This window comes from Rhodococcus sp. NPDC054953 (assembly GCF_053609225.1).
The window spans coordinates 93,857-137,357 of the sequence record NZ_JBSGXD010000010.1 but is presented as its reverse complement, the minus strand read 5'-3'; the positions used below and the strand labels follow the sequence as shown (position 1 = coordinate 137,357).

39 protein-coding genes (1 of these 39 only partly in view) are annotated in these 43,501 nt (G+C 70.1%); 28 read left to right on the top strand and 11 right to left on the bottom strand.

The window, feature by feature from the left end; genetic code table 11:
- The 8 genes from infB to truB form a co-directional block, all read left to right on the top strand.
- Nucleotides 1-2,089 (top strand): translation initiation factor IF-2 (gene infB / locus ACWF62_RS09900; protein ID WP_452629956.1); only part of this gene is annotated, 2,089 nt, incomplete at its 5' end.
- A gap of 68 nt (nt 2,090-2,157) precedes the next feature.
- Nucleotides 2,158-2,448 carry a DUF503 domain-containing protein gene (locus ACWF62_RS09895; protein WP_378508848.1) on the top strand — a complete coding sequence of 97 codons (291 nt, stop codon included), beginning with the start codon at nt 2,158-2,160 and terminating at the stop codon, nt 2,446-2,448.
- A gap of 113 nt (nt 2,449-2,561) precedes the next feature.
- Nucleotides 2,562-3,026: a 30S ribosome-binding factor RbfA gene (gene rbfA, locus ACWF62_RS09890; protein WP_378508847.1), complete on the top strand. Its 465-nt coding sequence runs from the start codon at nt 2,562-2,564 to the stop codon at nt 3,024-3,026.
- Nucleotides 3,027-3,035: 9 nt separating this feature from the next.
- Nucleotides 3,036-4,037, top strand: a complete 1,002-nt coding sequence (locus ACWF62_RS09885) for a DHH family phosphoesterase (RefSeq protein ID WP_378570088.1) — start codon at nt 3,036-3,038, stop codon at nt 4,035-4,037.
- Complete coding sequence (locus tag ACWF62_RS09880) at nt 4,030-5,466, top strand: MATE family efflux transporter (RefSeq protein WP_378508845.1); 1,437 nt, start codon at nt 4,030-4,032, stop codon at nt 5,464-5,466. The genes ACWF62_RS09885 and ACWF62_RS09880 overlap by 8 nt, the downstream gene beginning before the upstream one ends.
- A 5-nt stretch (nt 5,467-5,471) precedes the next feature.
- Nucleotides 5,472-6,398, top strand: coding sequence for a metallophosphoesterase family protein (locus ACWF62_RS09875; RefSeq protein WP_378508844.1), 927 nt, complete (start codon nt 5,472-5,474; stop codon nt 6,396-6,398).
- Nucleotides 6,395-7,069 carry a 4'-phosphopantetheinyl transferase Npt gene (gene npt / locus ACWF62_RS09870; RefSeq protein WP_452629955.1) on the top strand — a complete coding sequence of 225 codons (675 nt, stop codon included), beginning with the start codon at nt 6,395-6,397 and terminating at the stop codon, nt 7,067-7,069. Before ACWF62_RS09875 ends, npt begins: the two co-directional genes overlap by 4 nt.
- A gap of 11 nt (nt 7,070-7,080) precedes the next feature.
- Entirely contained in the window at nt 7,081-8,001 is a 921-nt protein-coding gene (gene truB, locus ACWF62_RS09865; RefSeq protein ID WP_378508842.1) for a tRNA pseudouridine(55) synthase TruB, read from the top strand.
- A 3-nt stretch (nt 8,002-8,004) separates the two neighbouring features.
- Here truB and ACWF62_RS09860 read toward each other — a convergent pair whose 3' ends face one another.
- The 4 genes from ACWF62_RS09860 to ACWF62_RS09845 form a co-directional block, all read right to left on the bottom strand.
- Nucleotides 8,005-8,874 carry a cytochrome c biogenesis CcdA family protein gene (locus ACWF62_RS09860; protein ID WP_452629954.1) on the bottom strand — a complete coding sequence of 290 codons (870 nt, stop codon included), beginning with the start codon at nt 8,872-8,874 and terminating at the stop codon, nt 8,005-8,007.
- Entirely contained in the window at nt 8,871-9,656 is a 786-nt protein-coding gene (locus ACWF62_RS09855; protein ID WP_452629953.1) for a DsbA family protein, read from the bottom strand. The genes ACWF62_RS09860 and ACWF62_RS09855 overlap by 4 nt, the downstream gene beginning before the upstream one ends.
- A gap of 115 nt (nt 9,657-9,771) precedes the next feature.
- Entirely contained in the window at nt 9,772-10,176 is a 405-nt protein-coding gene (locus ACWF62_RS09850; protein ID WP_378570091.1) for a hypothetical protein, read from the bottom strand.
- A 14-nt stretch (nt 10,177-10,190) separates the two neighbouring features.
- Nucleotides 10,191-10,910, bottom strand: a complete 720-nt coding sequence (locus ACWF62_RS09845; RefSeq protein WP_378508838.1) for a metal-dependent transcriptional regulator — start codon at nt 10,908-10,910, stop codon at nt 10,191-10,193.
- A gap of 197 nt (nt 10,911-11,107) precedes the next feature.
- On the opposite strand from ACWF62_RS09845, the gene ACWF62_RS09840 reads away from it, so the two are divergent.
- The 10 genes from ACWF62_RS09840 to ACWF62_RS09795 all read left to right on the top strand — a co-directional run bounded on the left by ACWF62_RS09840 (nt 11,108) and on the right by ACWF62_RS09795 (nt 25,162).
- On the top strand, nt 11,108-12,082 hold the full coding sequence (locus tag ACWF62_RS09840) for a bifunctional riboflavin kinase/FAD synthetase (RefSeq protein ID WP_378508837.1): 975 nt from the start codon (nt 11,108-11,110) through the stop codon (nt 12,080-12,082).
- A gap of 126 nt (nt 12,083-12,208) precedes the next feature.
- Nucleotides 12,209-12,478 (top strand): 30S ribosomal protein S15, encoded by a 270-nt coding sequence (rpsO, locus tag ACWF62_RS09835; protein ID WP_378508836.1) that lies wholly within the window; start codon nt 12,209-12,211, stop codon nt 12,476-12,478.
- Between the two features lie 425 nt (nt 12,479-12,903).
- Entirely contained in the window at nt 12,904-15,153 is a 2,250-nt protein-coding gene (locus ACWF62_RS09830; protein WP_378508835.1) for a polyribonucleotide nucleotidyltransferase, read from the top strand.
- A 141-nt stretch (nt 15,154-15,294) separates the two neighbouring features.
- A complete protein-coding gene (locus ACWF62_RS09825; protein ID WP_378508834.1) occupies nt 15,295-16,518 on the top strand; it encodes a nitrate/nitrite transporter in 1,224 nt (407 codons plus the stop codon).
- A gap of 75 nt (nt 16,519-16,593) precedes the next feature.
- Nucleotides 16,594-20,298 (top strand): nitrate reductase subunit alpha, encoded by a 3,705-nt coding sequence (locus tag ACWF62_RS09820; protein WP_378508864.1) that lies wholly within the window; start codon nt 16,594-16,596, stop codon nt 20,296-20,298.
- 1 nt (nt 20,299) lies between these two features.
- Nucleotides 20,300-21,961 (top strand): nitrate reductase subunit beta, encoded by a 1,662-nt coding sequence (gene narH / locus ACWF62_RS09815; protein WP_378508833.1) that lies wholly within the window; start codon nt 20,300-20,302, stop codon nt 21,959-21,961.
- Nucleotides 21,958-22,632 (top strand): nitrate reductase molybdenum cofactor assembly chaperone, encoded by a 675-nt coding sequence (gene narJ / locus ACWF62_RS09810; RefSeq protein WP_378508832.1) that lies wholly within the window; start codon nt 21,958-21,960, stop codon nt 22,630-22,632. The genes narH and narJ overlap by 4 nt, the downstream gene beginning before the upstream one ends.
- A gap of 1 nt (nt 22,633) precedes the next feature.
- Nucleotides 22,634-23,365, top strand: a complete 732-nt coding sequence (gene narI / locus ACWF62_RS09805; protein WP_378508831.1) for a respiratory nitrate reductase subunit gamma — start codon at nt 22,634-22,636, stop codon at nt 23,363-23,365.
- Between the two features lie 91 nt (nt 23,366-23,456).
- Nucleotides 23,457-24,803 carry a M16 family metallopeptidase gene (locus tag ACWF62_RS09800; RefSeq protein WP_378508830.1) on the top strand — a complete coding sequence of 449 codons (1,347 nt, stop codon included), beginning with the start codon at nt 23,457-23,459 and terminating at the stop codon, nt 24,801-24,803.
- The gene (locus ACWF62_RS09795; RefSeq protein WP_378508829.1) at nt 24,800-25,162 is read left to right on the top strand and encodes a VanZ family protein; all 363 of its coding nucleotides are present in this window, start codon (nt 24,800-24,802) and stop codon (nt 25,160-25,162) included. Before ACWF62_RS09800 ends, ACWF62_RS09795 begins: the two co-directional genes overlap by 4 nt.
- Nucleotides 25,163-25,210: 48 nt before the next feature.
- Here ACWF62_RS09795 and ACWF62_RS09790 read toward each other — a convergent pair whose 3' ends face one another.
- A complete protein-coding gene (locus ACWF62_RS09790; RefSeq protein ID WP_378508828.1) occupies nt 25,211-26,644 on the bottom strand; it encodes a flavin-containing monooxygenase in 1,434 nt (477 codons plus the stop codon).
- A 301-nt stretch (nt 26,645-26,945) separates the two neighbouring features.
- Here ACWF62_RS09790 and dapB point away from each other — a divergent pair, with 301 nt between their 5' ends.
- From dapB to ACWF62_RS09775, 3 genes are read left to right on the top strand one after another with little or no spacing between them, the layout of a single operon-like run.
- Nucleotides 26,946-27,689: a 4-hydroxy-tetrahydrodipicolinate reductase gene (dapB, locus tag ACWF62_RS09785; RefSeq protein WP_452629957.1), complete on the top strand. Its 744-nt coding sequence runs from the start codon at nt 26,946-26,948 to the stop codon at nt 27,687-27,689.
- Nucleotides 27,686-28,156 carry a hypothetical protein gene (locus tag ACWF62_RS09780; protein WP_378508827.1) on the top strand — a complete coding sequence of 157 codons (471 nt, stop codon included), beginning with the start codon at nt 27,686-27,688 and terminating at the stop codon, nt 28,154-28,156. The genes dapB and ACWF62_RS09780 overlap by 4 nt, the downstream gene beginning before the upstream one ends.
- A 36-nt stretch (nt 28,157-28,192) precedes the next feature.
- On the top strand, nt 28,193-28,645 hold the full coding sequence (locus ACWF62_RS09775; protein WP_378508862.1) for a flavodoxin family protein: 453 nt from the start codon (nt 28,193-28,195) through the stop codon (nt 28,643-28,645).
- A gap of 8 nt (nt 28,646-28,653) precedes the next feature.
- Here the strand turns inward: ACWF62_RS09775 and ACWF62_RS09770 are convergent, their stop codons facing one another.
- The gene (locus tag ACWF62_RS09770) at nt 28,654-30,099 is read right to left on the bottom strand and encodes a DUF6924 domain-containing protein (RefSeq protein WP_452629952.1); all 1,446 of its coding nucleotides are present in this window, start codon (nt 30,097-30,099) and stop codon (nt 28,654-28,656) included.
- A 224-nt stretch (nt 30,100-30,323) separates the two neighbouring features.
- Here ACWF62_RS09770 and ACWF62_RS09765 point away from each other — a divergent pair, with 224 nt between their 5' ends.
- On the top strand, nt 30,324-31,283 hold the full coding sequence (locus tag ACWF62_RS09765) for a siderophore-interacting protein (RefSeq protein WP_452629950.1): 960 nt from the start codon (nt 30,324-30,326) through the stop codon (nt 31,281-31,283).
- A 14-nt stretch (nt 31,284-31,297) separates the two neighbouring features.
- On the opposite strand, the gene ACWF62_RS09760 is transcribed toward ACWF62_RS09765, so the two are convergent.
- Nucleotides 31,298-31,951, bottom strand: coding sequence for a DUF3105 domain-containing protein (locus ACWF62_RS09760; protein WP_378570093.1), 654 nt, complete (start codon nt 31,949-31,951; stop codon nt 31,298-31,300).
- A 53-nt stretch (nt 31,952-32,004) separates the two neighbouring features.
- On the opposite strand from ACWF62_RS09760, the gene ACWF62_RS09755 reads away from it, so the two are divergent.
- Nucleotides 32,005-33,216 (top strand): winged helix-turn-helix domain-containing protein, encoded by a 1,212-nt coding sequence (locus ACWF62_RS09755; protein WP_378508823.1) that lies wholly within the window; start codon nt 32,005-32,007, stop codon nt 33,214-33,216.
- Between the two features lie 12 nt (nt 33,217-33,228).
- Here the strand turns inward: ACWF62_RS09755 and ACWF62_RS09750 are convergent, their stop codons facing one another.
- The 3 genes from ACWF62_RS09750 to ACWF62_RS09740 all read right to left on the bottom strand — a co-directional run bounded on the left by ACWF62_RS09750 (nt 33,229) and on the right by ACWF62_RS09740 (nt 35,559).
- Entirely contained in the window at nt 33,229-34,503 is a 1,275-nt protein-coding gene (locus ACWF62_RS09750; protein ID WP_452629948.1) for a hypothetical protein, read from the bottom strand.
- Between the two features lie 10 nt (nt 34,504-34,513).
- Complete coding sequence (locus tag ACWF62_RS09745) at nt 34,514-34,948, bottom strand: SRPBCC family protein (RefSeq protein ID WP_378508821.1); 435 nt, start codon at nt 34,946-34,948, stop codon at nt 34,514-34,516.
- Nucleotides 34,949-35,046: 98 nt separating this feature from the next.
- On the bottom strand, nt 35,047-35,559 hold the full coding sequence (locus ACWF62_RS09740; protein ID WP_378508820.1) for a toxin-antitoxin system HicB family antitoxin: 513 nt from the start codon (nt 35,557-35,559) through the stop codon (nt 35,047-35,049).
- Between the two features lie 280 nt (nt 35,560-35,839).
- Between ACWF62_RS09740 and thyX the strand changes: the two genes are divergently transcribed.
- From thyX to ACWF62_RS09725, 3 genes are all read left to right on the top strand, one after another.
- On the top strand, nt 35,840-36,592 hold the full coding sequence (gene thyX, locus ACWF62_RS09735) for an FAD-dependent thymidylate synthase (RefSeq protein ID WP_378508861.1): 753 nt from the start codon (nt 35,840-35,842) through the stop codon (nt 36,590-36,592).
- 68 nt (nt 36,593-36,660) lie between these two features.
- Nucleotides 36,661-37,566: a 4-hydroxy-tetrahydrodipicolinate synthase gene (gene dapA, locus ACWF62_RS09730; RefSeq protein WP_378508819.1), complete on the top strand. Its 906-nt coding sequence runs from the start codon at nt 36,661-36,663 to the stop codon at nt 37,564-37,566.
- Nucleotides 37,563-39,638, top strand: coding sequence for a ribonuclease J (locus tag ACWF62_RS09725; protein WP_452629947.1), 2,076 nt, complete (start codon nt 37,563-37,565; stop codon nt 39,636-39,638). The genes dapA and ACWF62_RS09725 overlap by 4 nt, the downstream gene beginning before the upstream one ends.
- Before the next feature lie 52 nt (nt 39,639-39,690).
- On the opposite strand, the gene ACWF62_RS09720 is transcribed toward ACWF62_RS09725, so the two are convergent.
- Nucleotides 39,691-40,470, bottom strand: a complete 780-nt coding sequence (locus ACWF62_RS09720) for a sulfite exporter TauE/SafE family protein (RefSeq protein WP_378508817.1) — start codon at nt 40,468-40,470, stop codon at nt 39,691-39,693.
- 61 nt (nt 40,471-40,531) lie between these two features.
- Here ACWF62_RS09720 and ACWF62_RS09715 point away from each other — a divergent pair, with 61 nt between their 5' ends.
- The gene (locus tag ACWF62_RS09715; RefSeq protein ID WP_452629946.1) at nt 40,532-41,158 is read left to right on the top strand and encodes a TIGR03085 family metal-binding protein; all 627 of its coding nucleotides are present in this window, start codon (nt 40,532-40,534) and stop codon (nt 41,156-41,158) included.
- Between the two features lie 72 nt (nt 41,159-41,230).
- Nucleotides 41,231-43,501, top strand: partial view of a DNA translocase FtsK gene (locus tag ACWF62_RS09710; protein ID WP_378508815.1) — the 5' portion only. The gene runs 498 nt beyond the window's last position; the window shows 2,271 of its 2,769 coding nt (coding positions 1-2,271); its start codon is at nt 41,231-41,233; the stop codon falls past the right edge of the window.

The following is a 43,501-nucleotide window of genomic DNA, read 5'->3' as shown; positions in this document are numbered from 1 at the left end:
CCCCGGCGGCGGCCGTCCCGGCGGCCCGGGTGGGCGTCCCGGCGGCGGCGGTGGCGGCGGCTACCGCGGCGGTGGCGGCGGCGCCCCGGGTGCTCCCGGTGCCGGCGCACCCGCGGGTGGAGGCTTCCGCGGTCGTCCCGGCGGCGGCGGTCGCCCCGGTCAGCGCGGTGCCGCGGCAGGAGCGTTCGGTCGTCCCGGTGGCGCGCCCCGGCGTGGCCGCAAGTCGAAGCGGCAGAAGCGGCAAGAGTACGACTCCATGCAGGCACCCGCCGTCGGCGGCGTGCGGCTGCCCCGCGGCAACGGCGAGACCATCCGGCTCGCCCGCGGTGCGTCCCTGTCGGACTTCGCCGAGAAGATCGACGTCAACCCGTCGGCACTGGTCCAGGCGCTGTTCAACCTGGGCGAGATGGTCACGGCGACGCAGTCCGTCAACGACGAGACCCTTGAGCTGCTCGGCGGCGAGATGAACTACGTCGTCCAGGTCGTCAGCCCGGAGGACGAGGACCGCGAGCTCCTCGAGTCGTTCGACCTCACCTACGGCGAGGACGCGGGCGGCGAGGAGGACCTCGAGCAGCGTCCGCCGGTGGTCACCGTCATGGGTCACGTCGACCACGGCAAGACCCGCCTGCTGGACACGATCCGCAAGGCCAACGTCCGCGAGGGCGAGGCCGGTGGCATCACCCAGCACATCGGCGCCTACCAGGTGCTGACCGAGCTGGACGGCGTCGAGCGGCTGGTGACGTTCATCGACACCCCGGGCCACGAGGCGTTCACCGCCATGCGTGCCCGTGGTGCGAAGGCCACCGACATCGCGATCCTGGTCGTCGCGGCCGACGACGGCGTCATGCCGCAGACGGTCGAGGCGATCAACCACGCCCAGGCGGCCGACGTGCCGATCGTGGTCGCGGTCAACAAGATCGACAAGGAGGGCGCCGACCCGGCGAAGATCCGCGGTCAGCTCACCGAGTACGGCCTGGTCGCCGAGGAGTACGGCGGCGAGACCATGTTCGTCGACATCTCCGCCAAGCAGGGCACCAACATCGAGCACCTGCTCGAGGCGGTCCTGCTCACCGCGGACGCGTCGCTGGACCTGCGTGCCAACCCGGACATGGACGCCCAGGGTGTCGCCATCGAGGCGCACCTCGACCGCGGCCGCGGCCCGGTGGCGACCGTGCTCATCCAGCGCGGCACCCTGCGGGTCGGCGACTCGATCGTCGCGGGCGACGCCTACGGTCGCGTGCGCCGCATGGTCGACGAGCACGGCGACGACGTCCTCGAGGCGCTGCCGTCGCGTCCGGTCCAGGTCATCGGCTTCACGTCGGTGCCCGGTGCGGGCGACAACCTGCTCGTCGTCGACGAGGACCGGATCGCACGGCAGATCGCGGACCGGCGCAACGCCCGCAAGCGCAACGCGCTCGCGGCCCGCAGCCGCAAGCGGATCAGCCTCGAGGATCTGGATGCCGCGCTCAAGGAGCACAACGAGCTCAACCTCATCCTCAAGGGCGACAACTCCGGCACCGTGGAGGCCCTCGAGGAGGCGCTGCTCGGGATCGAGATCGACGACGAGGTGCAGCTGCGGGTCATCGACCGCGGTGTCGGTGGCATCACCGAGACCAACGTCAACCTGGCGTCGGCGTCGAACGCGATCATCATCGGCTTCAACGTCCGCGCGGAGGGCAAGGCGACCGAGCTCGCCAACCGCGAGGGCGTCGACATCCGGTACTACTCGGTGATCTACCAGGCCATCGACGAGATCGAGAAGGCCCTCAAGGGCATGCTCAAGCCGGTCTACGAAGAGGTCGAGCTCGGCAAGGCGGAGATCCGTGCGATGTTCCGGTCCTCGAAGGTCGGCAACATCGCGGGCTGCCTGGTCACCTCCGGCATCATGCGGCGCAACGCGAAGGCCCGCCTGCTGCGGGACAACGTCGTCGTCGCGGAGACGGTCACCATCTCCTCGCTGAAGCGGGAGAAGGACGACGCCACCGAGGTGCGCGAGGGTTACGAGTGCGGTCTGACCGTCACCTACAGCGACATCAAGGTCGGTGACGTGATCGAGGCGTACGAGCTGCGCGAGAAGCCGCGCGACTAGATCGCAACCGTGGGTGTCCCGTGGGCCTGCCCGGCCCGCGGGGCACCCCGTGATCGTGTGGAGGCCGGTTGTATCTCGGTGCCCTGGAACTGGACGTGCTGCTCGGTGACGTCCGGTCCCTGAAGGAGAAGCGTTCGGTGGTCAAGCCCGTGATCGCCGCGCTTGCCCGGTTCGGGGTGTCGGTCGCGGAGACCGGTGACCAGGACCGCTACCGCCGCGCCGAGATCGGTGTTGCGGTGGCGAGTGCCGACGTCGGGCACCTCACCGAGGTCCTCGACACCTGTGAGCGCGCGGTCGCGGCCCGCCCGGAACTGCAGTTGCTGTCCGCGCGTCGCAGGTTGTTCGGCCCCGAGGACTGAACCCCGGTTGATGCGGGCATCCGGCCAGGGTGTATTTCATGTATTTCAATTGTTGGCGGCGGCGTCACCGTCAGGAGCGATCCGGCGCCGCCGTGTGAGAAGGGACTCCGGTCATGGCAGATCCGGCGCGGGCACGCAAGCTCGCCAAGCGCATCGCGACGATCGTGGCATCGGCGATCGACCACGAGATCAAGGATCCGCGGCTCGACTACGTCACCATCACCGACGCGAAGGTGACCGCCGACCTGCACGACGCGACCGTGTTCTACACGGTCCGCGGCGTCGATCTCGGCAGTGAACCCGACCACGAGGGTGCCGCGGCAGGCCTGGCGAAGGCGACCGGGGTGCTGCGGTCGAAGGTGGGTGCGGGCACCGGGGTCCGGTTCACCCCGACCCTGACGTTTGTCGCGGACACCGTCCCCGACGCGGCCCGGCACATGGAGGAACTGCTGGCCCGGGCCCGCGCGGCCGACGACGAGGTCGCGAAGGCGCGGGAGGGCGCGGCGCACGCCGGCGACGAGGACCCGTATCGGGAGCAACGGGCCGCGGCCGACGACGACGCCCGCGACGCCGACTAGGACCGGGCAATGACCGTGACCGCGCAGACATCACAGCCGCAGGAACCGTCGCGGGACATCGACCTCGCGACCGCGGTGACCCTGCTGTCGGACGCCACCTCGGTGACGGTGCTGTGCCACGTCCAACCGGACGCCGACACCATCGGCAGCGGGCTGGCGCTTGCGTTGGCGCTCGACCGCAGGGGCACGCCGGTGCAGGTGTCGTTCGCGCAACCCGCGGTGCTTCCGGAGTCGATGCGCACCCTGCCCGGGGTGTCGCTGCTGGTCCCGCCGGACGAGGTGGCCGAGGTCGCGGACCTGGTCGTGACGGTGGACTGCGGCAGCCGCGGCAGGCTGGGGCGCCTCGGTGACCGGCTGGACGCCGCCCGCGTGACGCTGGTCATCGACCACCATCGGTCGAATACCCGCTACGGGCACCACAACCTGATCGACGATTCGGCCGAGGCCACCGCGGCCGTGCTGACCCGGCTGTTCGACCGGTGGGGGGTCGAGATCGACCGGGACATCGCACACTGCCTGTTCGCTGGCCTGGTCACCGACACCGGGTCGTTCCGGTGGGTGCAGCCGGGCACGCATGCGCTCGCCGAACGCCTGATCGACACCGGCATCGACTCGGCGGGCATCACCCGCCGGCTGCTGGACACGCACCCGTTCGGATGGCTGCCAATGCTGTCGACCGTGCTCGGGTCGGCGCAGCTGGTGCCGGACGCCGCCGGTGGACGCGGTCTGGTGTACGCGCTGATCCGGTACCAGGACACCGCCGGACTCGGCGCCGAGGAGATCGAGTCCGTCATCGACATCGTCCGCACCACCGCGGAAGCGGAGGTCGCGTCGGTGCTCAAGGAGAACGAACCCGGCGTCTGGTCGGTGTCGTTGCGCTCGAAGTCGGCGATCGACGTCTCCGATGTCGCGGCGCGGCTCGGCGGAGGCGGGCACCGCTTCGCGTCCGGCTACACGGCCGAGGGCGAGGCGGACGACGTGATCACGGACCTGCTGGCGACCGTTGGCTGACCCGCTCGGCGACGAGGTACGGGCGGACGACCGGCCGTCGACCCGCCGGATCCTCGGGTTGGCGCTGCCCGCGCTGGGCGTGCTCGCCGCCGAGCCGCTGTACCTGCTGTTCGACATCGCCGTCGTCGGGCACCTGAACGCGCTCGCGTTGGCGGGTCTCGCGGTCGGCGGGTTGATCCTGGCGCAGGTCAGCACCCAGCTGACCTTCCTGTCGTACGGCACGACCGCGCGCGCGTCCCGGCTGCACGGCTCCGGGGACGAACGCGGCGCGGTCGGGGAGGGCGTGCAGGCCACCTATCTGGCCGCCGCGATCGGGATCGGGATCATCGTCGCCGTGCAGGTGCTGGCGGCACCGGTCACCGCGTTGATCGCGGGCGGCGCCGACATCGCTGCGGAGGCGGCGGACTGGTTGCGCGTCGCGGTGTTCGGTGCACCGATGATCCTGATCGCGATGGCGGGCAACGGGTGGATGCGTGGTGTCCAGAACACGATGCGGCCACTGCGGTTCGTCCTCGCCGGGCTCGCGTTGTCCGCGGTGGCCTGCCCGATCCTGGTGCACGGGCTGTTCGGGGCGCCGCGGATGGAACTGGTCGGGTCGGCGGTCGCGAACGTGGCTGGCCAGGTGGTGACGGCGTCCTGCTTCGCGGCGGCGCTGATTCGGTCCGGGGTCCCGCTGCGGCCCCGGTCCTCGGTGATGCGCGCCCAGGTGGTGCTCGGTCGGGACCTGATCCTGCGGAGCCTGGCGTTTCAGGCCTGCTTCCTGTCCGCCGCGGCGGTGGCGTCCCGGTTCGGGGCCGCCTCCGTGGCCGCGCACCAGGTGGTGCTGCAGCTGTGGAATCTCGTCGCGCTGACCCTCGATTCGCTGGCGATCGCCGCACAGACCCTGGTCGGTGCCGCGCTCGGTGCGGGCCGGGTCGCCGGTGCGCGGGCGCTGGCCCGCAGGCTGACCGGATGGTCGACCGTCTTCGCGCTGCTGCTGGCCGCGGTCTTCGTGCTCGGCCATCGGGTGGTCCCGACCCTGTTCACGCCCGACGCCGACGTCCAGCAGCAGATCACGGTCATCTGGTGGTTCTTCGTGGCGATCATGCCGGTCGCGGGTGTGGTGTTCGCGCTCGACGGGGTGCTGCTCGGGGCCGGGGACGCCGCGTTCCTGCGGAACGCCACCCTGGCCTGCGCGGTCGTCGGATTCCTGCCGCCGATCTGGCTCTCGCTCGCGTACGACTGGGGGCTGGCAGGAATCTGGACGGGGCTGACGGTGTTCATGCTGCTGCGGATGCTTGCGGTCGTGCTGCGGGCACGATCGGGGCGCTGGGCCGTCGGCGGTGCCGACATCCAGCGTTCGGTCGGCGGTGCCGACAGTCAGCGTTCGGTCGGCGGTGCCGACATCCAGTCGAGAAACCAGGCGCGAAAGAGTGGGACGGGAAGGTAGTTGGCGTGACACGCAAGCTGTGGGCGGTGAGCGACATCCATGTCGGGCACAAGGGGAATCGTCCCGTCACCGAGGAGTTGTACCCGGAGTCGCCGCAGGACTGGCTGATCCTCGCCGGTGACGTGTCGGAGAAGACCGACGACATCGCGTGGGCGCTGAAGACGCTGCGCGGCCGGTTCGAGAAGGTGATCTGGGTGCCGGGCAACCACGAACTGTGGACCACGGCGAAGGACCCGGTGCAGATCCACGGCGCCGCCCGGTACGACTACCTCGTCACGATGTGCCGCGAACTCGGCGTGCTCACCCCCGAGGACCCGTACCCGGTGTGGGACGGGGAGGGTGGCCCGGCGACGCTCGTACCGATGTTCCTGCTCTACGACTACACGTTCCGGCCCGAGGGCACCGCGACCAAGGAGGAGGCCCTCGAGTACGCCCGCGACAAGAACGTCGTCGCCACCGACGAGTTCCTGCTCTCCTCGGAGCCGTACGCGACCCGCGACGCCTGGTGCGCGGCCCGGCTGGAAACGACCCGGGCCCGCCTCGACGCGCTCGACCTGTCCATCCCGACGGTGCTGATCAACCACTTCCCGCTGGTCCGGGAACCGACGCGGGTGCTGTTCTACCCGGAGTTCTCGCTGTGGTGCGGCACCGAACGGACGGCGGACTGGCACACCCGGTACAACGCGATCTGCAGTGTCTACGGGCACCTGCACATCCCGCGCACCACCTGGTATGACGGGGTCCGGTTCGAGGAGGTGTCGTTGGGCTACCCGCGCGAGTGGCAGCGCCGCGGGCTGCCGGAGAAGCTGTTGCGGCAGATCCTGCCGGTGCCGGAGTACGGTCCGGGCACGCTCAACAAGTGGGGCGGGCATTTCAAGGTGACCGCCGAGCAGGAGGCGGAGATGGAACGTATGAGGGCGGCACGCGCATGATCGAGAAGATTCTCCCGGCAGGTGTGGAGTATGCGGAACTGTTCGCCGACCCGCCGGAACTCCAGCCGCACCCGAGCGAGGCCGCGCTGATCGCGAAGGCCGTCGAGAAGCGGCGGCGCGAGTTCGTCAGCGTTCGGCACTGTGCCCGTCAGGCGCTGGGCAAGCTCGGCGTCGACCCGGCTCCGATCCTCAAGGGTGAGCGGGGGGTTCCGCTGTTCCCGCGGGGTGTGGTCGGCAGCCTGACCCACTGCGACGGCTACCGCGGCGCGGTGCTCGGCTACTCGATGGCGGTCCGCTCGGTGGGCATCGACGCCGAACCGCACGGACCGCTCCCGGACGGGGTGCTCGAGGCGGTCAGCCTGCCCGCCGAACGCGACTGGCTCGCCGGCGGCACCCCCGATGGCGTCGCCGTGCACTGGGATCGGTTGCTGTTCTGCGCGAAGGAGGCCACCTACAAGGCGTGGTTCCCGCTGACCTACCGCTGGCTCGGGTTCGAGGACGCGCACATCACGTTCACCCTCGGCGCGTCGGACGGGGACACCGCGACCGGCACCTTCCACACCGACCTGCTGGTATCGGGGGAGACGAAGGACGGCCCGCCGCTGTCGGCGTTCGACGGTCGCTGGCTCGTCGACGGCGGCCTGGTGATCGCCGCCATCACGGTCCAGTAGGCTCGAAAACCGTGTCTGCTCACCGCCCCCCGTCCTCCGGCCTGCACGGCGCCGGGTTGTTGATCGTCGACAAGGACGCGGGCATGACCAGTCACGACGTCGTGGCGAAGTGCCGGAAGATCCTGCATACCCGCAAGGTCGGGCACGCGGGCACCCTGGACCCGATGGCCACCGGGGTGCTGGTCCTTGGTGTGGAGCGCGCGACCAAGCTGCTCGGTCTGCTGTCACTGACCACCAAGGCGTACTCGGCCACGATCCGGCTCGGGCAATCCACCTCCACCGATGACGCGGAGGGCGAGGTGCTCGCCGACGCGGACGCCTCCGCCGTCGGTGACGAGCAGGTTGCCGCGGTGATCGCGACCCTGACCGGGAACATCGAGCAGGTGCCGACCCGGGTCAGCGCGATCAAGGTGGACGGACAGCGCGCGCACAAGCTGGTCCGCGAGGGCGCCGAGTTCGAGCTCGAGGCGCGGCCCGTCACCGTGGACCGGTTCGATGTGACCGCCATCCGTAGGCCGGGCACCTTCGTCGACGTCGATGTCGAGGTGGAGTGCTCGTCGGGCACCTACGTGCGGGCCCTTGCGCGGGATCTCGGTGCCGCGCTCGGCGTCGGCGGGCACCTGACGGCGCTGCGCCGCACCCGGGTCGGACCGTTCACCCTTGAGCATGCCCGCACCCTCGACCGGCTGGCCGACGACCCCGCGGTCAGCCTGGACATCGATTCGGCCTGCCAGACGGCGTTCGCGCACCGGCCGATCACCGCGGCGGAGGCCGAGTCGATCAGCCAGGGCCGCTGGCTCGAGCCGATCGGCATCCCCGGCACCTACGCCGCGATCGATCCCGGCGGGCACACCATCGCGTTGCTGCAGGAGCGCGGTCGCCGGGCGAGTTCCGTGATGGTCGTCCGCCCGGCGACCCTACGGGAGAGCTGAGCCTCAGCCCTCGCGGTCCCGCTCCGGGGCGGGGACCGGAACCGGGGCCTCGGCGCGGGGCCGGAACAGCCGCCACGCCACGACCAGCAGCGCCGCGCCGCCGAGCAGCGCCGCCAGCGTGGTCATCGGGATCGCACCGGCCAGCCGCAGGACCCAGCTCTCGAGTGCGACGCCGGTGTCCGCGCCGACCGCTCCGGCCAGCGCGGACGTGCCGTCCGAGACGAGGAACAGCACCCCGACCGCGACGAAGAAGAGACCGGAGAGCAGCGAGGTCGTGTGCAACTCGACCCGCCCGACGGTGAGCACCCGGCCACGCAGCCAGCGGCGGCGGCCGAGGTCGAATCGATCCCACACCGCGGCCATCACGAACAGCGGCATCGCCATGCCGAGGGCATAGACCGCGAGCAGCGACCCGCCGTGCAGCGGTGACGAACTCAGCGCCGCGACGGTGAGGATCGACCCGAGGATGGGGCCGACGCAGAACCCGGACAGGCCGTAGACCATGCCGAGCAGGTAGACCGAGCCGGCCCGGTCCGACCGGCCCTGCCGGGCCATCGCGCGCTGCGCGAACCCGAACGAGAAGCCGCGGCCGACGATCTGAAGGATCCCCATCGCGATGATGGTCAGGCCGCCGACGGTGATCACCGTCTCGCGGTGGGTGCTGAGCACCCCGCCCAGCAGCGACCCGGCCGCCCCGAGCGGCACCAGGGTGGTGCACAGGCCGAGGTGGAAGGTTCCGGTGCGGGCAACGAGCCTTCCGGTGGAGCCGAACGAGTACGCGAAGAAGCTGGGCAGCAGCAGGGCGCTGCAGGGGCTCAGCAGCGCAAGCAGCCCGCCGAGGAAGGCTGCGCCGTACCCGATTCCGGCATTCACTGCCCGCCGCCAGGCGCCTCGTCGAGCAGACCCGCCTCGATGACGGCGATCATCTGCTCGACCGGGCGGGCGCCGAGGATCGGCCTGCCGTTGATCAGGAACGCGGGCGTCGAGTTGACGCCGATGCCGACCGCCTCGGTGATGTCGGCGGTGACCGCGGCCCGCGCGGCATCGGAATCCAGGTCGGCCCGGAACCGATCGAGGTCCCCGACCCCGGCCAGTCCCGCCCATTCGGTCAGCCGGTCGGCGGTGAACACGCCGGTGTTCTTCTTGGCGGGGGCATTCTCGAACATCAACTCGTGCAGTTCCCAGAACCGGCCCTGCTGCCCGGCGGCCCAGCCTGCCCGCGCGGCCCGCTCGGACTCCTCCCCGAAGAAGGCGAGGTTGCGCCACTCGATCCGCAGCAGGCCGCGGTCCACGTACTTCGCGACGAGTTCGGGCTCGGTGGTCTGGGCGAACTGGCGGCAGTACGGGCATTGCAGATCGGAGTACTCGATCATCACCACCGGTGCGGTCGGCGAGCCGAGCGCCATCGGGTCGGCGGGGTCGCGGCGGGCCAGGGTTGCCAGGTCCCGGTACATGTCGTTGTTGGCGTACTGGCCGGTGGCTGCCGAGGGCTCGGAGTCGGGTTCGGGTTCGGTGCTGGTGCTGCTCACGATCTGGGCGATGGCGATGACCAGCAGGACGACCGCGGCGAGGGCGGCCGCGACGGCCGCGATTCGGCGGGTCGGTGAGCCGGTGGGCACGGTGCTGCACGGGGAGGTGCGGGAACGGGGGGACATGACGGGACGACTCCTGTCTGCGCGCCGACACTGCTCGGCGCGTGCTGCGAATGAAGGGTGGTGACGACACCGCCGCGGGCGCCCGCTTGGGGCACCGTCGCGGTCGGTGGGTCATCTAAATTCGCAGGACGGTGGACAGGTCGAGGGCCGGTGACGGGGGGCCGGTGGTGTCGATCGGGACGAAGCCGCGCTGGCCGGGTCGCTCGAGGCGCATCGACGCGGGCCCGTCGAGGACGGTGAGCGGCAGGCGATGGTCCTCGCGGTGCGGCACGGAGCCCTGCATCGGGGTGGTCGGATCGGTGGGTGCACGGCGGCATCCGCCCGCGCGGTCGGCGGCCTCCTCGGCGCCTGCCTGCGTGCCCTGCGCGACGGCCGACGCGGCCGCCGCCGACGACCCGGCCGGGTCGTCGGCAACGGCCGCCGGTTCGGTGTACGTGCACGCGACCACGATGCCGACCAGGAGCCCGATGATCGCGGTGGCCAGGCCCCGCAGCAGCACCGGTCGGCGTCGACGCGTCACGCCGGGCCGCCCGATCAGTGGTCCACCAGCCAGATCGCCTCGGCCGCCGGGGTGCCCAGTTCGACGGCGCCTCCCGACGGGTCGGTGGTCTCGCCGAGCCGCACCGACAGGGTGCCCGCGTAGTCGCGTCGTTCGACGACGGCGATGGTCACGTCCAACGCGATCCCGACGGAGTCGAAGTACCGCAGCATCGCCGGGTCCGAGTCGGAGATCCGGGCGACGACGCCGGATTCGCCGTCGGTGAAGTCGCTGAGCTGGCGGGCCGCCGGCGTGGGGATGGTGCCGTCCGCGGTCGGGATCGGGTCGCCGTGCGGGTCGCGTTCGGGGTGCCCCAGCTTGGCGTCCATCCGCTCGATCATCAGGTCCGAGACCGCGTGCTCGAGCACCTCCGCCTCGTCGTGCACCTCGTCCCAGCCGTAGCCGAGTTCGCAGACGAGGTACGTCTCGATCAGCCGGTGCCTGCGCACCATCGCGACCGCGGCGGACCGGCCGCTGTCGGTCAGGGAGATCGACCCGTATCGGGCATGGTCGACGAGCCCCTGGTCGGCGAGCTTGCGGATCGCCTCGGACACCGTCGACGCGGACACCCCGATCCGTTCGGCGAGCATCTTGGTCGACACCTGCTCACCCGACCATTCCCCGGCCGTCCAGATCACCTTCAGGTAGTCCTGGGCGACGGGCGTCAGGACAATGTCATCGGTCGTCTCGTCGGATCCACGCTTACGGTCGGGCACGAATCGAGCTTAGGCAATGCGCTGTCGGGGTGACACGTCGACACTCGTGGCAGTGCCGAACGCGACGTGCGTCGGCGGTACCGACAGTGACGTGCGTCGGCGGTGCCGACCGTGACGTGCGTCGGCGGTGCCGACCGTGACGTGCGTCGGCGGTGCCGACCGTGACGTCCAGCGCGGTGGGTCGTAGGCTTCCAGGCGTGCAGAGATGGCGAGGGCTCGACGACGTTCCTGCCGACTGGGGCCGTTGCGTACTCACGATCGGCGTTTTCGACGGTGTGCACCGCGGGCACGCCCAGCTGATCGGTCGGGCGGTCAAGGCGGCGAGTGAACGGGGAATCCCCAGTGTGCTCATGACTTTCGATCCGCACCCGATGGAGGTGGTGCGGGCCGGCAGTCATCCGGCGCAGTTGACCACGCTGCGGCGGAGGGCCGAGCTGGCCGAGGAACTGGGCATCGACGTGTTCTTCGTCGTCCCGTTCACCGCGGAGTTCATGAAGCTCAGCCCGGAACAGTACGCCCACGAGATCCTCGTGGAGCGGTTGCACGTCGCCGAGGTCGTGGTGGGGGAGAACTTCACCTTCGGCAGGAAGGCGGCGGGCACCGTCCCGATGCTCCGCGACATCGGCGCCCGATTCGGGTTCGCCGTCGACGGGGTCAATCTGCTCGCCGAGCACGCGGTCACCTTCTCGTCCACCTACATCCGCTCGTGTGTGGATGCGGGCGACGTGACCGCGGCCGCGGAGGCGCTCGGCAGGCCGCACCGCGTCGAGGGTGTTGTGGTGCACGGCGAAAAGCGGGGTCGCGACCTCGGCTTCCCGACCGCGAACGTCTCGCCGCCCGAGCATGCCGCGATCCCCGCCGACGGCGTCTACGCCGCGTGGTTCACCGTGCTCACCCAGGACCCGGTCGAGGGCTCGCTGACCCCCGGGGTTGCGCACATGGCCGCGGTGTCGGTGGGCACCAATCCGACGTTCTCGGGCCGGACCCGGACCGTCGAGGCCTACGTCCTCGACGTGTCGCCGGACCTGTACGGCCAGCACGTCGCCGTCGACTTCGTGCGCCGCCTACGGGGGATGGACCGGTTCGACTCGGTGGAGGCGCTGATCGCGCAGATGGGCCGGGATGTGGACGAGACCCGTGACCTGCTTGGGCGGGCGAGCGACCTCGGCTGACGCCGGGCGGGGGTCGGTGAAGCGCCTGGTAGGATCTGCTCTCGGTGTGTGCTGCGGTCTGCGGCGGCCGCGCCACGCGGGTCCGCCCGTGTTTTCGTCGCGCAGACATCAGTAACAGGAGTGACAGTGGCGCTGACCACCGAACAGAAGAAGGCCGTCCTCTCCGAGTACGGGCTGCACGAGACCGACACCGGTTCGCCGGAGGCGCAGGTTGCGCTGCTGACCAAGCGGATCGTCGATCTCACCGAGCACCTCAAGATGCACAAGCACGATCACCACTCCCGCCGCGGCCTGCTGCTGCTGGTCGGACGTCGTCGTCGTCTGCTCAAGTACGTCCAGAAGGTCGACATCGCGCGTTACCGTTCGCTCATCGAGCGTCTGGGCCTGCGTCGATAAGAATGATCTCTCGTCCGGTACCGCCCGCGACACGGTGGGTCGGTGCGGACGTGAACATCCCGGTAGCCAACGAGGCGAGTGCATAGACTGACCTCGTTGGCTACCGGTGTTTGTCGGGTGGTGCGGCGTCCGGAACGGCGACCGAACCCCCGGTGGACACGGTTCCATCGCGAACCACCTGGATCCACGAGGGATCCCGCCGTACGTGCCGAGGTCGTGGCAGTCGGTCTTCGGTAGTGGCCACTCGCACGGTCGTCGAGATACACGATCTGCGAAGGGCTTCGATCGATGGCCGCCTCCGCGACGGTGCCGGCCCGCCAGCGGAAACGCCGGGCGCGGCACCCGGGTAGGTGCGCGTCGCCGCCACGAGGGCGGCGACGACCATGCGGATACGGCGAAGACGAAGAGGGAAGAGAAGAGAAGAGATGACAAACAATTCCGCAGTCGAGGTCGACGAGGGCGTGTTCGAGTCCACCGCCGTCATCGACAACGGGGCCTACGGCACCCGCACCATCCGTTTCGAGACCGGCCGCCTCGCGCAGCAGGCCGCCGGCGCCGTCGTCGCCTACCTCGACGACGAGACCATGCTGCTGTCGGCCACCTCGGCCAGCAAGCAGCCCAAGGAGCACTTCGACTTCTTCCCGCTGACGGTGGACGTCGAGGAGCGCATGTACGCCGCGGGCCGTATCCCCGGCTCGTTCTTCCGTCGCGAGGGCCGCCCCTCCACCGACGCGATCCTCACCTGCCGCCTGATCGACCGGCCGCTGCGCCCGTCGTTCGTCGACGGCCTGCGCAACGAGATCCAGGTCGTCGTCACGGTCCTGAGCCTGGACCCGAAGGACCTGTACGACGTCGTCGCGATCAACGCGGCGTCCGCGTCCACGCAGATCGCGGGCCTGCCGTTCTCCGGTCCGGTCGGCGGTGTGCGCGTCGCCCTGATCACGTCCGAGGAGAACAAGGCAGGCCAGTGGGTCGCGTTCCCGACGGTCGAGCAGCTCGAGAACGCCGTCTTCGACATGGTCGTCGCCGGCCGCGTCGTCGAGTCCGGTGACGTCGCGATCATGATGGTCGAGGCCGAGGCCACCGACAACGTCATCGCGCTGATCGACGGCGGCGCGCAGGCGCCGACCGAGGCGATCGTCGCGCAGGGCCTCGAGGCCGCCAAGCCGTTCATCGCCAGCCTGTGCCAGGCACAGCAGGCGCTGGCGACCGCATCCTCGCGGCCGACCGGTGACTACCCGGTGTTCCCGGCCTACCAGGACGACGTCTACGCCGCCGTCGCCGCGGCCGCGACGGACAAGCTGTCGGCCGCGCTGACCATTGCGGGCAAGCAGGAGCGCGACGACCGGACCGACGAGGTCAAGCTCGAGGTGCTCGAGCAGGTCGCGCCGACGTTCGAGGGCCGCGAGAAGGAGATCGGCGCTGCGTTCCGCTCGCTGACCAAGAAGCTCGTCCGCCAGCGGATCCTCACGGACCACTTCCGCATCGACGGCCGCGGCATCACCGACATCCGGTCGCTGTCCGCCGAGGTCGCCGTGATCCCGCGGGCACACGGCTCCGCGCTGTTCGAGCGTGGCGAGACCCAGATCATGGGCGTCACCACCCTCGACATGGTCAAGATGGCGCAGCAGATCGACTCGCTGGGCCCCGAGACCAGCAAGCGCTACATGCACCACTACAACTTCCCGCCGTACTCGACCGGTGAGACCGGCCGCGTCGGCTCCCCGAAGCGCCGCGAGATCGGCCACGGCGCCCTCGCCGAGCGGGCCCTGATGCCGGTGCTGCCGAGCGTCGAGGAGTTCCCGTACGCGATCCGTCAGGTCTCCGAGGCGCTCAGCTCCAACGGCTCCACCTCGATGGGGTCGGTCTGTGCCTCGACGCTGTCGCTGCTCAACGCGGGCGTGCCGCTGAAGGCGCCGGTCGCGGGCATCGCGATGGGCCTGGTGTCCGACGAGGTCGACGGCGAGACCCGCTACGTGGCCCTGACCGACATCCTCGGCGCCGAGGATGCGTTCGGCGACATGGACTTCAAGGTCGCCGGCACCAAGGACTTCGTCACCGCGCTCCAGCTCGACACCAAGCTCGACGGCATCCCGTCGCAGGTGCTGGCCGGTGCGCTGTCCCAGGCGCACGACGCCCGCACCACGATCCTCGAGGTGATGGCCGAGGCCATCGACACCCCGGACGAGATGAGCGCGTACGCCCCGCGGATCACCACCATCAAGGTGCCCGTGGACAAGATCGGTGAGGTCATCGGCCCCAAGGGCAAGATGATCAACTCGATCACCGAGCAGACCGGTGCGAACATCTCCATCGAGGATGACGGCACCGTGTTCGTCGGTGCGGCGGACGGTCCGTCCGCGCAGGCCGCGATCGACATGATCAACGCCATCGCCAACCCGCAGCTGCCCAAGGTGGGCGAGCGCTTCCTCGGCACGGTCGTCAAGACCACCGCCTTCGGTGCGTTCGTCTCGCTGCTGCCGGGTCGCGACGGACTGGTGCACATCTCCAAGCTGGGCAACGGCAAGCGGATCAGCAAGGTCGAGGACGTCGTGAACGTCGGCAGCAAGATCCGGGTCGAGATCGCGGACATCGACAACCGTGGCAAGATCTCGCTGGTTCCGGTCGACGAGGAGGGCGGCGACGCGGCGGCCGAGCAGGGCGCCGACGCCTGACCCCGAGGGTCTGATCTCCGGGGAGTGCCCCCGGCCACCGTGTGGCCGGGGGCACTCCCTTTTTTGTATGTGAGATGAAAATTTGGCCGCGGTGCCGTGTCCGCACTGCAATCGGCCCGCGGCGGTGGTTTGCTGATAGCCGTGAACGCAACGAAGGTTGTATTCGACAAGGCGGCCCAGTCGCGGAACCTGATTCTCGCGACCTGGACCTCGACCATCTGCTTCTGGGCCTGGAACATGATCGGCCCGATGTCGACCACCTATGCCGACCGGCTGGACCTGTCCAGTTCGCAGGCGTCGATGCTGGTTGCCACCCCGATCCTCGTCGGGTCGCTCGGCCGGATCGTCACCGGGCCGTTGACGGATCGGTACGGCGGCCGCGCACTGTTCGTCTTCGTCGCGTTGGCGTCGATCATTCCCGTTCTCGCGGTGGGCTTTTCGGCAAACCTCGATTCATACACCGGCCTGCTGGTGTCGGGCTTCCTGCTCGGCGTCGCCGGCACGGTGTTCGCGATCGGGATCCCGTTCGCCAAGTCGTGGTACGACGCAAGTCGGCACGGCTTCGCCACCGGAATCTTCGGTGCGGGCATGGTGGGCACCGCGCTGTCGGCCTTCTTCACGCCGCGATTCGTCCGGTGGTTCGGCCTCATCCCGACGCACATCATCATCGCGGTCGCGCTCGCCGCGACCGCGGGCCTGTGCGTGGTCGCGATGAAGGACTCACCCGCGTTCGCGCCGAACACCGAACCCGTCGTCCCCAAGCTGGTCGCCGCGTCGAAACTCCGTGTGACCTGGGAGATGTCGTTCCTGTACGCGATCGTGTTCGGCGGCTTCGTCGCGTTCAGCAACTACCTGCCGACGTACATCAAGACGATCTACGACTTCTCCGCCGTCGACGCGGGCACCCGCACCGCGGCGTTTGCGCTCGCTGCCGTCATCGCCCGCCCGATCGGTGGTGCCCTGTCCGACCGGATCGCCCCGAAGTGGGTCGTGTTGGCCTCGCTGGCCGGGACGGCGGTGATGTCCGGGATCGCGATCATGAAGCCGCCGCCGGACGTCTGGTCGGCGACCGACTTCATTCTCCTTGCGATCTTCCTCGGCATCGGCACCGGCGGGGTGTTCGCTTGGGTGGCCCGCCGATCGCCCGCATCGAGCGTCGGTTCCGTCACCGGAATCGTTGCCGCGGCAGGCGGATTGGGCGGATACTTCCCGCCTCTGGTGATGGGCGCGACGTACGACGAGACGGACAACGACTACACCGTCGGCCTGGCGTTGCTGGTGGCGACCGCACTGGTTGCGTTGCTGTACACCGCCGTCAAGCTGCATGCGCGCGAGCCGGAGAAGTCGAGTGAACCCACGAGTTGACGAGGTCGGAACGGAACTGGGCGCGACAGCGCGGAGGAGGCTCACGTGACAGCCAAGGGAGCGGCCACCGGTGGCATGGTGGAGGACGCGCTGGTGCGCAGCGGGCGGTTCTTCACCCCGGGCACCGAGTCGGCGGACCGGCGGACCATCAGCAGGGAGGGCGGCCGGGACGGTGACATCTTCTACCGGGACCGGTGGAGTCACGACAAGGTGGTCCGGTCCACGCACGGGGTGAACTGCACCGGGTCGTGCTCGTGGAAGATCTACGTCAAGGACGGCATCATCACCTGGGAGACCCAGGAGACGGACTATCCGTCGGTCGGGCCGGACCGGCCGGAGTACGAGCCGCGCGGCTGCCCCCGCGGCGCTGCGTTCTCCTGGTACACCTACTCGCCGACCCGGGTGCGCTACCCGTACGCCCGCGGGGTCCTGGTCGAAATGTACCGGGAGGCGAAGGCCCGGCTGAAGGATCCGGTGTTGGCCTGGGCGGACATCCAGAACGATCCCGAGCGGCGCAGACGCTACCAGCGGGCGCGCGGCAAGGGCGGCCTGGTCCGGGTGAACTGGGACGAGGCGACCGAAATGATCGCCGCGGCCCACGTGCACACGATCAAGGAGTACGGCCCCGACCGGGTCGCGGGCTTCTCACCGATCCCGGCGATGTCGATGATCTCCTTCGCCGCCGGATCCCGCTTCATCGAGCTGCTCGGCGGCGTGATGACCTCCTTCTACGACTGGTACGCGGACCTGCCGGTCGCCTCCCCTCAGGTGTTCGGCGACCAGACCGACGTCCCCGAGTCGGGGGACTGGTGGGACGCGAGCTACCTGCTGATGTGGGGCTCGAACGTGCCGGTCACCCGCACCCCGGACGCACACTGGATGGCGGAGGTGCGCTACCGCGGCACCAAGGTCGTCACGGTCAGCCCCGACTACGCCGACAACACCAAGTTCGCGGACGAGTGGATGCCCTGCGCGGCGGGCACCGACGGCGCGATGGCGATGGCGATGGGCCACGTGATCCTGTCCGAGTACTTCGTGCAGCGGCGCGAACCGTTCTTCGTCGACTACGTCCGCCGCTACACGGACCTGCCGTTCCTGGTGAAGCTGGAGGAACGGGACGGACGGTGGGTGCCCGGCAAGAACCTCACCGCCGCCGATCTCGGGGAGAGCGTGGAGAACGCGGCGTTCAAGCCGGTGCTGATCGACGGCGGCACCGACCGGCCCGCGGTGCCGAACGGCTCCCTCGGCCACCGATTCGGGGAGGAGGGGGTCGGCAAGTGGAACCTCGACCTCGGGGATCTGGCGCCGGCCCTGACCGTCGCCCCGACCGACGGCTCCCTCGGCGAGGTTGCGGCCGTTGCCTTCCCGCGTTTCGACACCCTCGACGGGCACGGTGAGGAGATCGCGCGCGGGGTTCCGGTCCGGACCGTCGCCGGGCACCGGGTGTGCACGGTGTTCGACCTGATGCTCGCCCAGTACGGCGTCGCGCGGCCCGGACTGCCCGGGCAGTGGGCGAGCGGCTACGACGACGCGTCCTCGCCGAACACCCCGGCCTGGCAGGAACCGATCACCGGGGTGTCCGCGGAGCAGGTGGTCCGGATCGCGCGGGAGTTCGCGACCAACGCGATCGACTCCGGTGGCCGCTCGATGATCATCATGGGGGCGGGCATCTGCCAGTGGTTCCACGGTGATGCGACCTACCGGGCGATCCTGTCGCTGCTGCTGCTCACCGGCTCGATGGGCCGCAACGGTGGCGGCTGGGCGCACTACGTCGGGCAGGAGAAGTGTCGTCCGGTCACCGGTTGGGCGACGGTGGCGATGGGCACCGACTGGAGTCGGCCGCCGCGCCAGATGGCGGGCACCTCGTACTGGTACGCGCACACCGACCAGTGGCGCTACGACGGCTACCGCGCCGACGCCCTGTCCAGTCCCACCGGGCGCGGCCGGTTCGCGGGCAAGCACACAATGGACGTGATGGCCTCGGCCGTCGCGATGGGCTGGACGCCGTTCTACCCGCAGTTCGACCGGTCCAGCCTGGACCTGGCCGACGAGGCCGCTGCCGCGGGCAAGGAGGTCGCCGCGCACGTCACCGAACAGTTGGCGTCGGGCGACCTGCGGCTCGCCGTCACCGATCCCGACAATCCGCGGAACTGGCCGCGGGTGCTGAGCGTCTGGCGCGCAAACCTGCTCGGCTCGTCCAGCAAGGGCAACGAATACTTCCTCAAGCACCTGCTCGGAACCACCTCGAACCTGCAGGCCGAGCCGACCCGACCCGAGTTGCGTCCGAACGACGTCGCCTGGCGCGACGGCGAGGAGGGGAGCGGAGCCAGCGGAGCGACCGGCTATGGCGGTCCCGAGGGCAAGCTGGACATGGTGATGTCCATCGACTTCCGGATGACGTCGACGACGCTGCTCTCGGACGTGGTGCTGCCCGCGGCCACCTGGTACGAGAAGCCGGACCTGTCGAGCACCGACATGCACCCGTACATCCACGCCTTCACCGCGGCGATCGACCCGCCGTGGGAGACGAAGTCGGACTTCGAGGCGTTCGGTGCGATCGCGCGGGCGTTCTCCGCCCTCGCTCGCGGCCACCTCGGCACCCGCACCGACGTGGTGCTCGGCACCCTGCAGCACGACACGCCGGGCGCGATGGCGTATCCCGGTGGCACCGAATCGGACTGGCGGGTCACCGGGGAGGTACCGGTCCCGGGCCGGACGATGGGCCCGCTGGCCGTCGTCGAGCGGGACTACCCGGCGATCGCCGAGAAGTGGTCCGCGCTCGGGCCGCTGGTCGAGAAGGCGGGCCTGGTCACCAAGGGCGTCACCTACCTGCCCGACGCCGAGGTCGCCGAGCTCGCCGACAAGCACGGGGTGATGAGTTCCGGTGCGGCGGCGGGTCGTCCGGCGCTCGACACCGCGGAGAAGATGTGCGAGGCGGTGCTGCGGCTGTCCGGGACCTCGAACGGCAGGCTCGCGGTGCAGGGGTTCCGGCAACTCGAGCAGCGCACCGGACGGCAGATGGTGCACCTCGCGGAGGGCAGCGAGGAACGCCGAATCACGTTCGCCGACACCCAGGCCCGGCCGGTGCCGGTGATTACCAGCCCGGAGTGGTCGGGCAGCGAGACCGGTGGCCGCCGGTACGCGCCGTTCACCGTCAACATCGAGGAACTCAAACCGTTCCACACGCTGACCGGCCGGATGCACTTCTACCTCGACCACGACTGGATGGAGGAGGTCGGCGAGCAGCTGCCGATCTACCGGCCGCCGCTGGACATGGCGCGGCTGTTCGACGAGCCGAACGTGGGGGAGATGCGGGACGGGGTCGGGCTGACCGTCCGCTACCTGACCCCGCACAGCAAGTGGTCGATCCACTCCGAGTACCAGGACAACCTGTTCATGCTGTCGCTGTCCCGGGGTGGGCCGACGATGTGGATGTCCCCGGCGGACGCGGCGAAGATCGCGGTCAAGGACAACGACTGGGTCGAGGCCGTCAACCGCAACGGCGTGGTGGTGTGTCGGGCGATCGTCTCGCATCGCATGCCGGAGGGCGTCGTGTACGTCTACCACGCGCAGGAGCGCACCATCGACGTGCCGCGCTCCGAGACCACCGGCAACCGTGGCGGCATCCACAACTCGCTGACCCGGCTGCTGGTCAAGCCGACCCACCTGGCCGGCGGGTACGCGCAGATCTCCTGGGCGTTCAACTATCTCGGCCCGACGGGCAACCAGCGCGACGAGGTGACGGTGGTTCGCCGCCGGAGCCAGGAGGTGACGTACTGAAATGAAGGTCATGGCACAGCTCGCGATGGTGATGAACCTCGACAAGTGCATCGGCTGCCACACCTGCTCGGTCACCTGCAAACAGGCCTGGACCAACCGGTCCGGCACCGAGTACGTGTGGTTCAACAACGTCGAAACCCGTCCCGGACAGGGGTATCCGCGCACCTACGAGGACCAGGACCGCTGGCGCGGCGGCTGGGTGCGGGACAAGAAGGGTCGGCTGCGACTCAAGGACGGCGGACGGCTGGCGAAGCTGTCCCGGATCTTCTCGAATCCGAAGCTGCCGGAGATCTCGGACTACTACGAACCGTGGACCTACGACTACGAGAATCTCACCAGCGCACCGCTGAGCGACCAGATGCCGGTCGCGCCGCCGCGCAGCCTGATCACCGGCAAACAGATGAAGGTGGAGTGGTCGGCGAACTGGGATGACAACCTGGCCGGCTCGCCGGAGATTCTCGCCGACGACCCGATCCTCAAGAAGGTCAGCGACCAGGTCAAGCTCGAGCTCGAACAGAGCTTCATGTTCTACCTGCCGCGGATCTGCGAGCATTGCCTGAACCCGGCCTGCGCGGCGTCCTGCCCGTCGGGGGCGATCTACAAGCGCTCCGAGGACGGCATCGTCCTGGTCGACCAGGACAAGTGCCGCGGCTGGCGGATGTGCGTGTCCGGGTGCCCGTACAAGAAGGTGTACTTCAACCACAAGACCGGCAAGGCCGAGAAGTGCACGTTCTGCTACCCGCGGGTCGAGGTGGGCCTGCCAACCGTGTGCGCGGAAACCTGCGTCGGCAGGCTGCGCTACATCGGGCTGGTGCTCTACGACGTCGACAGGGTCACCGAGGCGGCGTCGGTGGAGGACGAGAAGGACCTCTACGAGGCGCAATTGGGCACCTTCCTCGACCCGAACGACCCGCACGTGATCGCCGCGGCGCACACCTCCGGCATCCCGGACACCTGGATCGAGGCGGCTCAGCGGTCCCCGGTGTACACCCTGATCAAGGAGTACCGGGTCGCGCTGCCGCTGCATCCGGAGTACCGCACGATGCCGATGGTCTGGTACATCCCGCCGCTGTCCCCGGTGGTCGACGCGGTGAGCCGCGACGGGCACGACGGCGAGGATCTGGGCAACCTGTTCGGGGCGCTGGAATCGCTGCGCATCCCGATCGAGTACCTCGCGGAGTTGTTCACCGCGGGCGACACCGGGGTGGTGACGGACGTGCTCGCGAAGCTGGCGGCGATGCGGTCGTACATGCGGGACGTCAACCTGGGCCGGCCGACGCAGGAACACATTCCGGCCACCGTCGGCATGACCGAGGAGCAGCTCTATGCGATGTACCGGCTGCTTGCGATCGCGAAATATGAAGAGCGGTATGTGATCCCATCGGCCTACGCTGCGGACGCGCACGGCCTCGAGGAGACCGTCACCGAGTGCGCCCTCGACTTCGAGGGCGGGCCCGGCCTCTACGACCAGGGGTCCGGACCGTTCGGGGAGTCCAGCGGTGGCCCGGTGCCGGTGGCCGTGGAGACCTTCCATGCGCTGCGGCAACGCCAGACCAGTGAGGCGATGGGTGCGAACGCAAGCAACCCGTCCCGGGTGAACCTGCTCAATTGGGACGGCAAGGGTGTCGAGGATGGCATGTTCCCCCGCGGCGGTGGGCGATGAAGCTGCTGCGGCGGGCCTCGTCGACCGTCGACGGGGACCGGTCGGTACAGCGCAATCGTGTTGCCTGGCAGTGTGCGTCGCTGCTGCTGGCATATCCGGACGCGGGTCGGAACGGGCGCATGGACACGGTGGACGGTCTGCTCGGGCACCTGCCCGGCCAGCTCCGTGAACAGCTCGGCGGGGCGGCTCTGCGGCTGCGTCAGCTGCCGCAGGTCGAGGCGGAAACCGCCTACGTCGACACCTTCGACCTGCACTGCCGGACCACCCTGCTGCTGACCTACTGGACCGAGGGCGACACCCGCAATCGCGGTGAGGCGATGCTGCGGTTCTCCCGGGTCTACCGGGACGCGGGCGTGGAGCCGCCGACCGCCGAATCCTCCGATCATCTCGCCGTCCTGCTGGAGTTCGCCGCGACCGTCGACCCCGGGACGGGTGGGCGCCTGCTCGCCGAGCATCGGCCCGCGATCGACCTGCTGCAGCAGCGACTCGCGACCCTCGGGTCGCCCTACGCGCCGGTCCTCGACGCGGTCGCCGCGACGCTGCCCCCCGCCACCGACCAGGACGTCGCGCGGGCCCGGCGCTTGGCGGCGGCGGGCCCGCCCGCCGAGGCGGTCGGGTTGCAGCCGTTCACCCTGACCGTCCCACCCCGCCGAACCGAAGGAGCGCACTGACATGTCCGCCGGGGAAATCTACTGGTCCGTCATCCCGTACGTGACCCTCGCGGTCCTGATCGTCGGCACCTGGTGGCGGTACCGGTACGACAAGTTCGGCTGGACGACCCGCTCCTCGCAGCTCTACGAGAGCCGTCTGCTGCGGATCGCGAGCCCGGTGTTCCACTTCGGCATGCTCGTCGTGATCCTCGGGCACATCATCGGCCTGGTGATCCCGGAGTCGTGGACCGAGGCGGTCGGGATCAGCGAGCACGCCTACCACTGGATGGCGGCGATCCCCGGCGTGATCGCGGGCATCGCCACCCTGATCGGGATCGGGCTGCTGATCTACCGGCGCCGGGCCACCGGACCGGTCTTCACCGCAACCACCGTCAACGACAAGATCATGTACGTGGTGCTGGTGGCCGCGATCGTCGCCGGCCTGGCCACCACCATGATCGGCGCGTTCGAGGGCAACGCGGCGCACAACTACCGGGAGACGGTGTCGGTGTGGTTCCGGTCCATCTGGATCCTGCAGCCGGACGGGGCGGCGATGGCGGCGGCCCCGCTGTCGTTCCACGTTCACGTGACGATCGCGCTCGTGCTGTTCGCGATCTGGCCGTTCACCCGGCTCGTGCACGCCTTCAGTGCGCCGTTCGCCTACCTGTTCCGGCCCTACGTCGTGTACCGCTCGCGGGAGGCGGCGGGCAAGGGTGAGCTGGTCGGATCGCAGCCGCACCGGAAGGGCTGGTGACGGCGGTGCCGTCGGACGATCGGCGCTGAGTGGCCTGTACTGTGTGGTACTCGACGTCCGGACATCTCGACGAGGACCGCTGAACCACTACATGGCCACCACAGCACGCCGACGCACCGCCACCACGCCGACTCCGCGGAAGCGGACCAGAACACCGAAATCGACCGTCCGCCGCACGGTACTGCCGGGCGGCCTGCGGGTGGTGACCGAACACATGCCGGGGGTGCGGTCGGCATCGGTCGGCATCTGGGTCGGCGTCGGTTCCCGGGACGAGCAGGGGTCGGTCGCCGGTGCCGCGCACTTCCTCGAGCACCTGCTGTTCAAGGCGACCCCGACCCGAAGCGCCCTCGACATCGCGCAGGTCATCGACGGAATCGGCGGTGAGCTGAACGCGTTCACCTCCCGCGAGCACACCTGCTTCTATGCGCACGTCCTCGACGAGGATCTGCCGCTGGCCATCGACATCGTCAGCGACGTCGTGCTGCGCGGCCGGTGCCGCAGCGCCGACGTCGACGTCGAGCGTCAGGTGGTGCTCGAGGAGATCGCGATGCGCGACGACGACCCCGAGGATCTGCTCGGCGACGAGTTCCTCACCGCGCTGTTCGGCGACCACCCGGTCGGCAGGCCGGTGATCGGGTCCACCGAGTCGATCGAGGCGATGACCCGGACCCAGCTGCACTCCTTCCACGTCCGCCGGTACACCCCGCAGCGGATGGTGGTCGCGGTCGCGGGCAATGTCGACCACGACGACACCGTCGAGTTGGTGCGCCGCGCGTTCGACGGTCACCTGGTCGACGGTGCCGAACCGGCGCCCCGCAGGGAGGGCAGGCTGCGGGCCCGCACCGCGCCCGCACTGAGCGTGCTGGAACGGGACAGCGAGCAGGCGCACCTGTGCGTCGGTGTCCGCGGACTCGGCAGGCACGAGGGCCACCGGTGGGCGCTGTCGGTGCTGAACACGGCGGTCGGGGGTGGGCTCTCGTCGCGGCTGTTTCAGGAGATCCGGGAGGAACGCGGGCTGGCGTACTCGGTGTACTCGAGCGTCGACACGTTCGCCGACACCGGCGCGTTCTCGGTGTACGCGGGCTGCCAGCCGGAGAACCTGGCCGACGTCACCACCCTGATCCGGGAGGTCCTCGCCCAGGTCGCCTCGAACGGCATCACCGACGCCGAGTGCGCCCGCGCCAAGGGGGCAATTCGCGGGGGAATGGTTCTGGGACTGGAGGATTCGGGTTCTCGCATGCATCGGATCGGCCGTCAGGAGCTGAACTACGGCAGTCATCGCAGCATCACCGAGACGCTGCAGCGCATCGACGCCGTCACCACCGACGAGGTGCGGGAGGTCGCGGGGATGCTGCTGACCCGGCCGTTCGCGGCGTCGGTCGTCGGGCCGTACCGGCGGGCCCGGGATCTGCCTGCCGTGGTGCGGGGCATCGTGTGAGGATCGAGACGCTGATCCCGCGGCGGGCGATCCCGTTCTACGCGGTCCTCGCGATCACCGTGGTGATGCTGTTCTCGCCCGGCGGGGCGGTGCCGAGCGGGCCACCGAACAGTGACAAGGTCACGCACCTGCTGATGTTCCTCGCGCTGGCCGTCGCGGCCAGGTACGCGGGCTGGCGGGCGGGCTGGGTGCTGCTCGGCGGGGTGCTGTACGCGGCGGCGTCCGAGGTGCTGCAGGCGGTGCTGCCGATCCAGCGCAGCGGTTCGGTGTTCGACTGGCTCGCCGACGTGGTCGGCGTCCTTCTCGGACTCGGCGTGGTGTTCGCGTGGCGCTCGTCCCGGACGGGCCGGGCTCGGTAGCGGTCGCGACCTCGGAACCCGCGGCGTCACCCGCGGGTCCCGAGACGGTCAGGCGGAGACCGTGGCCCGGCCGGGCTGCGGGATCACGTCCGCGACGGCCACCCGCGGGTGCCCGGCCGTGAAATCGTTCTTGAGGAACGACTCCGCGGAATCGTCCATGATGTTCAGCCACCGGTCGGGCAGCGGCGGCGCGACGGTGCCGGTGAGCGTCGATGCATAACTGCAGTTCCGGTACCCCATGATGTCGTTCTTCTTGTCCTTCTTCCACTGCTTGAAAAGCGCGCCCTGCTTTTCCACATGGAATTCCGGGTAATCGGTCCGGTCCACGAGGTCGCGAATGTAGGCCGCCTGGAAATCGATCTCCTCGGTCGCGCCGACGAGTGATTCCTCCCGGGCCCGCCATTCATCGATGTCCCGTTCGCGGGATTCGCGGTCCGGCAGTGCAATTTTGCCGAGAATGACGTCCCGCACATACCAGGCCTGCGCATCGAACATGTTGAAGGTGAAGTACTGGTCCTGCATTCCGAGGAAGTACAGCCGGGGATTCTCCTGCGACACGACGCCCTTGTAGATGCCGCGGGGGTAGAGGCGGTTATTCGTCCGCAGCGTCAACTCGTCCGGCAGGAACGGGAAATGATGCTGATATCCGGTGCACAGGACGATCGCGTCGACCTCCCGGACGCTGCCGTCGCGGAAGGACACGGTGTTGCCGTCGATCCGGGTCACCATCGGGACCTCGGAGAAGCCGGCAGGCCAGTCGTGGCCCATCGGGGCGGTGCGGTGGCTGAACGTGATCTCCGCCGCGCCGTACTTGTGGCACTGCGTCCCGATGTCCTCGGCCGAGTAGCTGCTGCCGATCAGCAGCAGTCGCTTTCCGGTGAACTCGCGGGCGTCGCGGAAGTCGTGAGCGTGCATGACCCGGCCCGGAAAGTTCTCCAACCCCTCGAAATGGGGAACGTTCGGGGTCGAGAAATGCCCGGTCGCGACGACGACGTGGTCGAACATCTCGGTGTCCAGCGTGCCGGAGTTGTGGTCGGCGACGGTTACCGCGAACCGGCCGGTGTCGCTGCCGTCGGTCGGTTCGACCCACTCCACCCGCCGGACGGCGGTGTCGAACCGGATGTACTTGCGGGCGTCGCTCTGCTCGACCCGGCCCATGATGTAGTCGCGCAGCACGGCGCGCGGCGGGTACGACGGGATGGGCCTGCCGAAGTGTTCCTCGAACGAGTAGTCGGCGAACTCGAGGCATTCCTTCGGGCCATTCGACCAGAGGAATCGGTACATGCTCCCGTGTACCGGTTCACCGTGTTCGTCGAGCCCGGTGCGCCACGTGTAATTCCACATGCCGCCCAGATCGCTCTGCTTTTCGAAACAAACCAACTCGGGTGTCGAGCCGGGATCCGATTTGAACGCGGATTCGAATGCTCGCAGTTGTGCGAGCCCACTCGGTCCGGCTCCCAAAATCGCAATCCTTGGCGTCAAGACTGTCCCCTATTCTCGTGGATCTCCTCTCTTGCTTAGCATGACGAATGACGAAATCGCCAGTTCGGCGACGCACTCGGGGGCGGTGACGGCGCCGCCCGCGACGTCCTCACCTGCGAGTATGTCGATCCTGTTACGAGATGCCGGGTCGGCGGGTCCCGGCCGCGCCCGACGCCGCCGGCCCGGGGTCGAGCGGGCGTGTCCGCCGGGCGCCGTTCGGGGGTGCGTAGGCTCATGACCGGGCGACCCGGCGGCGTGGACGCCGCAGACAACGATCGGATGAAGTGGAGATCAGGTGACCGTGATTCGCGTCGGAGTGCTCGGTGCCAGGGGCAAGGTGGGGAAGGCGATCTGCGAGGCCGTCGAGGCGGCCGCGGACCTCGACCTCGTCGCGCAGGTCGACGCGGGCGACCCGATCGAGACCTTCGTCGACACCCGCACCCAGGTCGTCGTCGACTTCACCCACCCCGATGTGGTGATGGGGAACCTCGAGTTCCTCGTCGCCAACGGCATCCACGCCGTCGTCGGTACCACCGGATTCGACGACGACCGGCTCGCACAGGTCCAGCAGTGGCTCGCCGAGCGGCCCGAGGTCGGCGTGCTGATCGCCCCGAACTTCGCGATCGGCGCCGTGCTGTCGATGCGGTTCGCGCAGCAGGCGGCGCGGTTCTTCGACTCCGTCGAGGTGATCGAACTGCACCACCCGAACAAGGCCGACGCCCCGTCCGGCACCGCCTACCGGACCGCGGCGCTGATCGCGGAGGCCCGCGCCTCCGCCGGTCGGGGACCGAGCCCCGACGCGACCAGCACCGAACTCGAGGGCGCCCGCGGCGCCGACGTCGACGGGGTGCGGGTGCACTCGGTGCGGCTCGCCGGACTCGTCGCGCATCAGGAGGTGCTGCTCGGCACGCAGGGCGAGACCCTGACCATTCGGCACGACTCGATCGACCGCAACTCGTTCGCGCCCGGCGTCCTGCTCGGTGTTCGGGAGATCGCCGGGCGGCCCGGTCTCACCGTCGGCATCGACCCGCTGCTGGACCTGTGAAGGGGTCCTCGACGAAGGTCGTCGCGACGATCGCGGGCATCGTCGTCGCGCTCGCGTTCTACTTCGTCCTGCTCGGGCAGCGCGGGATCGCGTTGATTCAGGACGGCGGCGCCGTCCCCGTCGTGCTCGGCATCGCGGTCCTGGTGCTGCCGTTCCTCGGCATCTGGATGGTGTACTCCACCATCCGATCCGGATTCCAGCATCAGCACCTGGTGTCCCGGGCCAGGGAGGAGGGTCGCGACCTCGACGTGTCGGACCTGCCGACGATGCCGTCCGGCCGCGTCCAGCGCGACGCCGCCGACGCCCTGTTCGCGCAGGTGCAGCGCGAGTGGGAGGCCGAGCCCGACAGCTGGCTCGCCACCTACCGCCTCGCCCGCGCATACGACTATGCGGGTGATCGGTCGCGGGCCAGGGAGACGATGCGGCGCGCGGTCGCACTCGAGGCGGCCGAGCGTGGGACGCCGTAACCTGCACCCGTGACCGCAGATACCGCGTCGTCCCGGGTGTCCACCCTGCTGGTGGTGCACCACACGCCCTCCCCGCATTGCCAGGAGATGTTCGAGGCCGTCGTCGCCGGCGCAACCGACCCCGAGATCGAGGGTGTCGAGGTGGTCCGGCGGGCAGCGCTCGCGGTGACGCCGTTGGACATGCTGGAGGCGGACGGGTACCTGCTCGGGTCCCCGGCGAACCTCGGGTACATCAGTGGTGCTCTCAAGCACGCCTTCGATGTTTGCTACTACCCGATCCTCGACTCCACTCGGGGTCGGCCGTTCGGCCTCTACCTCCACGGGAACGAGGGCACCGAGGGCGCGGAGCGAGCCGTCGACTCCATCACCGCCGGGCTCGGCTGGGTGCGGGCGGCGGGAAATGTCATCGTGTCCGGCAAGCCGAGCAAGGCCGAGGTGGAGGCGTGCTGGGAGTTGGGGGCAACGGTCGCCGCGCAGCTCATGAACTAGCCCGGCTCTTAGGCGAATCCGCGGTAGATTCCGTCGGGTCCGGCCGCGGAGGTGAAGTCCTCGAAGTCCATGTTGGCGAGGGAGAGATTGTTCTCGATGGACCACATCTGGGACGGAATCACCCGAACCGTTCCGCCCCGCGACCGGTCGCTTTCGGTGGGGCTGGTATCGACAGCGAGGATCGGGTGCTCGGGATCGGTGATGGTAGTGGTGTCGGCAAGGAACGCGTAGTACACCGGCTGATCTCCGATGTCGTCGAGTAGTTGGTTGATCGTCATGCCGTCGTACTCCCGGTTGTCGATGCACGTCAGCACGGCAACGAAGTCGGATTCGTCGCCGACGCCGGGTGCCATCGCCGACGCGGCCACGCTCCGCCAGGCGTCGTCGTCGGTGAAGTCGGTCCGGATCAGTAGCGACACCCCGTGGCGGCCCCCGAGATAGTCGTCGAGTCGACGACCCGTACCCAGCGATTCGGATGCCTCGGTCTCGGTCTTCGCCGCGGCATCGCGGTTGAGGGCGTCACGGATCTGTTCAGGTGTGGCGGCCGGCAGGGCGGCGGGCTCGATGGATTCGATGATCCGCGTGCAGTCGTCCGGGTCGATCGGGGTGTGGCTGCGGATCTCGTAGGTCCAGGGCCCGACCGACAGCGCATGCCTCACCGGGACGTGCTGGGTGGACCATCCGGGGTCGGGTTCGCCGACGTCGGTGATCCACTGGCGCAGCGTGAAGAAGCCGTGCTCGGCGGTGACCTGGAGTTCGAGGGCACCCGTTCGGGGATCGCCATCGAGCGGTTCGGCGGTGATGGTTCGCGGCACCCAGGTGACGCGTGGCCTGGGCAGCTGCTTCAGTGCCGCCATCTTCTCTTCGTATTCGCGTTGGGCCGGGGTGACGAAGCCGTCCTGCTTCTCGCGGGCAGGGCCGGTCCACTCGAACAGAGCCGGGTCGACGTCCTCATCGAGCGTGGGGTTGGCCAGTTCCATCACCTGACTTCCCACTGTCCTCGACAAGACAAGGCCGAGTTCGGCGTCGATCACGTACGCGACCTCGCCGCCGGATGCGGCATTGATGAACCGAACCCGCCAGCCCGAACGACCACGACACTCGACCGGTTCCGGGGTGCTCGGTGCAGTCAGGTGCGGCTCGGTGCCCCGCTCCTCCAGCGGCCACATCAGGTACGAGGTGAGGAGGGTCTGCGGAGCATCTCCGATGGTCATGACCCACCGATTCGGGGACTTGACCGAGTGCACCATCATGCCGTCATCGGACCTGCGGTATTCGTCGGTGTCGTTCTCGATGTACGTCACCTCGCCGGCGGCGTTCTCGACGCGCCACGATGTCGGTGGTGCGAACCACACGCGTCCGGTATAGCTTCCGTCCGAATACATTTCGGCTCCGACGGGTCGACCCATCGTGCTGAAGTTCAATCCGCGCACCCGCGGCCAGGTCATCGACATCTGCCCAACCTAGGTCACCGCAACGACAGGGACATCGGACACGGATGCAACACCTCGACGAGGGCGGGGGTACCTGCCGATGTGGAGGCGCGATTGTGGGTATCGCGGTGACGCTCGTCGCCTGACTGTCTGGCGCACCCACGGCCGTGTGTAGCCTTGCCTAAGTTCATTGCCCGCATCGGTCGACACCGCCGGTGTGCCGCCACCCGCGCCGAGGAGCCCCGATGCCCGACCCGACTCCGGACCCCGTGCGACCCGGCTACCGCCCCTACCGCGCCACGGTCACCGAGGTGCGGCGGCTGAGCCCGCACTTCGTCCGGGTCGGATTCACCGGTCCCGACTTCGTTCACTTCGCCGACCACGCACGCGATCAGCGGGTGAAGGTGGTGTTCCCGACCGCCGACCGCTGCTACGCGGACCTGGGTGTCGACGACGAGGAGGCGTTGCTCCGGGGCGACTGGTACGCCCGCTGGCGGGACCTGCCCGACGAGCACCGCAGCCCGTTCCGCACCTACACCGTTCGCGCCGTCGACCCGGCGCGCCGCCGCGTCGACATCGACTTCGTCGCACACACCGAGGCGGGCCGTCCGGTCGGCCCCGGCTCCACCTGGCTGCACCGCGCCAGCCCCGGCGACGACCTCATCATCGTCGGCCCCGACGCCCGCAGCGCGGACTCGGCAGGCGGGATGGACTGGAAGCCGGGCACCGCGACCGAACTCCTGCTCGCCGGTGACGAGACCGCGGCACCCGCCATCGCGGGCATCCTCGAGCGGCTGCCCGCGGGATGCCGGGCCACCGCGCTCGTCGAGGTGCCGGAGCCGGCCGACATGCTCCCGATCGCCAGCGCCGCCGACGTTGACCTCCGGTACCTGCCGCGCGGCGGGGCCGCCGTCGGCTCGCTCCTCGTGCCCGCCCTGCACGACTGGCACGGCACCCACCGCAAGCTCGTCGACGCCGCGCGGGCGGCCGGGAGTCAGCACCTCGACGACATCGACGTCGACGACCAGATCCTCTGGGACTCGCCCGAACCCGAGCCGACCGGCGACTTCTACGCGTGGCTCGCCGGGGAGGCCGCGGTGATCAAGCAGCTCCGCAGGCTCCTCGTGACGGACTGGGGCGTCGACCGCAGGCGGGTCGCATTCATGGGGTACTGGCGGAAGGGGCTCGCGGAGCGCACCGGCTGACCGCGGCCAGACCGTCAGCGGACCGGGACGGTGTCCGGGTCGTCGGGGTCGACCGGTGACGGATCGAACGGCGGCGGGTCGTCGGGGTCGAAGCGGCCCGGCAGGGTGGAGCAGGTGGCGCCCGGCTCGGGGAAGGTGGCCGGGTTCAGCCGCAGCGCGGTGACGAACCGGTCGATGCGCGGGTCGTCGACGCTGTCCACCGGCAGCTGATGCCCCCACGACTGCAGTGAAATCGGCACCGGCAGGCCCGGATACGGCGACATCAGCAGATAGCTGCGCCCCTCCACCCGCTCCGCGAGCCGATCCAGGTCGGCGCCGCGCACCCGGTCGGGGTCGTACGCGATCCACACCGCGCCGTGCTCGAGCGAATGCACGATGCTCTCGGTGCGCACCGCGGTCGGGTACACGAGACCGTTGCATGCCGCCCACACCGCGTCGTGCGGTCCGCCGACCGGCGGTACCAGGTCGTAGTCGACCCGCTGCGTCGGACGGACATGCAGACCGGCGGGGGGTTCGACGATCACGATGCCCTCGATGCGCACCGACGGATCCGGGTTGTCGAAGGACGGCACGAACCGGTCGGGGGTCGCGGTGCCCTCGACCGTCGACCCGCATCCCGCCGCGGACAGGGCAACGGCGGCGGCGATGATCGGGATCGCGATGCGCACGACCGGATCGTAGCCGCCCCGGTGATGTCGGTGGCCCGTGACAGGGTGAGCGCATGCTGACGATGAGTGCGTCCGCGGCGCGGCGGGCCGCGCTGGCCGCGCAGGGGTTTACCGACCGCAGGCCCGCCGCGACCCCGACACGGCGGCACGTGCTCGCCGCGGTGCGCCGGACGGGGCTGCTGCAGCTGGACTCCGTCTCGGTGGCGGTCCGGGCCCACTACATGCCGGTGTTCAGCCGGATCGGTGGTTACGACCGTGCACTCCTCGACGCCGCGGCGTGGCGCGACACCGCAGCGAAACCCCGTGCGCTGGTGGAGTACTGGGCGCACGAGGCGGCCCTGATCCCGGTCGACGACTGGCCGCTGCTGCGCTGGCGGATGCGGCGGTACGCCGACGGCCGATGGGAGGGGGAGCGGCGGGTCCTCGAACGAAACCCCACCCTCGGCAGGGACATCCTCGACGCCATCACCGAGGTCGGCGCCGCCACCGCAGGCGACGTCGAACGGCACCTCAGCATCTCCTCCGAGCGGGGCGGGCCGTGGTGGGGGCGCAGCGACACCAAGGTGATCTGCGAACAACTGTTCGCCTCGGGACAGCTGTCGGTGGACCGCCGGGTCGCGTTCGCCCGGCACTACGACCTGGCCGACCGGGTGCTCCCCACCCACGTGGTCGCCGTCGACGTCGACGAATCGGACGCGATCCGGGAACTGGTCCGCCGCGCTGCCCGGTCGCTCGGCGTCGCGACCGCGGCAGACCTGCGCGACTACCACCGACTGTCGGCGGCCCAGGGGCGTGCCGCGATCGCCGACCTCGTCGACGAGGGCACCCTGATCCCGGTGGCGGTCCGCGGCTGGGACGAGGCGGCGTACCGGCACGTCGATGCCCGCACCCCGCGCCGCGCGACCGGAACCGCGCTGCTCAGCCCGTTCGACCCGCTCGTCTTCTTCCGGCCCCGCACCGAACGGATCTTCGGGTTCCGGTACCGGATCGAGATCTACACGCCCGCCGCCCAACGGGTACACGGCTACTACGTGTTCCCGTTCCTCCGCGACGGGGAACTGGTGGCGCGGGTGGACCTCAAGGCCGACCGCGCGGCCGACGCGCTGCGGGTCCCGGGCGCGTTCGTCGAGGACGGCCACCACCCCGGCGAGGTCGCCGAGGCGCTCGCGATCGAACTGCGGTCGATGGCGACGTGGCTCGGGCTCTCCGACGTCGCGGTGGGGGACCGGGGCGATCTGGCGGCGACCCTCGCGGCCCGGCTGTGACCGGCGGCGGTTCTACGGCAGGTCCAGGCCCGGCGCGGTGACCAGGGCGATCACCTGGTCGACCGTCGGCACGGCACCGAGACCGCCGAGGTCCACGGTCACCGCGGTGCCCGACGGGCGGGTCGCCGTCACGTGCGTGGTGCCGTACTCGCGGTGCGTGCGCACCCGGGTGCCGTCCGGACGCGGCTCGCCCGCCGCGCGCGACTCCGACGGTGCCGGTGCGATCACGACCCGCAGTCGGGACTCGCCGCCGGAACCCGACAGCGTGACCTCCGTGCACACGGACGTCCGGCCGGCGCCGGTCAGTTCGAGGGACCCGAGCGGCCGGTCGGGGGTCGCGGGCAGCGGACCGAGCGCAACCAAGGCCGCGTCGAGCGCACCGTTCAGCCGTTCCACGTCGGCGCGATCGAGCGGTGCACCGGACCCGTCCGGTGCCGCGCCGCAGCCCATGCGTGCCGCGGGAGTGCCGACGGGAACTGTTGTGGTGGTGCGCAATCCGGGTGCGGCCGCGACCCTCGCCAGCTCGTCCACCGTCAGGGGCAGGGCGCCGCTGTGGGTGTCGCCGTCCGTGTCATCCACCGACACGTCGACGCGGGATCCATCCGGTGTGTACGCGGTCGCGCCCGCGGTGCGGGTGCGCACCCCGCCGCGCTCGAACCAGCTGTCGAGGACGTCGACGACGGTGCCGTCGGCGAGGGTGCGCCGCTCGTCCAGTGCCCCCGCGACGCAGTCCGGCGGCGTTCCGCTGCCGGCGCGGACGGCGGTGCGTAGCGTTCCCGACCCCTCGCCCCGGACCAGGAAGCCGCGCGACTCGCTGACGCCGGACACGTCCTCGGGTGCGACGTCCTCCGGAAGCTGGTCGGGGTTCATGCGAAAGATCGGCTGGAACAACAGCATCCGGCGCGGAGCGTCGAATCGCACGTCGGCGTCGGTCGGGAGCGCGGCGCGCAGCGCGTCGGTCATCGCGGTCGCCTTCGGCGCCGTCAACCAGGCGAAGTCCGGGTCGCCGTAACCGTACGACGCGCCGTACATCGTCCAGCCGGAGCCGGTGACCGGCGGCGGTGGCGGCAGCACCTCGGCGCAGCCCGGAATGTCGACCGGATACGCGACGGGTTCGGTGACATAGGTCGGGGCGGCCGGACCGGTGTCCGGGTGGTCGCGGGGCAGCGCCGATGCGGCCCCGAACCCGAGCGCGACGATCCCGGCCACGACGGCGGTGTCCCGCCACGACCACCGGGCCCGACTGGTGTCGGGCCCGGGGCTCTGCCGCGGTTCGGTCACCCTCACCCGCCCGGCGTCAGCCCTCGACGAACTTCGTCAGGCCCTTCGACGCGGTGTCGAGGGCCATCTTCTGCGCCTTCTTCACCAGGAAGCCGGGCACCGGGATCTTCGGGTCCACGGTCAACGCGAAGTCGACGTGGGTGGTGCCGTCGCCGTTGTCGGTGAGGACGTAGCTGCCGTCCTGCTGCTTCTGCTGGCTGCCCTCCACGAGCGTCCAGGACAGCTTCTCGTCGCCCTCGTAGGAGTAGTCGACGACCTGCTCGTCGGTGATGCCGATGACCGAGACCGTCATCCGCACCCGGTGCGGACGCCCGTCCGGGTAGGTGGTCTCGACCGCGACCGATTTGTGCGCCGACGACCACTCGCCGAGCCGCTCGACCGCGACCAGTGCCGCCATTACCGTCGCCGGATCGGCCTTGACGTCGAACTGCTTGGACCCGGATACCGCCATGTGGGACCCACCCCTTCTGATTGCCGCGAACGTGACGCGTCAGTCAATCACCACCGGTGGTGACGACCGCCGACGACCGAACCTTACCCGTGAGTCAGTTACAGGCCGAACCGCGTGTTCTCCCGGCTGCGCCGCATCTGATCGCTCAGTGCACCCTGCACGGCCTGCGCGACCCACGAGTTCAGTGACACGCCGTTCTGTGCCGCTGCCTCCTCCGCGCGCGCCTTGACCTGCTCGACCAGGCGCAGCGTCACCCGGGAGATGTCCCCGCTCAGGTCGTCGAAGTCCGAGGTCGGCGGCCGGGTCCCGGTCGTGCCGTCCCCGCCGGGCGGTGTCGACGCGGCGGGCTGCTCGGGATCGGTGGCGCGGTCGGTGCCGGTGATCTCGACGGTCGCGTCGTTCCCGGTCAGCCGGACGTGCACGGCGCGGTCGCCGAGTTCGGCGGACACCTCCGCGGCCAGATCGGACAGTGCGCTGATCACCATCAGGCGGGCCGAATTCTCTGCGGCGTCGGCAAGGGCCTCCGCGATGCGGCGGGTGTTGTCGTCGCCGAGGGCGGCCGCCGCCGTCAGGTCGCGGCGCAGGGATTGGGTGTAGGTCGACAGGTCCATGACGTCAGTGTGGCGTCACACATGACATCAGTCAAGGGCATGTTGACGCCAGTTTGGCGTCATCGCTGGGTGGGGTCCGGTGCGCGGACGTCGGGTGCCCGCGCCCGCCCGTCCTTCCGGGTGCAGGTGGGCGGCGAGCGAACGGCACATTCGGTCGATCTCATCGACTGAACGCTTCCGTTCACTCGGAGTGGTGGGGGCGGTGGGGGTGGATAGGGTGCGGGCAGGAGCCGATTCGCGGCGACGGAGGGAAGGCGGTGGTCCGGTGGCGCATGATTCCGTGCGGCGAGCGGTGTCCCTGAACGTGCAGCTGATCGCGAGGACCGAGTTCCTCGCGCCCGCGGATGTCCCGTGGGACACGGACGCCGACGGGGGTCAGGCGCTCGTCGAGTTCGCCGGGCGGGCCTGCTACCAGAGTTGGAGCAAGCCGAACCCGCGCACCGCGACCAACGCCGGGTATCTGCGGCATCTGCTCGAGGTCGGGCACGACTCGGTGCTCGAGCACGGCAGCGTCAGCTTCTACGTCACCGGCATCTCGCGCTCGTGCACCCACGAGCTGATCCGGCATCGGCACCTGTCGTTCTCGCAGCTGTCGCAGCGGTCGGTGTCCGAGCGCGACGCCAACGTCGTCGTGCCGCCCGCCATCGCGGGCGACCCCGCACTGGAGGCGCTGTTCGAGTCCGCGACCGAGGCCAGTCGCGCGGCCTACGGCGACCTCCTCGACGCGCTCGATGTCGCACTCGCCAGCGTGCCCAACGGATCGTTGCGGGCCAGGCAGGCCAGGCAGGCCGCCCGGTCGGTGCTGCCCAACGCGACGGAGACGCGCCTGGTGGTGACCGGCAACTATCGGGCGTGGCGGCACTTCATCGCGATGCGCGCCACCGAGCACGCGGACGTCGAGATCCGGGAGGTCGCGGTCGAGTGCCTGCGGCAGCTGATCGTTGCCGCGCCAAACGTGTTCGGCGACTTTGAGATTGCGACGCTCGCCGACGGCTCCGAGGTGGCGGTCAGCGAGTTCGACGCCGGCGCCTGACCGGGCGTCGCGGGCCGGGTGTGATCGGTGTGCGAAGTGGGCGGCGCCACCGGGTAACCTTGACAACCATGACCAATGCTGAATCCGCACCAGTCGAGCGTCCGTTCGGCACCATCCTGACCGCGATGGTGACCCCGTTCACTGCCGACGGAAAGCTGGACGTGGATGCGGGTGTGCGGCTGGCCACCCATCTCGTCGACGGAGGCTGTGACGGCCTGGTGCTTGCCGGCACCACCGGGGAGTCTCCGACCACCACCGAAACCGAGAAGCTCGAACTGATGCGCGCGGTGATCGACGCCGTCGGCGACCGCGCCAAGATCGTCGCTGGCGCGGGCAGCAACGACACCGCGCACAGCGTCGAACTGGCCAGGGATGCCGCCCGCGCGGGTGCGCACGGCCTGCTGGTCGTCACCCCGTACTACTCGAAGCCGCCGCAGGCCGGCCTGCTCGCGCACTTCACCGCGGTCGCCGACGCCACCGACCTGCCGGTGATGCTGTACGACATTCCGCCGCGTTCGGTCGTTCCGATTGCTACCGAGACCATCTACCGGCTCGCCGAGCACCCCCGGATCAAGGCGGTCAAGGACGCCAAGGGTGATCTGGTCGCCGGCGCCGAGCTGATCGCTAACACCGACCTGGAGTTCTACTCCGGTGACGACCCGCTGAACCTGCCCTGGCTGTCCGTCGGCGCCGTCGGATTCGTCAGCGTCATCGGGCATCTCGTGCCCGGCAGGCTGGGTGAGCTGCTCGACGCCTACCGGTCCGGTGACGTCGCCCGGGCCACGCAGATCAATGCCAGCATGCTCCCGCTGATCCGGTCGTTCGGCCGCCTCGGTGGTGTCACCGGGTCGAAGGCTGGACTGCGACTGCAGGGCATCGAGGTCGGTGATCCGCGGTTGCCCCAGGTACCGCCGACACCAACGCAAGTCGAGGAACTGGCAGCGGATCTGCGCGCGGCGGGAGCACTGTCGTGACCCGCCCGGAGCGCCGCCGCAGCGCGCGCCGCCAGGCCGGACCGCCGAGCATCGCGCAGGCGGCTCCCGAGACGCCGATCGTGACCCACGTGCCCGATACTGCGCCCGCGACGAAGGCCGCCCCCGCGAAGGCCGCCCCCGCGAAGGCCGCCCCCGCGAAGGCCGCCCCGGCGCAGGCGGCCCCGGCAACGGCCGCCCCCGCGACGGCCGCCCCCGCGAAGGCGGCCCCGGCCAAGGCGGCGAAGTCCCGGAAGGCGGCGGCCGAGCGGGCAGCCGAACCGGCGCAGGAGAAGCAGGCCAAGGACAAGGCGCCGCGGCGCCGTCGCGGCCAGGGCGGAAACAAGGCGCCGAGGCAGTCGAAGGGTCGCCCCGACGGACTCGCCGCTGTCGACCCGACCGAGCGGCTCGGTCTTCCGCCGAAGGCACCGCACAACGGCCTGCGGGTCGTCGCGCTCGGCGGCATCGGCGAGATCGGCCGCAACATGACCGTCTTCGAGCACAAGGGCAAGCTGCTCATCGTCGACTGCGGCGTGCTCTTCCCCGAGGACCAGCAGCCCGGCGTCGACCTGATCCTGCCGGACTTCGCGCACATCGAGGACCGGATGGACGACGTCGAGGCGATCGTCCTCACGCACGGCCACGAGGACCACATCGGCGCGGTGCCGTTCCTGCTCCGGATGCGCCCGGATGTGCCGGTGATCGGGGCGAAGTTCACCCTGGCGCTGGTCGCGGCCAAGTGCCGCGAGCATCGGCAGCGGCCGAACCTCGTCGAGGTCGTCGAGGGTCAGATGACCACCCACGGCCCGTTCGAGTGCGAGTACTTCGCGGTCAACCACTCGATCCCGGACGCGATCGCGGTCGCGATCAAGACCTCCGCGGGTGTCGCGCTGCACACCGGTGACATCAAGCTCGACCAGCTGCCGCTCGACGGCAGGCTCACCGACCTCGCCGGGTTCTCGCGGCTCGGCGACGAGGGTGTCGACCTGTTCCTCGTCGACTCCACCAACGCCGAGGTCCCCGGCTTTGTCACCCCCGAACGCGAGATCGGCGGGGTCCTCGACGGCGTCATCGGCAAGGCGAAGCAGCGGGTGATCGTCGCATCCTTCGCCAGCCACGTGCACCGGATCCAGCAGGTCGTCGACGTCGCGGTCCGCTACAAGCGCAAGATCGCGTTCGTCGGTCGCTCGATGGTCCGGAACATGCAGATCGCGCAGGATCTCGGCTACCTGACCGTGCCGGACGGGGTGGTCGTCGACATCGACACCGCCGCGAACCTGCCCGACGACCGGCTCGTGCTGATCTCCACCGGCTCGCAGGGTGAGCCGCTGTCCGCGCTGTCGCGGATGGCCCGCGGCGAGCATCGCCAGATCAACATCCGCGCCAACGACCTGGTCGTGCTGGCGTCGTCGCTGATCCCCGGCAACGAGAACTCGGTGTTCGCGGTGGTCAACGGCCTCGCCAAGCGGGGCGCGACCGTCGTCACCCAGCAGAGCGCGAAGGTGCACGTCTCCGGGCACGCGTCCGCGGGTGAGCTGCTGTACCTGTACAACGCGGTGCGGCCGACGAACGCGATGCCGGTGCACGGCGAGTGGCGGCACCTGCGCGCCAACGCGGCCCTCGCCGCCGCGACCGGTGTTCCGGAGGAGCGGATCGTGCTCGCCGAGGACGGCGTCGTCGTCGACATGGTCGACGGGCTCGCCGAGATCGTCGGCCGCGTCCCGGTCGGGATGGTCTACGTGGACGGCAACTCGGTCGGCGACGTCGGCGACTCGACCCTCTCGGACCGGCTGGTGCTCGGCGAGGGCGGGTTCATCTCGATCTCCCTCGCGGTCGACCAGCACACCGGCAAGGCCGTGAGCACCCCGCAGGTGCATGGGCGCGGCTTCTCCGACGACCCGGCCGCGCTCAAGGAGGCGGCGGTGCTCGTCGAGGCGGAACTCGCCCGGCTCGCCGGGGAGGGTGTCACCGATACCCACCGGATCGCGCAGGCCGTCCGCCGCGTCGTCGGCCGTTGGGTCGCCGACAAGTACCGGCGTCGGCCGATGATCGTGCCGACCGTCATCGGCGTCTAGCATCGTCACCTCACGCGACCCCCGGTGCCTCCGCACCGGGGGTCGCGTCACGTCAGGCCAGCAGGCGCCACAGGCCGATCAGGCCGAGCACCACGATCGCGGCGCGTAGCGCGTTCGGGGACAGCCGGCGACCATAGCGGGCGCCGATCGACCCACCGATCAGCGAACCGACGGCGATCAGCCCCGCCGCTGCCCAGTCGATCCGATCGAACGCGACCAGGGTGTACGCGGCGGCCGCGACGATGTTCACCAGCAGTGCGAGCAGGTTCTTCGCCGCGTTCATCCGCTGCATCGACTCCGGAAGCAGGGCGCCCATCACGCCGACCAGCAGGATGCCCTGCGCGGCCGTGAAGTATCCGCCGTAGACGCCGACCGCGAACGTGCCCGCGGTCAGCGCGAGCATCCGACCCGTCCCGACGTGGTCGGCGGTGCGTCCCGCTGCCTCCGCCCTTGCCCGCGCCCACGCCTGGATCCGCGGCCCGGCAATGACCAGGGTCAGCGCGCCGACCAGCAGGACGGGGACGATTGTCACGAACGCCTCGTCCGGCAGGTGCAGCAGCAGCCACGCGCCGAGGCAGGCGCCGAGCAGCGAGGCGGGGATCTGCCAACGCAGCCGATCCCATTGGCCGCGCAGTTCCCTGCGGTACCCCCACGTCCCGGACACGCCGCCCGCGACGAGACCGACCGCGTTCGACATCGTCGCTACCACCGGCGGGTAGCCGAACGCAACGAGGGTGGGAAAGGTGACCAGGGTGCCGGATCCGACGATCGCGTTGATGCCGCCCGCGCAGAACCCGGCGAGGGCGATGACGATCATCTCGGCGGCGGTCATGTCGGCACGCTATCGAGGGCGTGGACCCCGCCGACGCGCGGGGAGCGGTAGCGTGCGCGCCATGAGCCTCGCCCATGACGAACGACTCGCGTTGGTGGCGACGATGACCTCGGTCGGACCGGAGGCGCCGACGCTGTGCGCGGGCTGGACCACCCGCGACCTGGCCGCGCACCTGATCCTGCGGGAACGTCGACTCGACGCGGCGCCGGGGATCCTGGTGGCGCCCCTGGCCGGGCACACCGCGCGGGTGCAGGCGGGGATCGCCGCCCGCCCGTACCCGGAGCTGCTCAAGCTGGTGCGGACCGGCCCGCCCGCCTGGTCGCCGCTGCGTTGGTTCGACGCGCAGGCCAACCTGGGGGAGATGTTCGTGCACCACGAGGACGTCCGGCGCGCCGGTGCCGGCTGGGAGCCGCGGGACCTGGGTGCCGACTGGGACGGTCCGCTGTGGTCGCTGGCGAAGCGGATGACGCGGATGGCGTTCCGGAGGGCGCCGTGCACGGTCGTCGTCGAGGCGGGGGAGGGGCGGCGGGTGATCCCGCGCCGGGTGGCGGGGGCCGATCAGGTGACCGTGGTGGGCACGCCGCCGGAGCTGGTGTTGTACGGCTTCGGCCGCGACGCGGTCCGGGTCGCGTTGGACGGCCCGGACCGGGCGGTCGCCGCGGTCCGGGCGCTGACGCGGGGCGTCTGATCGCGCTGCTCCGGCGCTGAGGCGAGTGTTGCGGATGGTCCCGGTGGGGCTGGAGCGACTAACCTGGCCGTCATGGCTGGTAAGTCCGGGACCCGATCCACCACGAGCACGCCGCGGTCCGCACCGCGGGGCGGGGCCTCGGGTGGGTCGTCGGCCGCCCGGGGCGCGAAGGGGGCGGGAGCGAAGGGCGCGACGGCGCGCAGCCGGACCACGAAGACCGTCAGCACCCCCCGAAAGGCAACGGCGCCGCGACCCGCCACGCGCAGGCCCGCGAACCGTAGGCCCGCGCCCCGGAAGTCGGGCGGCGCGCTCCAGTCCGTCGGCGCCGGACTCGGCCGGGGGTGGACGCTGATGGCCCGCGGGGTCGGGGCCGCGACCCGCACCGTCGGGCGCGCGGGCGACATCGAGCACGGGCATCGGCGGGACGGGATCGCGCTCGGCCTGATCGCGGTCAGTGCGGTGATCGCCGCCGCCATGTGGTTCTCGGCGGGCGGCCCGGTCGGCGGGTGGATCGAAACCGGGGTTCGGGGGTTGTTCGGCGGTGCCGCTGCGATGCTGCCCGTGGTCGGTGTCGTGGTCGCGGTGATCCTGATGCGCACCGAACCGAAACCCGACATCCGTCCCCGTCTGGTGCTCGGGTCGCTGCTCGTCGCGGTCCCCGCGCTCGGCGTCTACCACGTGATCAGCGGGGAACCGCGGGACGCGGACGGGCGCGCAACGGGGGCGGGCATCGTGGGGTCCGTCGCTGGCGGCCCGCTCACCGACGGCGTCACCTTCTGGCTGTCGGTGCCGCTGCTGCTCCTCGCGATGTGCTTCGGTGTCCTGCTGCTCACGGGGACGACGGTCCGCGAGGTTCCGGCGCGGCTGCGGGCGTTGGTCGGGGCGTCGCATTCGGACGGCGAGCACGAACCGTATGACGACGAGGAGGACGTCGGCTCCGAGTACGGCGACCACGAGCCGGACTACCTCAGGGGGCTGCGCAATCTGCGCCCGTCTCGGCGGCGCGCCGAGGCCGACTACGACCCCGCGCTCTTCGACGCCGACGGCTACCCGGTCGACGACGACCGCGCCGCGGACGGCTCCGGTCGGTACGGCGTGAACTCGTCCGGGTACGCCCGCTTCGACGACCATCCGGTCGCGACGGACCCGGAATCGAACTATCCGCTCGACGAGGGATACGCGCCGACCGAGGTGCTCGTCCCGGACGCGGAGTTCGCCGCCCCGGCCGCACCCGCCGCGCCACCCGCGCCGAAGCCGAAACCGAAGCCCAAGCCGAAGCAGGCGGCGACACCGCCGCCGAAGGCCGACGACGAACCGGAGATGCTGATCCCGGATCGGGTGGTCGAGGGCGACTACACGCTGCCGCCCGCGTCGCTGCTGATCGACGGCGATCCACCGAAGACCGGGAGCTCCGCGAACCAGGCGATGATCGACGCGATCTCCGAGGTGCTCCTGCAGTTCAAGATCGACGCCGCTGTCACCGGCTACACCCGCGGTCCGACCGTCACCCGCTACGAGGTGGAACTGGGTCCGGGTGTGAAGGTCGAGAAGATCACCGCCCTGGCCCGCAACATCGCGTACGCGGTCGCGACCGACAATGTGCGGCTGCTGGCGCCGATCCCCGGCAAGTCCGCGGTCGGTATCGAGGTGCCCAACACGGACCGCGAGATGGTCCGGCTCGCCGACGTGCTCACCGCCCCGTCCACGCGTAAGGACCACCATCCGCTGGTGATCGGCCTCGGCAAGGACATCGAGGGCGACTTCGTCAGCGCGAACCTGGCGAAGATGCCGCACCTGCTGGTCGCGGGTTCCACCGGTTCCGGCAAGTCCAGCTTCGTCAACTCGATGCTGGTGTCACTGCTGCAGCGGGCCACCCCGGACGAGGTCCGGATGATCCTGATCGACCCCAAGATGGTCGAGTTGACGCCCTATGAGGGCATCCCGCACCTGATCACGCCGATCATCACCCAGCCGAAGAAGGCGGCAGCCGCGCTGGCGTGGCTGGTCGAGGAGATGGAGCAGCGGTACCAGGACATGCAGGCCAACAAGGTCCGGCACATCGACGACTTCAACAAGAAGGTCCGGTCGGGGGAGATCACCGCGCCGCTCGGCAGCGAGCGGGTGTACCGGCCGTACCCGTACATCCTGGCGATCGTCGACGAACTCGCGGACCTGATGATGACCGCCCCCCGCGACGTGGAGGAGGCGATTGTCCGGATCACCCAGAAGGCGCGCGCCGCGGGAATCCACCTGGTGCTGGCCACGCAGCGGCCGTCGGTTGACGTCGTCACCGGCCTGATCAAGACCAATGTGCCGTCCCGGCTCGCGTTCGCGACGTCGTCG

Coding starts and splice junctions, on each gene's coding strand:
- ACWF62_RS09720 (WP_378508817.1), bottom strand. CDS start 40,470: ATGACCGCCGCCGAGATGATCGTCATCGCCCTCGCCGGGTTCTGCGCG.
- ACWF62_RS09765 (WP_452629950.1), top strand. CDS start 30,324: ATGCCCGACCCGACTCCGGACCCCGTGCGACCCGGCTACCGCCCCTAC.
- ACWF62_RS09740 (WP_378508820.1), bottom strand. CDS start 35,559: ATGGACCTGTCGACCTACACCCAATCCCTGCGCCGCGACCTGACGGCG.
- ACWF62_RS09745 (WP_378508821.1), bottom strand. CDS start 34,948: ATGGCGGTATCCGGGTCCAAGCAGTTCGACGTCAAGGCCGATCCGGCG.
- narI (WP_378508831.1), top strand. CDS start 22,634: ATGTCCGCCGGGGAAATCTACTGGTCCGTCATCCCGTACGTGACCCTC.
- ACWF62_RS09770 (WP_452629952.1), bottom strand. CDS start 30,099: ATGTCGATGACCTGGCCGCGGGTGCGCGGATTGAACTTCAGCACGATG.
- narJ (WP_378508832.1), top strand. CDS start 21,958: ATGAAGCTGCTGCGGCGGGCCTCGTCGACCGTCGACGGGGACCGGTCG.
- ACWF62_RS09755 (WP_378508823.1), top strand. CDS start 32,005: ATGCTGACGATGAGTGCGTCCGCGGCGCGGCGGGCCGCGCTGGCCGCG.
- narH (WP_378508833.1), top strand. CDS start 20,300: ATGAAGGTCATGGCACAGCTCGCGATGGTGATGAACCTCGACAAGTGC.
- ACWF62_RS09715 (WP_452629946.1), top strand. CDS start 40,532: ATGAGCCTCGCCCATGACGAACGACTCGCGTTGGTGGCGACGATGACC.
- npt (WP_452629955.1), top strand. CDS start 6,395: ATGATCGAGAAGATTCTCCCGGCAGGTGTGGAGTATGCGGAACTGTTC.
- rbfA (WP_378508847.1), top strand. CDS start 2,562: ATGGCAGATCCGGCGCGGGCACGCAAGCTCGCCAAGCGCATCGCGACG.
- ACWF62_RS09820 (WP_378508864.1), top strand. CDS start 16,594: ATGGTGGAGGACGCGCTGGTGCGCAGCGGGCGGTTCTTCACCCCGGGC.
- ACWF62_RS09830 (WP_378508835.1), top strand. CDS start 12,904: ATGACAAACAATTCCGCAGTCGAGGTCGACGAGGGCGTGTTCGAGTCC.
- ACWF62_RS09800 (WP_378508830.1), top strand. CDS start 23,457: ATGGCCACCACAGCACGCCGACGCACCGCCACCACGCCGACTCCGCGG.
- ACWF62_RS09855 (WP_452629953.1), bottom strand. CDS start 9,656: ATGTCCCCCCGTTCCCGCACCTCCCCGTGCAGCACCGTGCCCACCGGC.
- dapA (WP_378508819.1), top strand. CDS start 36,661: ATGACCAATGCTGAATCCGCACCAGTCGAGCGTCCGTTCGGCACCATC.
- ACWF62_RS09885 (WP_378570088.1), top strand. CDS start 3,036: ATGACCGTGACCGCGCAGACATCACAGCCGCAGGAACCGTCGCGGGAC.